We start from the raw sequence: 56,090 nt of genomic DNA on the forward strand, positions 1-56,090 counted from the left end.
CAGCACCCGACCGGCCCGCCGGTCCACAGAGTTATCCACAGCTTGGTCGGTATCCACAGCCGTTATCCACAGCACGAAAACGACTCTGAGTCTGATAAGGGTATACAGTGACCGATTCCCCCGAGTCCACACCGAACGAGCCCGAGGTTCCCGCCGAGGCACTCGCCGCCGTGGTCGCGCACGACCGGATCGAGCCGGTCGGGCTCGAGGTGGAGATGCAGCGCTCCTACCTCGACTACGCGATGAGCGTGATCGTCGGGCGCGCGCTGCCGGACGTCCGGGACGGGCTCAAGCCGGTCCACCGCAAGATCCTCTACGCCATGTTCGACTCCGGCTACCGGCCGGACCGCGGCTACGTGAAGTGCTCCCGGGTCGTCGGCGACGTGATGGGTCAGTTCCACCCGCACGGCGACTCGGCCATCTACGACGCGCTGGTCCGGATGGCGCAGCCCTGGTCGCTGCGCTACCCGCTCGTCGACGGCAACGGCAACTTCGGCTCGCCGGGTAACGATCCGGCCGCCGCGATGCGGTACACCGAGTGCAAGCTCGACCCGCTCGCCATGGAGATGCTGCGGGACATCGACGAGGACACCGTCGACCTGCAGGACAACTACGACGGCCGGGCCAAGGAGCCCACGATCCTGCCGTCGCGGATCCCCAACCTGCTGGTGAACGGCTCCGAGGGCATCGCGGTCGGCATGGCCACCAAGATCCCGCCGCACAACCTGCGGGAGATCGGCGCGGCGGTGCAGTGGTGCCTGGAGCACCCGGAGGAGGACGAGGAGACCACCCTCGAAGCCCTGCTCGGCATCGTCAAGGGTCCGGACTTCCCGACCCACGGCCTGATCGTTGGCACCACCGCCATCCAGGACGCGTACCGCACCGGCCGTGGCTCGATCCGGATGCGTGCCGTGGTGGAGGTCGAGGAGGACAAGCGGGGCCGCCCCTGCCTGGTCGTCAGCGAGCTGCCCTACCAGGTCAACCCGGACAACCTCGCCGAGCGGATCGCCGAGCTGATCAAGGAGGGCAAGCTCGCCGGGATCGCCGACATCCGCGACGAGTCCTCCGGCCGTACCGGCATGCGGATCGTGCTGGTGCTCAAGCGCGACGCGGTCGCCAAGGTCGTGCTGAACAACCTCTACAAGCACACCCAGCTCCAGGAGACGTTCGGCGCCAACATGCTGGCCCTGGTCGACGGGGTGCCGCGCACGCTCAACCTGGCCCAGTTCATCCGCTACTACGTCGAGCACCAGATCGACGTGATCCGCCGGCGGACCGCCTTCCGACTGCGCAAGGCCGAGGAGCGAGCGCACATCCTGCGCGGCCTGGGCAAGGCGCTGGACGCGCTGGACGAGGTGATCGCGCTGATCCGGCGGTCGCCGACCGTGGACGACGCCCGCCAGGGCCTGATCCGGCTGCTGGAGATCGACGAGATCCAGGCGACCGCGATCCTGGACATGCAGCTTCGCCGGCTCGCCGCGCTGGAGCGGCAGCGGATCGTGGACGACCTGGCCAAGCTCGAGATCGAGATCGCCGACCTCAAGGACATCCTCGCCAAGCCGGAGCGGCAGCGGAAGATCGTCTCGGACGAGCTGGGCGAGATCGTCGCCAAGTGGGGCGACGACCGCCGGACGCAGATCATCCCGTTCGACGGCGAGGTCTCCATGGAGGACCTCATCGCCCGCGAGGACGTGGTCGTCACGATCACCCGCACCGGGTACGCCAAGCGGACCAAGGTCGATCTGTACCGCTCGCAGCGGCGCGGCGGCAAGGGCGTCAGTGGCGCCACGCTGCGGCAGGACGACATCGTCAGCCACTTCTTCGTGTGCTCGACGCACGACTGGATCCTGTTCTTCACGAACAAGGGCCGGGTGTACCGGGCCAAGGCGTACGAGTTGCCGGAGGCCAGTAGGGTAGCCAAGGGCCAACACGTGGCCAATCTGCTCGCCTTCCTACCCGACGAGCAGATCGCGCAGATCATCGAAATCCCGAACTACCAGGTAGCCCCCTATCTGGTACTGGCCACGAAGAACGGCCTGGTGAAGAAGACGCGGCTCGAGGAGTTCGACTCCAACCGTTCCGGCGGAATCATCGCGATCAACCTGCGCGATGAGGACGAGCTGGTCGGTGCTGCGCTGGTGGCGCCGGAGAACGACCTGCTGCTGGTCTCCAAGAAGGCGCAGGCGATCCGGTTCAACGCCTCCGACGAGGCGCTGCGGCCGATGGGTCGTGCCACCTCGGGCGTGATCGGCATGCGCTTCACGGACGACGACGTCCTGCTCGCCATGGAGGTCGTTCGGGACGGTTTGGACGTCCTGGTGGCCACGAACGGGGGATACGCGAAACGTACCCCGATCGAGGAATACCCGGTGCAGGGCCGGGGAGGTAAGGGCGTGCTGACTGCGAAGATCACCGAACGGCGCGGTGGTCTGGTCGGTGCCGTGGTGATCGACCCAGACGACGAGTTGTTCGCGATCACCAGCAACGGTGGTGTCATCCGGACTCCGGTGAAGCCTGTACGCCGTACGCGTGACCGGAACACAATGGGGGTCAAGCTGATGGACCTCCCGGACGGCGTGACTATCGTGGCGATTGCTCGCAATGCCGACGAGCCTGACGAACAGGACTAGTTGAATGACGGAGACACAGGCGAAGTCGGGGAACACGGGGACCTCGGCCAACCCGGTCGACGAGGAGGCCGCCAAGGGCGGCACACCAGCGACCGGCCGCGCGGCCGTGGGCCGGGCCACGGTTCCCGCCGACGCGCCTGCCCCGAAATTCACCCGGGCTCCCGGCATGACACCTCCGCCGGAGCAGCCCGGCGAGGACGGGGGATCGGGCGACGCCAAGGCCGAGACGTCGGCTGTCGAGGCACCGACGTCCGCCGGGGTGGCCCCCACGGCGGCCGCCCCGACCCCGGCTCGACCGACGACCACCCAGCCGATCAACACCCGACCCGGTCAGGCGACATCGACCGGGTCCACCGGCACCCAACCCCGGATCATGCCGGGCATGTCCCAGCCGGACTCGGGGCGTACGGCCGGCGGTCGCCCCGCGAGCGGTGGTGGCCTGCCGCCGGGGATCGGCAACACGTCGGCCGTCGGGGCCGCCCGGGTCGGTGAGGCGGTGCGCGCCGCGCGGAGCTCGGTCAGCTCGGCGGCGTCCCGCGGACCGCGCCGGGCCCGGCTGAACCTCAAGCGGATCGACCCCTGGTCCGTGATGAAGTTCGCGTTCGCCGTCTCGGTGGTGCTGTTCATCGTCGTGGTGGTCGCCACGTCGGTGCTCTACCTGGCGCTGGACGCGATGGGTGTGTTCCAGAGCGTCAACGACAGCCTCAGCGACCTGGTCAACGCCGGCGGTGGGCAGAGCACCAACGGCTTCCAGATCACCGCCAAGGGCGTGATCCTCAGCTCGGCGCTGATCGGCCTGGTCAACGTGGTGCTGTTCACCGCGCTGGCCACGCTGGGAGCGTTCGTCTACAACGTCTGCGCCGACCTCGTCGGCGGGATCGAGCTGACGCTCGCCGAGCGGGACTGAGTGTGACCGGGGCGCCGGGGCACCGCGGAATGCGGTCGCTCCGGCGCCCCGTACTCGGGTAGGTTTTGCAGGCGGCGACGGCCCGGCCCGCAGGTTCGGACCCCGATTTGGGGCCGGCGGAGCGGATGGGTTAATCTTGCTCGTCGCAACGCGGGGCTATAGCTCAGTCGGTTAGAGCGCAGAGCTGATAACTCTGAGGTCGATGGTTCGATTCCATCTAGCCCCACCGCACATCGTCCGGCGCTAGTCGAGCACGAGGGGTCGCCCCATGTTCAAGAAGCTGCTGATCCTGGCCGGCGTCGTCGGCGTCGCTGCCGTCGTCTTCAACAAGGTCAAGGCCGCCAACGACGAGCGTGCCCTGTGGCACGAGGCGACCACCGCGCCCGACCTGCGCTGACGTCCGGCCGGCGGCGCGCGCGTCGCCGCCGCAGCCGCTCACGGGGCCCTAGCTCAACTGGCAGAGCACTGCCTTTGCAAGGCAGGGGTTAGGGGTTCGAGTCCCCTGGGCTCCACAAGCACTTTCCCCGGATGATCTCGGTCCGAGTGCAGCCATCCGTACAGCCAAGCCGGTCACGCCGTCCCCTCCTGGCCGAGAATCCGGTCAATGGCCGAGGCAGCCTGACGAGCCCGCGCCGGCAGAACGTGGCCGTAGGTGTCGGCCGTCATCCGGATCGTGGAGTGCCCGAGCAGCTCCATCACCGTCCGCAGCTCCTCGCCCTGGTCGAGCAGGAACGTGGCGAAGGCGTGCCGCAGGTCGTGCAGGTGCAGCCAGTCCAGCCCGGCCGCTACGCGGAGCTGCTCGAAGCGCCGCTTGACGTTCCGTGGCTCCATCGCAGTGCCGATCGTGCTGGCGAAGACCAGGCCCAGATCCGACCACACCTCACCGGCCGCGAGCCGTTCCTTGGCCTGACGCACCCGCTGTGCCTCCAACGCCCGAACGGCCAGAGCCGACAGCGGCAGCGGACGGGCCGATCGGTGCGTCTTCGGTGGCACGAACACCAACCCGTGATCCGTTCGCTGGAGCGTCTGCCGAACGAACAGCGCCTTCCCCGGCAGGTCGACATCCGACCACCGCAGGCCCAGCAGCTCAGCCCGCCGCAGTCCGGTCGCCAGCGCCAGGATGAACAGCGATTCCAGCCGGTCCCCGGTCAGCGCCGACAGCAGGGATTTGGCTTCCTCGGGGGTCAGAGCGCGCCGCTCGGTTCTGCCGAGGGCCGGAGGCTTGGCTGCCTTGGCGACGTTGCGGGGGACCAAGTCCATCCGCTCAGCGTCGGCCAGGGCGACGCGCAGCACCGCGTGCACCTTGATGATGCTGGCCGGTGAGAGCTTCGATCCAACCGAGGTCGACCACCGCAGCCCACACGCCCGGCCGCTGCTCGTACACCGAGCCCTCGCCATGAGAACGCCGACGCCGGCCCGTCATGCCGCGAACTCCTCATCAGCCGCCAGGAACTCATCCAGCGCAGACAGCGGAATCAGCCGAGCACGACCCGCCTTGATCGAACGCAGTCGACCCGATCGCATCAGGACGTACACGGTGTCCCGACAGACGCCGAGCAGGGCCGCAGCCTCAGCCGGGCGGACGCTCTTCTTCGGCAGTGCGGCGCAGGTCAACCACGGGTGCCGGCATCCGGGGTTGACTAGGTCGTGTACCTTCGCCGCAGTTATGACCAGCGACCGCGACGCAACGCCCAGCGAGGTGGCTACGTCGGCGTGGAAAGGCAACATCGGCTGTCTCGCGGCCGTCGTCATGCTGTGCGCCTTCTGCGCCGGAGCGACGTTTGTGCTCGGCTCGGCGATGGACGTCCGGCAACGCCTCGTTCCGTGGTTTGCCGAGCTAGCTTGCCAGACCTCCGGCTGCGGCCGGCTCTCTATGGCCACGATCGGCTGGAGTGTGCGGGCGACTTCTGTTGGTGTCGTGACCGTGCTCGCGCTCGTGTATCGGCGGCGTCGATGGCTCTTCTATGTTCTCCTGCTTCCAGCTGTTGGGCTGGTTGGTCCAAGCCTGTTGCTCTCGGACGTCACTTACAAGACTGGCCACGAGCCGTGGATTAGAGACCTTGTGGCCGAGGTTCCGAACGGAGACGCCCTAGTGGTCGGGATTCACTGCGGGACGTGGGCTGGATGGTTGGCGCTCTTGACTGTGTTGCTCGCGAGCGCCCGCGTGAAGCGTGGTTCGCCACGCAACGTTTGGGCGTGGCAGCTCGTCCGCCTTGCGGCGCCCCTCATGATGCTGCCTGCCCTGGTGATCGCGGTGGTCCTAGCGTAGTTCCGAGCCGAGAGCGCAGGGCGTTGGCGATGCAAGTTGTCAAGTGTCCGGCTATCTGACCGGACTGCCGAGGTTAGGCCGTCAAGCCCATGGCCTGTCGGAGATCGACAATTCCCAAGCTGACAGTCTGGGAGCCACGCGTGGGAGCCACTGGGGCGGACTGGACCGGACGGGACGGGACCGATCGAGTTGCCGAGCGCTTGAGGAGCAGGACCAGGCGGACGGCATCGGACGGCCTAGACGTGGTCTTGGGAATCTCCGGATCAGAGGGTGGCTGTACAGCCACCCGTACAGCCAAGCCCACTGACGGACACGGTCCGAAATCGACGGCGGGCGACACGGCGAGCAGTTCAGCGGCAGTAACCGACGCCGACCGACAGTGGTCTTGATCTTTGCAAGGCAGGGGTTAGGGGTTCGAGTCCCCTGGGCTCCACAAGCAATTTCCCCGGTTGCTCTCGGTCCGAGTACAGCCACGCCGGTCACGCCGTCCCCTTAGCTCCATCACCGTCCGCAGTTCCTCGCCCTGGTCGAGCATGAACGAGACGAAGGCGTGGCTCAACGCGTCGCGGGGCTGTCGTCGAGCGTGCCAACGCGCAGTTGTACCTGATCGTCCTGCCACTCCTGCCGAGACCCGGGCGGCGGCATCTCCACTCCGGCAGTGCCGGCGGGGGACGAGAACTCCCTGGGCAGCTGATCGATCAGTTGCTCGGCCTTCTGTCGCACCGACGGAGAGTTGTCAGGGTCGTCGAGGCTCAACCCCAGCACGGCTGCACCATCGTCGGTGATCGTGATCATTGCGCATGCGTATTCAGGGCTGCGCAGGTACAGCGTCAGCGCCTCGCGGCCGCTCCAGCGGAGGTCGGCCAAGGCTGAGGCGTCGGCGTCGGTCGGCGTGCCGAGTGATGGTAGGTGCGCGTGAAGGCGGACAGCCGTTCGTCACCGGGGTCGTCGGTGTTGACGTAGTGGTCGATGAACACCTGGAACACCTCGGGGAAGCGTTGCGGCATCCACACGTAGACGTCCCAGCAAAACGACATCTGCTCAGCGTAGGTGGGACCCATGGCGTTGTAGGAGTGTCCTGCGGGAGCCGGCGCTCAGCTGCCGCGGTGACGGCCCGTATGTAGTCCGCAAGAGGTCAGCGGACGGCGGTTGGCTCGGCGGCTCAGACCGGACGGTGCGTGACGGTGATTCTCCTCACGAGTGCGCCTTGTCCGCCCGAGGCGGCCCCGAGGTCGAAGCTTCTCAAACACGCGCGTCCGGCCCGACGAGGCGTCGAGCCGGACGCGTTGAGTGAGCTATGTCGCGAAGCGGGATCGGCGACGGCGTCCGATCAGGTAGCCCGCGCCGCCGAGGACCAGCAGCGCACCGCCGACGCGGTGGCGTGGCGCTCGGGGTTTACCTGGGCTGGGTCGCCGTGGGCTGGGACGCGCAGTCGAGCGCACGCGCCTCGTACAGGTCGTTGTTCAGGTAGGCCAGATAGGCGTCGACGGATGCCTGGTTGAGCGCCTTCTGCGCGGCTGCCCTCACGTTGACACCAGCGTTCGTCAACGTCCGGCCCACCGAGATCTGCAGAGCAATCGACCAGACTTCCTGCACGTCCGTCTTGAGGAATTCGCGGAGGTCAGCCGAGGGGTCGTTCAGCTGCCTCGTTATCTCGTCGGGCAGAACAGGCAGGGCGTCGGTCCTCGCGAAGTGCAGGATCTGGGCGGTCAACACCCGCACCTCCAGATCGGTGGCCGTGTCCAGGTCGATGGTGTAAAGCTCGCGGATGTCCTTGTAGACCTTGCGCTCGATCGTCTGGCAGGCCGCGTCCAGCCCGGGCGATTCGGCTTGCGCCGCCGCCGGTGCCGCCGGAACCAGCATGGCCAGCGCTATCAGAACGCCGGCCGGGATCTTACGTCGCATGTGAATGGTCCTCCCCGTTGCAGATCAGAACAGAGATAGTACTGGTGGTGGCGGTCCGGCGATGTCCCGTCCAATGTGGCCCTTCTGTTGAAGGCGGCCGATAAACCCCCTTTCGGGGTTCACGACGGAGGGACATGATCTTCAGAATGGAATAGGGTCCGACTCCGGTCCGCATGCAGATCTACTGCCGGGTGGAGGTGCTCGTCACCGATCCCGCCGCTGTCACCGCTCACGCGGTGGCCGACCTGCGGGCGGCCGACATCGACTGGTCCACCGAGGAGGACGACCTGGCCACGGCCGTCGAGGAGCTGCGGGCCGATCTCCCCACCTCGTTGGCGGGTGTGGTGGACCTCGGCCGGCTCGCCGACGGCATTCCGGGGGTGGAGTTTCGTGGCGGCCTCTGCTGGGCGGAATCGGAGCCGCCGCGGGATCCGTTCCGCGAGACGAGCCAGCCGCAGGACAGGCGGAATGGCGGGGACCTACCGGGGTAGGAGAAACGGCAACACTCCCCCGGAAGTGAGGTGTCATACCAATGCCTACCGCACGCGAGATCATGACGAACGACGTGACCTGTGTCCGCGAGCAGGACGACCTCAAGTCGGCCGCCAAGCGGATGGCCGAACTGGGGGTCGGGTCACTGCCGATCTGCGGCGACGACAACCGCCTCAAGGGCATGCTTACCGATCGCGACATCGTGGTGAAGGTGCTCGCCGAGGGTCGTGACCCGGCGAACGTCACCGCAGGCGAGCTGGCTCAGGGTGAGGCGGTGACAATCGGCGCGGACGACGACGCGGGCGAGATCCTGCGGACCATGGGCAAGCACAAGGTTCGCCGACTGCCGGTGATCGACGGTCACGAGCTGGTCGGCATCGTGGCCGTGGCCGACGTGGCACGGTCCCTGCCGGAGCGCCCGGTCGGTGACCTCATCGAGGCGATCTCCGAGCACAGCTGACCGTCGCGCCCTCTCGTCGATCGCCGCCCCCGGCTCTCCGGTGGGCGGCGATCACTGCGTCGCCCCGGCTTCGCTCGATCGACGAGATCTGCCGGCGGGTCGGCTGGCGGGTCGGCGACCTGCCCAGGGCGAGGTCGCTCATCGGCCCTATGACTCTCAGGTATGAATATGACTCTGAGGTATATGCGTCACCGCCCCAGCCCCTCGGCCGACCGTTCAGGCGGGCGGCGTGCGGGCGGGCGGCGTGAGGGGCGCGGTCTCGCCACGGGCGATGGTGCGTACCTGCCGGACCCAGCCGCGACGGCGAGCCTCGTCGACGAAGTGCGCCAGCGGGGAGCGGAAGACCGGGTAGTCGTCGTAGTGGATCGGCACCGTCAGCTTCGGGCGGATCAACTCCACCAGGTCGGCGCCCTGCCGGGCGTCCATCGTGAGCAGGATTCCAGCGATCTTCGTGCCGCCGAGGTGGATCAGCATCGCGTCGATGTCCGGGTAGCGCTCGGGGATGTCGGAGAGCAGCGGCCGGTTGAGGGTGTCGCCGGTGACGTACAGCCGGAACTCGCGCCGCCCGGCACGTTCCACGTCGATCATCGTGCCCATCACGTCGGGCAGCAGCCGGTCCAGGGCGCCCGGGCCGTGCTTGCCGGGCATCGAGGTCAGCCGCACGGTCGTACCGTCGCGGTGCAGCTCCCGTGACGACCAGGTCGGCAGGCCCTCGGCGGCGCGGAAGCCCCAGCGGCGCAGCTTGCGTTCGGCGGCGGGCGTGGTGACGATGGGCAGCTCCCGGTCCAGCTCCCGGCGAGCCACCCGGTCGAAGTGGTCGCCGTGCAGATGGGACAGGACCACGGCGTCCAGGTGGGGAAGCTGGGCGATCCCCAGCGCCGGGTCCGTGCGTCGGCGCGACCACAGACCCTTTCCGAGGTACGCCCGCTGACCGCGGTGCAGGAAGTTCGGATCGGTCAGCAGGGTGAACCCGCCGATCCGCAGCACCGTCGTCGCCGTGCCGATGAACGTCACCTGTGGATGCTCGACAGTCATGTGCACCTCCCCCCGGCTCCGGTACCCCGGCGGGCCCCGCTCAAGCGTCAGCCGTCCGTGGGGGTCTGCTCGGTCGCGGGATGGGGCGTCTCCTCCGTCTCGGAAGTGGGCTGTGCGAGGTCGGGGCGGGCCGACGGAAGGTGCTCCACAAGTCTGGTGAGCGCGCCGTTGGCGAAGGTGGCGCCGAGCGCCGATCCGGCGCCGATGGTCCAGCCCACGGGGCCGAGCGGCGTGCAGCCGAAGAACTGGCTCACCCCCGGCGTCTGCACCACCACGACCAGCACCCCGAGCGACGCCGCCGTGGACGCCAGCACGGCCGGGCTGGTGCCGCCGGCCAGGATGGTCTGGCCGAGCTGGGTGCCGACGAGCGAGACGAGGGCGACAGTTCCGGCCCGCCGCTGACGGCCGGTGTACCGGGCCAACGTCCAGCCGACTGTCGCGCCCAGCGTGGTGGACGCCGCGCGGAGCCCGATCTCCCTGGTGAGGGTCTCGCCGAGCGACTGGTCGGGGCCCTCCCGGAGCAGCCCGTCGGTGCGGTCCGAGGCGGGTGGGCGGACGGCGATCGCCAGCGCCGGCGCCAGGTCGGTGAGCAGGTTGACCAGCAGCAGTTGCCGGCCGGTGAGGGCGGAACGGCCGGTCACCGCGGCGGTGAGCACGCTGAACGCGATCTCACCGAGGTTGCCGCCGACGAGGATGCTCAGCGCGTGGCGGACCGACGACCACATCGCGCGACCCTCGACCAGTGTGGCGATGATGGTCTCCAACCTGTCGTCGGTGACCACCAGGTCGGCTGCGGCGCGGGCCGCCGGTGTGCCGCGTTGGCCGAGGGCGATGCCGACGTCTGCCAGCCGGATCGCCGGGGCGTCGTTGGCGCCGTCGCCGGTCATCGCCACGGTCCGCCCGCACTTCTGCAACGCCTGGATGATCCGCACCTTGTGCGCCGGGGTGCAGCGGGCCACCACGTCGGTGTGGGCCAGCCGCTCGGCGAGCGCGTCGTCGTCGAGTTGGTCGAGTTCGGTGGCGGTGACCACCCGCTGCTCGTCGTGCTCGCTGATGGTGGCGGCGATAGCTTCGGCGGTGGCCGGGTGGTCACCGGTGATCATGATGGTGTGGACGCCGGCCTGCCGGATCCGGCGTACCGCCGGGGCGGCGCTCTCCCGGACCCCGTCCGCGAGGGCCAGGAACCCCACGAAGGTCAACCCTCGGACGTCCGAGTCGGTGACCTGCGCGGCGTCCACCTGGCACTCCGCGACGGCCAGGATCCGGTGCCCCGCCCCGGCCCGGTCGGCCAGCAGGCGGTGCAGCTCGGCGCGGCCGGCGTCGTCCAGCGGTTCCTGCCGGCCGTCGGTACGCCGCGTCGCGCAGCGCGGCAACACCGTCTCCGGAGCGCCCTTGACGCTCAGCAGCAGGCGGCCCTCGGTCTCGCCGATGCTCGCGTGGTAGCCGCGGGACGGCTCGAACGGCAGCCCGCCGGCGGCACGCCAACCGGCGGCGCCGGTCTGCTCCACCACGCCGGCCGTGGCGGCGCCCCGCCGTACCGCCCGGTCGGTCTGCAACGCCAGATCCTCCGGCTTGGCCGCGGCGGGGGTGGCCCGCAGCGCCGTGGCGAGGGTCAACCGGAGCCGGTCGTCGAGCCGATCCACCGGGGCGTACCTGTCGCCCACGCCGTCGCCGACCCCGGCGAGCAGCAACTGACCCTCGGTGAGGGTGCCGGTCTTGTCGAAGCAGAGGACGTCCACCCGGCCCAACGCCTCGATCGTGCGCGGGTTGCGGACCAACGCGCCGTGCTCGGCCAGCCGCCGGGCGGCGGCCAGCTGCGCGGCGCTGACGAGGAACGGCAGCCCTTCGGGCACCGACGCCACGGCGAGGTTCGCGGCGGTCGCCGCCGTCTCGGCAAGCGGTACGCCCCGCAGCAGTCCCGCGCCGGCCACGGCTATCGCCGAACCCGCGGCCAACGGAATGGCGGTGCTCGTCAACGAGCCGAGCCGAGCCTCCACCCCGCTGGTCGGGGGTGCCTGCCTGACCAGTGCCAGGCTGCGCCCGGACTCGGTGTCGACGCCGATCGCCACCACCACTGCGGTTCCGTGGCCGGCGGCGACGGTGGTGCCCTCGTACAGCATGGAGTGGCGGTCGGCGATGGCCGCGGCGACGACCGCGCGGTTGCTCTTGGCGACCGGCAGCGACTCGCCGGTAAGCGACGACTCGTCCGCCTCCAGACCGACCGCTTCGAGCACCCGGCAGTCGGCCGGCACCGAGTCTCCCGGTTCGAGGCTGATGACGTCTCCGAGGACGAGGTCCTCGGCCGCGACGACCCGTTCGGCGCCGTCCCGGCGGACCCGCGCGGTCACCGCCGAACGGGACAGCAACTCCGCCAGCGACCGTTCGGTGTTGCGTTCGTGCACCGCCCCGATCAGGGCCGACCCGCCGACGACGCTGCCCACCAACGCGGCGTCGACAAGTGAGCCGAACGACGCGGAGAGCACCGCCCCGGCGGCCAGTACGGGAGTGAGCGGGTTGGACAGCTCGTCCAGGAACGCCCGCAGCAGGCCGCCGCCGGCGGGTGTGTCGCCGCCGCCCGGCCCTTGGCCGTCGTGTCGGCGGTGCGCCTCCGCGCTGGCCAGCCCGTCCGGCGTGGTGCCCAGGCGGTCGAGCACGGTCCGGACCGGCATCAGGTGCCAGGCGGTCGCCACCGGCGCCGGCGTGTCCGACTGGTCGGGCAACCTGCGGGCCTGCCAGACCCCGTTGGCGAAGGCCAGTCCGGCCGCGCCGTTGACCGCGACGAGCGACCGGTGTGGAAGCTGGGTCGGTGGGGCCGTGAACGCGCCGAGCGCCCCGAGCCCGGTGCCCGCCATGGCGAGCCGGATGTTCTGCTGCGTCATCCGCCGGGCCGCCCCGGTCGCCTCGATGACCAGGGACACCACCCGCAGGTCGGTGCCGACGAGCAGGTGCGCTCCCCACGGTGGCAGCTCGTCCGGAGCGGACATCCCCAGCCCGCAGTCGGACGCGCCGAGTGCCGCCCGGTCCCCGGAGACCAGCATCACCACCGCCCCGTCGCGCTGCAACGCGCGTACGGAGTCGGCCAGCTGGTCCCCGCCGGGCAGCATCGCGTCGGCGAAGCCGTACCGCTGCTCGTCGCCGCCGGCCACGATCAGCTTCAGGCCGGCGTGGCGGGCGGCGGCCGGCAGGCCGTCGACGCCCGGCGCAGGCTCGGGTTCGACCCGCAGCAGCGCCGCGAGCCGACCGGCGTGGGTGAGCCCGAGCAACTGGCCGCCGGCCGCGCGCAGCCGGTCGCCGTCCGGCACGTCGCCGGGACCGCCCGTCGGGAGTTGGTCCAGGGGTGCCAGCCGCCAGCCGTCCAGCTCCCGTGAACCGGTCGGGTCGTTCGGGTCGAACAGCGCGAACGCCCGCTCGGCCACCTCGTCGACGTCCGCCTCGGACGCCGGGGCCAGGTCGGCGAGGACGCCCCGCTCCGAGCCGAGCACCGCGGCGTCCAGCACCAGCGTGTCGATTCGGTCCAGCTCCCGCAGCACGCCACGGTCCATCGCGATCACCCCGCGCCGGGCGAGGACGCGGCCGAGCTGTGCCGCGTACCCCTCCCGCCCGCTGCCCGGGGCCTTGGGCAGCGCGGACAGGCCCAGCGCGGCGGCTCGCTTGCGTCCGGCGAACGGTGTCGCCGCCACCGCGGCCGCCGTGCCGGCGGTCAACATCCGGTTGATGTAGCGCTCGACCGGGCCGTCCGGCTTGGGGCGGGGACGCTCGACCGCCGGCCACCGTGCGGTGGCGCGCTCCGGGTCGCCGGTCAGCCGTGGTTCGGCCTTCTCCCACGCGGCCAGTTGGGCCCGTGCCTCGCTCCACTGCACCATGCGTTGGGCGCCGTCGAGGACGATCCCCGTCCAACGGCCGGTCAGACCCTGCACCACCGCCTCGGCAAGCGGAAAGATGACGTCGGCGCGGGGGTCGGAGCGCAGCCGCCGGCCCACGAACGCGTGCAGCTTCGGTTGCAGGTCCGCGGCGGCCAGCAGGCCGGCGACCTCGCCGGGCAGCGGTGCGAACGGCAGGAGCCGGGTGGCCGCCGAGATGGTCAGGCCCAGCGCGTCCGAGGCGAGCGCGCCCAGGGTGCGGGGAGTGCGCGGCCCCTCCTCCGGCGGGTGCGGTGGCGGGATCTCCGGGTCCGGCTCGTGGTCACAGGTCCGCTCGATCCGTTCGATCGCGGCGACGATGTCCCGCAGCCTCGGCTCGGGGGCCTGCACGGCCACGATCACCCGGCCGGACGGCGCGTTCACGCGGGCCCAGGCCACCCCGGGCAGCCGCTCCAGCGCGGCCTCCACCTGTCGGGCCAACCGGTCGCCACCGTCCTGGCAGACGCCGTGCACCTCGATGTGGTGCCGGCCGGGGCGCGACCAGACCCGACGCCGGGTCAGCCCCGCCGTCCGGGCCAGCCGGGTCGCCGCCGACCCGACGGTCCGGGATGCCTCCCCGACCAGGCGCGGCACGCCGATTGACGGCAGGAGGCGGCCGGCGGCGCGACCCGCCGCCGTCATCGAGGCGTACGGCCGGACGGACGCCGACCCGACTCTCCGTTGTCGCTGCTGGTGCCGTCGGTCATCTCGTCCTCCCACCGCCTCACGTCCGGCGGCATGGCTTCCCGACCTCGCGTCCGTTATGCCCCTTGGAGCACCGGAACTTTGCCGGGCCGGCGCGCATGGACGGGGTGGGCGGTGGAAACCGACGACCATCACCGGACACGGGGAGGCCGTAATTGAGCACCTTGACGCGACACCTCAACGGCGCACACGAGAACGTTCGGATGTATCGCCGGCGGTTCGAGCTGCCGATGCTGGGCGAGGTGGCGGTGCCACCACCGGACAAGATCGCCTACTACGCCGGGCTCGGCGTGCTGGCAGCGTTGCAGGTGATCGAATGGCCGCTCGCCCTGGTGATCACCGCCGGGCACGTCCTGGCGGACCAGCACCTGTCGGGACTGGTACGCGGCGTCGGGGAGGCGCTCCAGGAAGCCTGACGAGAGCCGGGTCACCACCTGTTGACATGAATGCGGGTTGAGGTCGCAGGCTCGGTGCATGTCGATCCGAACCGCCACCCCCGTTCCGGCTCCCGCGGGGCTGTTCGTACCCCGGCTGCGGGCGATGACTGTGGGCAGCGTCGCGCTTGTGTCACTGCTGGCGTTCGAGGCCTTGGCGGTCGGCACGGCCATGCCGACCGTCGCCCGCAGCCTGGACGGGTTGGCGCTGTACGGCATCGCGTTCGGTGGCCCGTTCGCCGCCGGTGTGCTGGCCATGGTCGTTTCCGGCATCTGGTGTGACGCACGGGGGCCCCGAGCACCGATGTGGCACGGCGTCGGCTGGTTCGTGGTCGGACTGCTGATCGCCGGGACCGCGCCGGTGATGACCGCGCTGGTGGTCGGACGCGTCGTGCAGGGGTTCGGCTCCGGGTTGCTCTCGGTGGCGCTCTACGTGATCGTCGGGCAGGCGTACCCCGAGGAGCTGCACCGGCGGATCTTCGCCGCGTTCGCGGCGGCGTGGGTCGTACCGTCGCTGGTCGGGCCGGCGCTGGCCGGCCTGGTCGTCGAGTACCTGGGCTGGCGGTGGGTCTTTCTCGTGGTGCCGGCGGTGGCCGTCCCGGCGGTGTTGCTGATCCATCCGGGCCTGCGGTCGCTGGACCGGACCGTGCCGACCCGACCACCGGCCGGCGCGCTGGCCCGCATCGGCTGGGCCTGTGGGGCGGGCGTGAGCGCCGCACTGCTGCACATCGGGGGACAGCAGCGCGGCGCGGCGGCCCCGGCGGTGATCGCGCTCGCCCTGGCCGGCCTGCTGGTCTGCGCGCCGCGACTGCTGCCGCCGGGGTTCCTGCGGGCGGCCCGCGGGCTGCCCACAGTCGTCGGTCTGCGCGGCCTGGCGTCGGCGGCGTTCGTCGGCGCGGAGGTGGTCATCCCGCTGATGCTCTCCCGGGAGCGGGGACTGTCGCCGACCGCCGCCGGCCTCGTTCTCACGGTGGGGGCGTTGGCCTGGTCGGTGGGCTCCTGGATACAGGGCCGTTTTCCGCAGCCCGCCTCCCGGGCCAGCCTGCCCCGCATCGGGCTGTGCTTGATCACGGCCGGCACCGCGACGGTGGCGCTTGCCGTCCGACCCGAGCTGCCGGTGGCCGTGGCCGTGCTGAGCTGGGCGGTGGCGGGGCTCGGCATGGGACTGCTGTACCCGTCGTTGTCGGTGCTCACCCTGGAGCTGTCCGCGCCCGGCGAGGAAGGGCGCAACAGCTCGTCGCTGCAACTGGGCGACTCGCTCTTCGCGGCGACCGTGCTGGCGCTCACCGGTGCCGTCCTGGCCGCCGGGAGCGCGCCCGGCCCCGCCAGTTACGTGGTGACCCTTGTGGTGGCGGCCGGTCTGGCACTTGTCGGCGCCCTGCTGGCCGGCCGGGTCGTGGTGGACGGGACCACACGGCCGGGCGGGTGATCCGAGAGGGATTCGACGTGCCCGTACGGGGCGGGCGCGAGGATGGCAGGCGATGAACTTCCTGACCGTCCTGCCGCTGGCCGTGGTGATGGTCGCCGGGACCCAACTGGTCGTGGCGGTCTTCCTCGCGTCGTCAGACCGGCCCCGGGCCGCGTCGCTGGGCTTCCTCGCCGGCGCCGGCCTGGTCGTCGCCGGCGGGGTGACCGTGAGCTGGTTGCTGACCCGGTTGCTGGGCGGGTTGGCGACCGACGCCAGCGCGGCCGCCAGCAGGATCGATCGCGGTCCGGCCATCGACCTGGTGGTGCTCGCGCTGCTGGTGAGCCTGGCCCTGGTGGTCTGGCTGCGCCGCAACCGGTCCGGGCCGCCACGCTGGCTGGGCAGCGTCGGCCACGCCGACCCGCGCTGGGCCGCGCGGACGGGCGCGCTGCTCTTCGTGGTGACGCCCACCGACCTCCTCACCATGGCGACGGTGGGCGCGTCAGTGGCCCGACACGATCTCCCCTGGTGGCACCTGGTGCCGTTCGTGCTGCTCACCGTGCTCCTGCTCGCGGTGCCGCTGCTGGCGTTGGTGCTGCTCGGGCAGAAGGCGGCGCGGGTGCTGGCCCGGATGCGGGAGTGGGCCGAGGGACACTCCTGGATCGTCAACGAGATCGTGATCGCGTTCTTCGCGCTGCTGACGGTGCTGGACCTGATCCGTTCGGGGTGAGCCGTCACGTGTGCCGTCGCGCGGCCGTCATCAGCACGACGGGTCCGCGGAGGAGGAGGGGACGATGAGGGTTCTGGTCACCGGGGCGGGTGGTCGCCTGGGGAGCGACGTGCTGGCGCGGCTGCGCGACGACGGGATGAGGGTGCGGGCCAGCAGCCGCCGGCCGCGCACCGGCCCGGACGTGGAGTGGGTCGTGGCCGACCTGGCCACCGGGGACGGGCTCGCCGAGGCGGTGACCGGGGTGGACGCGGTGCTGCACCTGGCGTCCTCGCCCCGGGGGCGTACCCACCAGGTGGACGTGCTGGGCACCCGTCGGCTGGTGGTGGCCGCCGCCGCGGCCGGCGTCTCGCACCTGGTCTACATCTCGATCGTCGGGGTGGACCGGGTGCCGATCCCGTACTACCGGCACAAGCTGGCGGCCGAGCAGGTGGTCGCGGCCGGTCCGGTGCCGTGGTCGGTGCTGCGCGCCACCCAGTTCCCCCAGTTCCTCGACGACCTGCTGGCGACCAGCGCGCGGCTGGGCCCGGTGCTCGGTGACCGGGCGGTGCTCGCCCAGCCGGTCGACCCCGCCGAGGTGGCCGCCCGGCTCGCGGCACGGCTGGCCGCCGGCCCGCTCGGGGGCATCGAGGAGTTCGGTGGGCCGCAGGTGCTCCGCTTCGACGAGGCGGTCCGCACCTGGCGGGAGGCGCGGGGGTCACGTCGACGGCTGCTGCCGGTACGGATTCCCGGCCGGCTCGGCCGCGAGCTGCGCGCCGGTGGGCTGGTCACCGAGGCGCTGCCGCGCGGTGTGCGTACCTGGGCCGACCACCTGTCGGACACGTACGGGGGAACCGCGCGGAGATGAGAGGGATGCCGGTTCACGTTCGTCTTACGGTGACGCCATGTTCGTTGTCGTCACCACGGTGATCCTCTACGTCTTCGGTTTCGTCTTCCTCTACGGCGTGATCCGGCTCGGTGTCCGGCACGCGCTGGAGGACCTGGAACTGCAACGGGCCCGAGCCCGACGCGAAGAGGAACTGGCGGCCGCCCGCGACCGTTCCTTCCTCTCCGACAACGCGTTCCTCGCCGGCAGTTGAGCCGCGACGCGGAGGTGGTGTCGCGCGACGGCTCGGGAGTCGGCGGGCGATCCGGCGGCACGGATGCGAGGATCGCACCCGTGATGGGAACGCTGAAGACCGAACCGGCCCGTGCCCGCCTCGATCTGCTCGCCGCCCCGGTGGCGGAGGCCGTCGCCCAGTGGCCGGCCGACGCGCCGGTGGACGTCGACGACGTGCTTGTCGCGCCGATCGACGCCGACCTCGCCGACACGGCGGCGTTCTGCGAGGCGTACGAGGTGGGGCTGGACGTGTCGGCCAACTGTGTCGTGGTGGCCGGGAAACGCGAGGGTGTGGTCCGCTACGCGGCCTGCATCGTGCTCGCCACCACCCGGGCCGACGTGAACGGCGTGGCCCGGCGGGCGCTGGACGTGCGCAAGGCGAGCTTCGCCCCGATGGCCGACGCGGTCGAGTTGACAGGCATGGAGTACGGCGGCATCACCCCGATCGGACTGCCGGCCCAGTGGCCGATCCTCGTCGACGCGCGGGTGATCGCCACCCCGCACGTGATCATCGGGTCCGGCGTACGGCACAGCAAGATCGCGCTGCCGGGGCCGGCGCTTGGCGCGCTGCCCGGCGCGCAGGTGGTGGAGGGCCTGGCCAGGCCGGCCTGACCAGATACCGACATCGATACCGTTGCACGTGAAACATCGCAGCGGTCGATGGTCAGGATGCCGCGGCCTCCCGCTGCTCGACCTCGGCCAGCGCGGCGAGGAGCGTCTCCGTCTCCTGGGCGCCGCTGACCGCGTACTTCCCCGCCAGCACGAACGTCGGGACGCTCGTGATGCCCAGGTCACGGGCGGCGGCCAGGTCGGCGGCGAGTTCGGCGGTCCGCTCGTCCGAGTCGAGGAACCGACGGGCGTCCGCGGCGTCCAGGCCGATCCCGCCGGCGACGGCGGCCAGCGCCTCCCGCGAACCGAGGTCGACGCCCTCGGTGAAGTGCGCCTGGTAGAGGGCCTCCACCATCTCGGCCGTCCGGCCGTGCTCCGTGGCGTAGGCGACCAGGCGGTGCGCGTCGAAGGTGTTCGCGGCCACCGCACGGTCGTACTCCAGCCGAAGCCCGTCACCCGCCGCCGCCTGGACCACCCGCGCGACCATCTGCCGGGCGCGCTCCGGGCCGCCGAACTTCTCGGCCAGCGCGTCGATGACCGGGCGGGGCTCGGACACCGGCGACGGGTCGAGCTGGAACGGCCGGTACCGGACGGTCACCTCGCCGTCGTAGCGGGCGATTGCCTCGTCCAGTCGGCGCTTGCCGAGGTAGCACCACGGGCAGACGACGTCGGCGTAGATCTCGATCTCCATGATCGGTGGCAACTGCCCGCTCAGTCGAGTTGTTCCCGGACCTGCCGCTTGAGCCGGCCCAGGATCGCGGTGCCGCCGCGCACCCGGAGCGGGCTGATCGCCTGGGCCAGGCCCATCCGCTGGTAGAGGTCGTCCGGCACGGCCAGCACCTCCTCGGCGCTCGCGCCGGCCAGACCTTCGGCGAGGATCCCGGCGAACGCCCGGGTGGTGGGCGCCTCCGGTGGGCAGTCGAACAGGGTCTCGACAGTCCCCTCCGGCGTCACCCGGGCGCGCAGGAAGAACGCGGTCTGGCACTCGGGCACCTGCTCCATACCCTCGTGCCCGGCGGCGTCGGCGGGCAGCGGCGGGATGACGTCGGCGTACTCCAGCAGCATCTCCAGCACCAGGTCGCGTGGCGCGGCGGCGAACTCGTCGACGATCTCGGCCAGTCGGGCCGGCATGTCAGCCATGTGTCGAGGCTACCGCCGGCCCATTCCTAGACCGTCGGCGACTGTTCGCTGATCTCGCTCAACGCGCTGGTCGGATCGAGCTGCATGGCCAGGTCACCGAGCGAGACGATCCCCACCAGCTTGCGGTCGCTGTCGCAGACCAGCACCCGGCGGATGCCCCGGTCGCGCATGAGAGCCGCAGCCTCACCCGCCGTGCAGTGCTGCTCGATCATGACCACCTCGCGGGTGACTATCGAACCGATGGTGGTGGCCGCCGGTGAGCTGTTCTCGGCCACCGCCCGCACCACGATGTCGCGGTCGGTGAGCATGCCGGCCAGGGTGGCGCCGTCGGTGACCACCACGTCGCCGATGTCCGCCTCCTTCATCACCCTGGCCGCCTCGTCCAGGGTGGTCTCCGCCGACAGGTACACGACCTGCTTGGTCATCACGTCGCTGACCCGGTAACCGGTCATGAGATCCTCCGAAGACGTAACACCCGATCCGACTGCACTACCCCGTGACACGGTGGCTACACCAGGTTCGCACGCTCCCGCCGGGCCTCGTCGACGATCCGCTCCACCACAGCGTCCACCGGCAGCTCCGCGCGCCCGTCGCCGGCCCGCTCGCGCAACTCCACGTACCCGTCGGCCAGTCGTCGGCCGACCACGACGGTGCGCGGGATGCCGATCAGCTCCGCGTCGGTGAACTTCACCCCGGCCGAGACGTGCGTCCGGTCGTCGACAAGCACCCGCAGGCCGGCGGCGGCCAGGCGCCCGCCGAGGTCCAGCGCCGCGTCGAGCTGCGGGCCCTTGCCGGCGACCACCAGGTGTACGTCACACGGCGCGACCGCCGCAGGCCAGCAGAGTCCCCGCTCGTCGTGGTGCTGCTCGGCGATGGCCGCGACCGCCCGGGAGATCCCGATGCCGTAGCAGCCCATGGTGGGCCGCACCGGCTTGCCGGCGGGCCCGAGCACGTCGACAGCGAACGCGTCGGTGTACCGGCGACCGAGCTGGAAGATGTGCCCGATCTCGATGCCCCGTCGGATGGTCAGCTCGCCGTCGCCGCAGTCGGGGCACCTGTCGCCGGCGCGCACCTCGGCCGCCTCCACCGTGCCGTCGGGCGTGAAGTCCCGCCCGCACACCACGCCCGTCGCATGTCGACCCGCCTCGTTCGCCCCGGTCAGCCACGCGGAGCCGGTCACCACGCGCGGATCGACCAGGTAGCGGATGCCCAGCTTGCCGAGCAGCTGCGGACCGATGTACCCGCGCACCAGCTCCGGATGCTCGGCCCACTCGTCGAAGACCGCCACCTGGGCCGGCTCCAGCGCGGCGGTGAGCCGCTTCAGGTCGACCTCCCGGTCACCGGGCAGCCCGACCACCAGGAGTTCGGCCCGCTCGGCACCCGGCCGACGAACGGTCAACACCACGTTCTTCAGGGTGTCGGCGGCGCTCCAGTCGTCCCGGTCACCGAGCCGGCGGGCGTTCGCCACCTCGACCAGGCTGGCGATCGTCGCGGTCTCGGGGGTGTCGTGCACCTCGGCCGGCGGCGCGGCGGTGGGGTCGCCGGCGGCGGGCGCCCGGGTGACGACGGCCTCGGTGTTGGCCGCGTAGTCGCAGGCGGTGCAGCCGACGAACGTGTCCTCACCGATCGGGGTCGCGGCCAGGAACTCCTCCGACGCCGAGCCGCCCATCGCGCCGGACATCGCGTGCACCACCGTGTGGTCCAGGCCCAGCCGGTCGAAGATCCGCTGGTACGCCGCCCGGTGCCGGGCGTACGCGTCCCGCAGCCCCGCCTCGTCCAGGTCGAACGAGTACGCGTCCTTCATCAGGAACTCCCGTCCGCGCAGCAGGCCGGCCCGGGGCCGCGCCTCGTCGCGGAACTTCGTCTGCACCTGGAACAACGTCACCGGAAAATCCCGGTACGAGGTGAACAGGTCCTTGACCAGCAGCGCGGCCATCTCCTCGTGGGTGGGCGCCAGCAGGTGTTCGGCGCCGCGCCGGTCGGCGAGGGTGAAGAGGAGATCGCCGTACTCCGTCCACCGGCCACTGGTCCGGTAGGGCTCGGCGGGCAGCAGTGCCGGGAAATGCACCTCCTGGTCGCCGATCGCGACCAGCTCGGCACGTACCACCTCGGTGATCCGGTCCAGCACCAGCTTGCCCAGCGGCAGCCACGTGTAGCCGCCCGGTGCGGCGCGACGGATGTAGCCGGCGCGCAGCAGCAGCCGATGGCTCGGCACCTCCGCGTCGGCCGGATCCTCGCGCAGGGTCCGCAGCAACAGGGTCGACATGCGTAGCAGCATTCGCGCAGATTAGTACCGCGAGTCCCGGTCCGACGATCCAATTCGGCCGCGCCTGCCCGACGGCAGGTTGCCGCTGGAGTCACCGGACGCCGGGGAGGCGGCCCTCGCAGCGGACGTCCGGGTCCGCCAGCGGGCGCCGGGGCATCATCCAGTTCAGCGCGGTCTCCTCCACCGGCCAGCCGCGCACCGACACCAGGCTGTACGGAACCGCCGCCGGTTGTGGGCAGAGGACCTGCGACTCGACCCACCCGTTGGGCAGGAACCGCACCGTGGCGGTCCGGTCCAGCACGATCGTCGACGTGTCGGTCACCGCGATGAGCGCGCCGAGCACCACCTCCCGGCCGCCGTCGGCGGACGGCGGGCCGTCCGGTGTCGGGGTCCCGCCGTTCCGCGGGACGTCCGGGATCGTGACGCCCGGGGCCGGGCCGCCCGGCGTTGTCGAGGCCGCGACTTCCGGGGTCGTCGCGGCCGACTCCTTCGGGACCACCTCCACCGCGGCGGTGGGCAGTAGCGGCACCCGGAGGAAGACCGCGCCCATCACCACCGGGAGCACTGCGGCAACCGTGAACGCCAGACCGTGGGTGAGCGTCGGGGCGATCCAGCCGGGAATCGGGCCGGTGAGCACCATGGTGGCGGCGGGCGGCACCGCCAGCAGCGCGGCGGTGGCCACCTCGCCATCCTGGAACGCCGCCCAGATCGCGGGGCCCAGCACGGTGTACGCCACGACCGCCGCCGCCAGCGGCAGGGCCACGCTGACCACCAGGATCCTGGTCGGCTGGTCAGGATGCAGGTAGCGGGTGCGCAGCGCGAGCAGCCAGAGGCCGAGCATCAACAGCGACGGCAGGAAGCGGAGCTGCCAGGTGAGCGCCCCCAGCGCGACCGCCGCGGTGATCACCCAACCGGGGGTACGAGCCGTCCCGGAGGCCAGGAGTGACCGTTCCGGGTCGAACCGGTCCGGAGCACTGAGCCGGAGCAGTCGACCGAGGACGCCAAAGGCGAGCACGACCACGGGAAACGCCCACACCAGGGCGATCAGCAGGGCGCTGAGCAGGCCGAGCGGGCTGACGTACTGGACCAGCAGCAGCATCGTGGACATGTCCTGCTGACTGAGCTGCCAGAGTCGCAGCACCAGGAGCAGGACGGGAAAGGTGGGAAGGAGGGTCAGCAGCCACTGCTGCGCCTGCCGCGCCCCCGCCATCCGACGCGGGCGGCCGGTCCTGTCGGAGGTGGTGGTGATCCGGGGTGCGCCGGGGGTGGTAGCGCGATCCTCTCCCACGGCCACTGTCGCACCTCCACCTTCCTCGGATCGGGTTGCTGCTGTTCCGCGACCGGCTGCGGGAGGTTGTATTCCTGCTGCCATCGGAGGTTGGCGTTGTACGCGTTCTCCCACGTCGAGTTGTTCTCGTCCATGGCCGACTCGTAGAGCGCGAGGTCGACCAGGTCGCGCAGCGCCTTGTTGGGGCCGGTGTTGACACCCCACCGCTCCCGCGGGGACGAGCCGATGTCCCAGTGCTTGAGTGGCTTCACGTTCTTCAGCAGGACCGGGAAGCGTTGGCCGTCGACACCCGCCCGGTCCCCGGTGACGAAGCCGGCGAGGATCGCCGCGTCGGTGGTGACCGCCTCCACCTTGCCGTCGTACATCTCCTGGAAGCACTCGCTGATCCGGTTGCGGCCCACCGGCTTCGCGCCGGCCTCAGCGAGCCGCTGGATCGACGTCGAGGTGGTGAGCGAGCAGACCGTCCGTCCGGCCAGATCCTCCAGGCTGCTCACCTGGTCCTTGAAGCTCTCCAAGGTCACCACCGACTGCTCCGTGTGCAGGTAGGACGCGGAGAAGACGGCACCTTCCTCCTCGCGCTTCGCGTTGATGCTGTACGAGGCGATGACCAGGTCGACGGTGACGAAGCCGTCATTGTCCCGGGCCTGCCGGCGGGCCCGGTCCTCGCTCTCGATCGGCAGGAACCGCACCTGGGAGTGGTCGAAGCCGAGATACCCCGCGATCATGTACGCGATGTCGACGTCGAAGCCCTTCCAGGTGTTGTTCGGCAGCTTCAGCGAGATGCCGGGCTGGTCGTCCTTCACGCCGATGACGAGCTGCTGCTTCCCCTTGAGATGGGCGTCCTCCAGCAACTGGTCCCGGGTCGGCGGGCCCATCGCGAGGACGATCGGGACCAGGGCTGCCGCCAGGACTGCCAGCGCGACGATGAGCCCCACGAGTCGGATCTGACGGGTCCGTGCGGTGCGCGGCGACGGGGGTGCCGCGGGGGCCGGCCCGGCGGGGCTCGGCTCGCTTGCCTGACTCAACTGGGCCCTCCCCACAGCGCGGTCCGGTGACCGGCCTCCCATTGTGGGGCCTGAATGCGAGCCACGACACTCCGCCACCAGCCGGATAGACGACTGCTCCACGTTCGCTCTCGATCACGGCACCTCCCGAGCTGGGCAGGTCCGACCACCGAGGCCCAACGTCGATCAAGTGCGATCCGCCACGTCGCCGGATCGGGGCGTCGTCGGCCGTGGCCGCGGTGGAAGACTGGTCGCCGCAGGCAACGGGTGAGGGAGGCGCGGTGCGCTGGCGCAGTTTTGTCGCGGTCGGGGACAGCTTCACCGAGGGTATGGACGACGCGTACCCGGACGGCACCTACCGGGGCTGGGCGGATCTGGTGGCGACCCGCCTCGCCGCCGATGCCGGCCCCGACTTCCGGTACGCGAACCTGGCCATCCGGGGACGGCTCTTCCCCAGCGTGGTGGCCGAGCAGGTGCCCTCCGCGGTGGCCATGAGGCCCGATCTGATCAGCTTCGCGGCCGGCGGCAACGACGTGCTGCGGCGCACCTTCGACCCGGCCACGTTGGTGTCCCGCTTCGACGAGGTCGTCCGGCAGCTGCGCTCGGGTGGCGCGGACGTGCTGCTGTTCCGATTCGCGGACGTCATGGCACGGCTGCCGGGCCAACGTCTCGTCGCGCCCCGGGTGGAGCTGCTCAACCAGGCGGTCGGTGAGACCGCCGAGCGGCACGGCGCCATCCTGGTCGACCTGTACGCCGACGACACCTTCCTCAACCCGATGCTCTGGAGCACCGACCGGCTGCACCTCTCCCCGGCCGGGCACCGCCGGGTCGCCGGGCAGGTGCTGAACGCGCTCGGTGTGGGCTGCGACGAGGAGTGGCTGATGGTTCCGCCGCACCCGGCGCCGTCGCCGTGGCTCGCCGCCCGCGCCGCCGACCTGCGGTGGGCCGGTCAGCACCTCGCTCCCTGGGTGAAGCGGCGGCTGACCGGTCGGTCGTCCGGCGACACGGTGACGGCGAAGCGTCCGCACCTCGGCCCGCTCGTCGACTGAGCGTGCTCACTCTGCACATCGCGCCGCTGCTCCGGCGCGCCCCGGGCGACGAGCCGGTACCGGGCCAGGCCGTGCTGGTCGGCGACGACCGGGTCGAGGCCGTGGGTCCGCTGACCGAGCTGACCGAGGCGTACGCGGCTGTGCGGGTACGCCGCTGGCCGGGCGTGCTGGGTCCGGGCCTGCTGCACGACGGCCCGCTGCCGACGGCGCCCACCCCGCGCGAGCGGGTGCACGCGCTGCTGCGGCAGGGGGTGACGGCGGTGCTGGCCGAGCACCTGGCCGACCCGTCGCTGCGGGCCGCCGTCGACCGGAGCGACCTGCTGGTGCTGCCCACCGCCGTGGCGCCGACGCTGCGTCCGGACGGGCGGGCCGACCTCGCGGTGCACGACGTCGACGGCGTCTGCCTGGTGACAGTGGTCGCCGGTCGGATCGTCCACCGTCGCGCCTGAGCGCGCCGCATCCGACTTCCGTGACGCGGGACGCGCGCCCGGCTGTCCCCACCAGGGCGTTCCCGACCGTGGCGCGGTAACGGGGTCGCCGAGTGTCCTTCCCGGTGGATAGCATCCGCTATCCCCGACGATCGAGCACGGGGACAATCGGGGAAAGGTGGATGAGGGATGACCCTCATACCTGGTACGACATCGTCCAGCACACCCGGGCGATCCATGTTGGCCGCCGCGCTGTCCACCGTGGTGGCAGCCGGACTGGTGGTCGTCTCGACGGCCACGCCGGCCGCCGCCTACGACGTGCGGTACGAGAAGAACACCTCCTGGGCCTGGACCGACTCCCAGCACCCGGCGAAGATCAACATTGATCAGACGGGCGATGTGCCGATCGGCACCTGGGTCGACAACAAGGGGCGTCCGCACACCTCACGGGCGTACTTCACCTTCGACATCACGCGCTATCAGGGCGCGGACATCCAGCTCGCCACGTTCGACGCCAAGGAGACCCGGGCCGGCGACTGCGCCAAGCGCCCCGAGGTGGAGTTGTGGCGCACCGGCTCGTACACCTCCGGGTCGAGCTGGGCGAAGCCGCCGGTCGACATCGCGCGGATCGACACCACCGCGATGCCCCCCGAGGCGGGCTGCCCGGCGCCCTACGTCGGTTTCGACGCCACCGAGGGGCTGCGGCAGGCTCTCGCGGAGGGCAAGTCGACGCTCACCCTCTCGCTGCGGCTGCCCGTGGCGGTCGAGAAGAATCCGAGGTTGGCCCGAAAGTACGCGAGCCAGGTCGGCCTCTCCGTCGACCACAACTTCCGGCCGGGAGTACCGACCGACCTGCAGACGCTGAGCGGCACGAGCTGCACGGTCACCGAGCCGTACCAGGTGGTGCCGTTCCGAACCCTGGACCTCTCGGCGGTCGTGCACGACAAGGACCTCACCGACACCGGCGGGACGGACGAGCTCACCGCGACGTTCGCGCTCTGGCCGGTCGACGAGCCGGACGCCCGGGTGGAACGCATCGATCTCACCCGCGACGGTCAGCGGGCGCTGGGCCGGTTCCGGGATATCCCCTCCCTGTTCGAGCACGACCGGGTCTACGCCTGGCAGGTGCGGGCGGCGGACAGCCGGGCCACCGGTGACTGGAGCCCGGTCTGCTACTTCCGTACCGACTTCGAGGGTCCGGCCACGGCACCGGCGGTCTCCTCGACCGACTTTCCGGTCGACGGGACGCCGGCGCCCGCCCTGTCGGGGACGTTCACCTTCGACGCCGAGGGCGTGGCGGACGTTGTCGGATTCACCTACCAGCTCAACTCCGGCGCCCCTGGCCGGGTGACCGCCAACCACCCTGGCGGCTCGGCCACGGTGACCCTCAAACCCCGCACCGGCCCGAACTCCCTCAACGTGTGGAGCGTGGATGCCGTCGGCAACCAGTCGCCGGTCGCCAACTACACCTTCTCGGCTGCCAGCACCGCGCCGCGCATCTCCGCGACCGTCTACGAGGAGTGGGGCGTCAGCGGTGGGCCGGGCGTGCCCGGGGTGTTCACCTTCACTCCGGCCGTGCCCGGCACGGTCAGCTACCGCTACTCGTTCTTCAACGAGGAGTCCCGCACGGTGCAGGCTGGCGCCGATGGAAGCGCGTCGGTGACCTGGACGCCGGCGGAGGCCGGCTTCTCGATGCTGGAGGTTGTCGGCATCACGGGGGACGGCACCGAGTTGGACCCGGCCACCTGGTACTTCACGGTGGCCGAGGGGCCCGCGAGAAGCTAGACCGACGTCTGCTGGCCCGTCATCCGTCCGCGGGTGACGGGCCGGTAGCGTCCCCCGCCACATCCGTGACCCCCCGATACCCGATGGCGGGCCGTCCGGCGGGGTGGCGGCGTACCTTGGGGATCATGTCTGTGCCGAACGATCCTGATCCCCGCCTCCAGTCGTACGCCGACCCGCAGCGGCTGGTCACCACCGAGTGGTTGGCCCAGCACCTGGGCGACGAGGGCCTCGTCGTGGTCGAGTCCGACGAGGACGTCCTGCTCTACGAATCCGGTCACATCCCCGGCGCTGTCAAGGTCGACTGGCACCTCGACCTGAACGACCAGGTCACCCGGGACTACCTCGACGCGACGAGCTTCGCCGAGATGTGCGCCGCGAAGGGCATCGGTCGGGGCGACACGGTGGTCTTCTACGGCGACAACTTCAACTGGTGGGCCGCGTACGCCCTCTGGGTGTTCTCGCTCTTCGGCCACGCCGATGTGCGGCTGCTCGACGGCGGCCGGCAGAAGTGGATCGCCGAGGGGCGCGAGGTGACCCGCGACAAGCCGGCCCGGCCCCGGGCCGACTACCCGGTGCCGCTGCGCGACGACGCGCCGCTGCGGGCGTTCCGCGAGCAGGTGATGGCGCACATCGCCGTGGGGCGGCCGCTTGTCGACGTCCGGTCCCCGGGCGAGTACACGGGCGAGATGCTGCACATGCCCGACTACCCGCAGGAGGGCGCGCTGCGCGGCGGGCACATCCCGGGCGCGGTCAGCAAGCCGTGGAAGTCCGCGGCGAACGAGGACGGCACGTTCAAGTCCGCCGACGAGCTGAAGGCGATCTACGCCGACCAGCTCGGGCTGAGCCCGGACGACGACGTGATCGCGTACTGCCGCATCGGTGAGCGGTCCAGCCACACCTGGTTCGTGCTGCGGCACCTGCTGGGCTACCCGCAGGTGCGCAACTACGACGGCTCGTGGACGGAGTGGGGCAACCTGGTCCGGGCACCCGTGGTGAAGGGTGACCAGCCCGGCGGCATCGCCGCCTGACCGGCCTCCGGCGTTGGCCGGCTGAGCGTCGTCGAGTGCTCAGCCGGCCAGCACCAGCACGCCCCGCAGGTCACTGATGACGCCGGTGATCTCGCCGGTCTCCGGGTCCCAGCGGGCCAGGGCTGCCGGTTCCAGGACGAGCAGCACGTTGCCCTTGTTGTCCCAGCCCAACACCGGGCAGCAGCCCTTGGCGCGGTCGCGACCCAGGTCGAGCAGGTGGGTCACCGCGCCGGTACGGGAGTCCAGCACGGCCGCCCCCTCGGCGCCGTCGATCTCCCTGTTGGTGATCATGGCGGCCGTTGCCAGTCGACCGCCGTGCAGCCAGGCCCGGCCGTAGAACTCGTTGACCGCGTACGGCGAGGGCAGCGAGTCGTCGGTGATCCGCTGCTCGGAGCGGATCGTGGCCTCGCGGGCGGACCGGCTGCGCAGCGTCAGGCCGCCCCGCTCGCCGACCAGCTCGATAAGCGCCGCCTCGCTGCCGGCCTCCGGGTCGGGTGCGACCACGTTCCAGGCCGACACGTCGATGGTGCCCGCCGCCTCGGTGTCGCGCTCCACCGCGTACGTCCGGTTGTCGCCGCCGACCAGCACCCGGTCGTGCGCCCACACCACCAGCTCCAGGTAGCCGTCGAGCGGGACCCGGCGTACGGCCGCCGTGGTGAGATCGATCATGATCAGCTCGTTTGTCTGCGCGAAGGCCGCCCAGCGACCGTCCGGCGACAGCACTCCCGGCTGCACGGCTGTCGCCTCGTTGCCGTCGGCGTCCCGGGTGGGCGCCAGCGTCACCACGTCGAGACTGCGGACGACGCCGTCGTCGCCGAGGATGCGGACCGGCCCGTCCGCGCGGTTCTCCTCGTCCACCGGCTGGAACAGCGCCAGCGCCCGCTGGACCGGTCGCTTGGACAGCCGCACGGTCGCCGGGCCGGTCAGCCGGTTCAGCGGGTCGGGAGGAAAGGTCAGCTCGGCGGGCGGGCGCTGCACCGGACCGGCGTGGGTGGGCACGACGGTCGGCGCCACCGTGTGGTTCAGGGGCGGACTGGGCGAAGGCCGGCGGACGGCCACCGTCGCGCCGCCGACCAGCGCCACGGCCAGGACGGCCGCGCCTACCGCCCGCCGGGTACGACGGATGCGCCGCGCCCGGTCCCAGCCGGCCGTCGCGGGCCGGCTGGGCAGCACGTCCTCCACGCTGACGGCGAAGAGGTGGCGTAGGTCCTGCTCGTTCACCGGTTCACCTCCAGGCCGGTGGTCGGGTCGCCGGAGCGGGTCGACGGGCCGTTGCCGGTGAGATCGGGGGCCACTTCGCGGAGCCGGCGCAGCGCCATGTGGCACTGACTTTTCACGGTGCCGACGGTCACCCCGAGCGCCTCCGCCGTGGCGACCTCGGTCAGGTCCTCGTAGTAGCGCAGCACCAGCACGGCCCGCTGCCGGGGCGGCAGCAGCCCCAAGGCGTCGTGCAGGGTCAGCCGCAGCGCGCCGTCACGGTCGGGGGCCACCTGCTCCGGCGGCGCGGGGCTGAGCCACTCCCGTCGTCGTCGCCGCCACCACGACACCGCGTCCCGGTAGAGGATGGTGCGCACGTAGGCGGCGGGATCGCCGTCGCGGACGGAGGTCCAGCGCAGCGCCAGCTTCAGCAGGGCGTCCTGGAGGAGGTCCTCGGCCTGGTGCCGGTTGCCGCAGATCAGGTAGGCCGAGCGCAGGAGCCGGTGCTGGTTGCTCTCCACGAAGGCGAGGTAGCCGTCGCGGCCTTCGTTCGCCGTCGATCCCATTCGCACCCCTTCCGGCCGCCGCGGTGCGCGTCACCCGACAGACGCACGGGGAGGGGTAAAAGGTTGGGTCAGGTCGGTGACAGCCCGGTCAGGTAGCGCTGGAGGGTCGGTGCGATCCAGGAGACCAGCTCCTCCGGGTCCATGTCCACCATTGGCGGGAGCCGGACGATGTAGCGGGTGAGGGCGAGGCCCAGGACCTGGCTGGCGACCAGACCGGCACGTCGGGCGGTAAGCGCCGGGTCGGTGCCGAACGCGGCCACGGCAGCGGTGAGCTGGTCGGCGAAGATGCTTCGCATGCGCTCGGTGGCGCCCGGGTTGGTGCTGGCGGCCCGCAGCAGCGCCACGAGCGTCTCGTCGCCCTCCCACCGGGCGAGGAAGTGCCGGACCAGCACCTCGCCGAGTTGCTCGGGCGACACGGCGGCCAGGTCGGGCAGGCGGAGGTCGAACTCGGCGGCCGCCGCGAACAGGCCCTCCTTGCTGCCGTAGTACCGCATGACCATCGACGGGTCGATCCGGGCGTCGGCGGCGATGGCCCGGATCGTGGCGCGCTCGTACCCGTCGGCGGCGAACCGCTCGCGGGCGGCTCGCAGGATCGCCGCACGGGTGGCGTCCGAGCGACGAGGGTGGGTCGGATGGGTGGGCGCGGTCATGTCAACGACTGTATGCCAACGGCTGTTGACACACAACGACAGCGGTCCTAGCGTTGCCAACGAGCGTTTGCCAACACTTGTTGGCAACAGTCGTTCCGGAGGTGGCAGTGCTGCCCACGAGTACCGACGTCCTGGTGGTGGGTGCCGGCCCGACCGGCCTCGCCACCGCACTGACGCTGGCCCGTCGCGGGGTCGACGTGACTCTGCTGGACCAGCAGGCCGAACCGCCGCAGACGTCCCGCGCGGCAGTCGTGCACGCGTACACCCTGGAGGTGCTGGACCGGATCGGCGTCGCGGCGCCGCTGGTGGCCCAGGGGGTGCGGGCGCCGCGTTTCACGGTCCGCGACCGGGACCGGACGCTGCTGTCGGTCCCGTTCCACAGGCTGCCGTCCCGCTTTCCGTACGCCCTGCTGGTGTCCCAGGCGGTCACCGAGACCGTGCTCGCCGAGCAGTTGGCCGACCTCGGGGTCCGGGTGCGGCGGCCGTGCCGGCTGACCGACCTGAGCCCGACCGCCGACGGTGTGCTCGCCCGGGTCGACGGCGCGGACCTGCGCGCCCGGTACGTGGTCGGCGCGGACGGCCTGCACAGCACGGTCCGGCGGGCGGCAGGCATCGGCTTCACCGGTCCCGGCGACGAGGAGTCCTTCGTGCTGGCCGACGTGCGAGTGGACAGCGTGCTGCCCCGCGACGAGGCGGCGCTGTTCCTGGCCCGCCCCGGGCCGCTGATCTGGGCCCCGCTGCCGGGCGGGGTGGTCCGGCTGGTCGCCGCCGTGTCGGCGGCGCCACCCGAGCCGGACGCGGCGTACCTCCAGGCGCTGCTGGACGAGCGCGGCCCGGCGCGGCGACCCGACCGGGTGACCGAGGTGCTCTGGGGTTCTCGGTTCCTGGTGCGGCACCGGATCGCCGACACCTTCCGCTCCGGGCCGGTGCTGCTGGCCGGCGACGCCGGGCACGTGCACAGTCCCGCCGGTGGGCAGGGCATGAACCTCGGCATCTGCGACGCCGTGGCCCTCGGCACCGCCCTGGCCGACGTGCTCGCCGGTGGCCCGGAGGCGCTGCTTGACGACTACACCGCCCGGCAGCGCCCGATGGCCGAGGACGTGCTGAGCTTCGCCGCCGGGCTGACCCGGATGGCCACCGCCTCCCCGGCCCGCCGACCGGTCCGCGACGGGCTGCTGCGGCTGGTCGGAGCCGTCCCGCCGGCTCGTCGGCGGGTCGCGCTGCGCCTGTCCGGGTTGTCGCACCGGGAGCGGGGCTGAGTCGTTCACCGCGACGGGTGCCGCGCCACCGTCCTGTCGCTTGTGGGCGCTGCGGCCGTCGGCACCGGCGAGACCGGCCGAAGCGTCCGCCACGCCGCCAGTGTGACAAGCGCGAACGTACCGGCCGCCGCGCCCGCCACCGGCACCGTCCCGTACGCGGCGGCGGCCAGCCCGGCGAGCGCCGCGCCGACGGGGGCGGTGAGCACCGCGACCATCCGCTGCGCGGCACCCACCCGGCCGAGCAGTCCGCCCGGCACGTGCCGTTGCCCGTACGACGCGGACAGGCTGTTCCACACGACACTGCCGGCGGCGAAGACGGCCAGCGCGATCCCGCCCGGCACCGGTTGCCGGGCCAGTGCGAACCCGACAAGCGCTACGGTCTGTGCGGCGAGCACCGCCCGCAGCGCGGGAACCGTGCCGAGCCGGGCGGCGAGCCGGCCCGCCCCGAGCGCCCCGACCACGCCGCCGAGAATGGCGCCCGCCGCGAACAGCCCGTATCCGGCCGGCGGCACCCGCAGCACGTCCAGCGCGTAGAGCACGAGCACCGCCATGAGACCGCTGATCGCCAGGTTGCACGCGGCGGCCAGCAGGGTGACCCGCCACAGTGTCCGGTGCCCGCGCAGCCAGCGCATCCCCTCGACGATCTCGCTCCACACCGACCCGCGGCGGATCGCCGGCGCCGCGCCCACGGGAGGCGGAGTGAGGGCCAGCACGAGCAGGGCCGCCACCGCGAAGGTGACGGCATCCAGGGCGAACGGCAGGGCGGGGGCGGTGGCGAAGAGGACACCGGCGGCCGGCGCGCCGAGGAAACCGCCGGCCACCGCGCTCCCCGCCTGGAGCCGCCCGTTCGCCCGGGGCAGCGTGGCCGGCGGCACGACAGTGGGCAGCAGCGCGAACGAGGCCGAGTCGAAGAGGGTGCCCAACGCGGCGAGGAGGAACGCGGCCACCAGGAGCGTCACGACGGCGGCCCGATCGAGGACGACAGCCACCGCCAGTGCGGCCACCACCGCCGCGCGTACCCCGTCGACCACTGCCATCGTCCGCCGCCGGTCCCAGCGGTCCGCGTACACGCCGCCCAGCAGGCCGAAGAGCAGCGGCGGTAGCTGCCCGGCCACGGTGACCGCCGCGATGATCCGAGGATCACGGGTCAGGGTCACCGCCAGCAGGGCCAGAGCCGGCGTACGCAGCGAATCCCCGAACCGGGACGAGACGGAGGCGGACCAGAGCAGCCGGAAGTCCCGGCCCAGAGCGGAGGAGGTCATGGCGCCGACCGTGCCGGTTCGACCGGGTCGAGGGTCAAGCCGCCGGGCGAAAGGGGGACGCGGGCAGTCGGTGATCATCGGTACGGTGGGCGCCGGCATCGGGACCGGGGAGAACTCAAGCGTGGACCACACCTTCCAGGTCGACCTGCGTGGCGTGGTCGACCTGCTCAGTCATCACCTCTACGGCAGCCCACGGGTCTACGTCCGTGAGCTGCTCCAGAACGCCGTGGACGCGATCACCGCCCGGCGTACGACCGAGCCGGACGCGCCGGCGCTGGTCCGCATCGAGCCGCCGGAGTTCACCGGCGACGGCACCCTGCGGGTGCACGACACCGGCGTCGGCCTGACCGAGGCGCAGGTGCACGAGCTGTTGGCCACCATCGGCCGCAGCTCCAAGCGCGACGAGCTGGGCTTCTCCCGGCACGAGTTCCTCGGCCAGTTCGGCATCGGCCTGCTCTCCTGCTTCCTGGTGGCCGACGAGATCCAGGTGCTCACCCGCCACGGTGACAACCCCACCGTCCGGTGGACCGGGTACGCCGACGGCCGCTACGCCGTGACGGTGGCGCCGCCGGAGGCTGCCCGCGCCGAGCCGGGCACCACTGTCACGCTGGTGCCCCGCCGCGACGCCGACCAGTGGTTCGCCACCCCGACCGTCACCGACCTGGCGCGGCTCTTCGGCTCGCTGCTGCCGGTCACCGTCCGGGTCGGCGACACGGTCACCACCACCGGCGAACCGCCGTGGTCGACCGTGCCGGGGGCGCCGCTCGACCGCGCGGCGCTGATCCGGTACGCCCGGGAGACGCTGGGCGTGGAACCGTTCGACGTGCTGCCACTGGCCGTGCCGGAGGCCGGGCTGACCGGCGTCGCCGTCATCCTGCCCACCCCGGTGAACCCGGCGGCCCGGGCCGGGCACCGCGTCTACCTCAAGCGGATGCTGCTCACCGAGAACGCCGACGGCCTGCTCCCGGACTGGGCGTTCTTCGCACACTGCGTGGTCGACGCGACCGAGCTGCGCCCGACGGCCAGCCGCGAGGCCCTCTACGAGGACACCCTGCTGACCGCGACCCGGGAGGCGCTCGGCGACCAGGTACGCGGCTGGCTGGTCCGGCTGGCGCGGCACGACCCGCACCGGCTGGCCGAGTTCCTCCAGGTGCACCACCTCGGCGTGAAGGCGCTGGCACTGCACGACGACGAGATGCTCCGGCTGGTCGACAGGTGGTGGCCGATGGACACCAACGTCGGCACGCTGACGCTCGCCGAGTTCCGGGAACGCCACGGGGTGCTCCGCTACGCGGCAAGCCTCGACGAGTTCCGCCAACTCGCCGCGGTGGCCGCCGCCCAGGACCTGGCAGTGGTGAACGCCGGCTACACGTACGACACCGAGCTGATCGAGCGGCTGCCGGCGGTGGACCGGTCGGTGCTCATCGAACGGCTGGAGCCGAGCGACCTCACCACCCGGTTCGAGGCCCTCGACCCGCAGGTGGAGCTGGCGCTGCGGCCGTTCCTCACCGCCGCGCAGCGGGCCGTCGAACGGTCCGGCTGCGAGGTGGTCATCCGGGCGTACGACCCGGTCTCGCTGCCCGCCCTCTATCTGGTCAGCCGGTCGGCGGCGTTCAACGACCAGCTCGCCGCCAGCCGCGACCGGGCCGACGAGCTGTGGGGCGGGGTGCTCGACGCGCTCGCCGCCACCGCCCCACCGGACCGCCCGCAACTGGTGCTCAACCATCGCAACCCGCTGGTCCGGCGGGTCACGATGCTGGGCGACGCGGAGCTGGTCGGGCTCGCCATCGAGGCGCTGTACGGGCAGGCGCTGCTGCTCGGCCACCATCCGATCCGCGCGGCCGACGCCGCGCTGCTGAACGATTCTTTCCTCGGCCTGCTCGGCCGGGCCGTGCCGGGACGGGAGTGACAATGAGCGACGAGGACCTGTGGCGGGTGCTGCGTGGCATCGCCGACATGCCGTACGGCGCGGGGCAGATCGCCGCGCTGGAGCAGCTGCTGCGCCGGGTGGACGCCGCCGACGACAGGCACCTCGCCTTCGTCACCCGGATGCAGGCCACCACCGGGTACGTCTACGGCGGTGAGCCGGCGAAGTCGTTCGTGACCTTCTCCTGGTGCCTGTCCGAGTTCGACCGCGACCCGCAGCCCTACCACCAGCGCCACCTGCACCAGTTGCTGTGGCACTTCAAGTACATGGTGTCGGGCCTGCTGAAGTTCCCCGAGGTGCCACTGGACCGCACGTACGCGGTGCTCGACGACATGGAACGGCGTTACCGGGCCGGCGGACACAGCCTGCAGACCGTCCACAAGCACCGGTTCCGGGTCGCCGACCACGTGGGCGACGCCGATGCCGCCGCGCACTGGTACCGGCTGTGGCAGACCACGCCTCGCGACGAGTTGTCCGACTGCGCCGGCTGTGACCCGACGAGCCAGGTGGGCTACCTCGCCGGCACCGGGCGGGACGCCGAGGCGGTGGCGCTTGCCGAGCCGGTGCTCGCGGGCAGGTTGACCTGCACCGAGCAGCCGCAGGCGATCCTCACGGCGCTCCTGCTGCCCTATCTGCGTACCGGCCGGGGTGAATCGGCGCGCGACGCGCACCGCGAGGCGTACCGCAAGCTGCGCGGCAACCTCGCCGACCTGTGGGACATCGGCGACCACATCGAGTTCTGCACGCTCACCGGCAACGAGGCGCGGGCGGTCGAGCTGGTCGAGCGGCACCTGGACTGGCTGGACCGCTCGCCGTCGCCGGCCGCCGCCATGCACTTCGCGGCGACCGCCGCCGCCGCGCTGCGTCACTCGGGTGCGGCGACCGTGTACCGCCGGGCCGCCGAGGGTCGACCGGCCGCCGAGGTGCCCGCGCCGACGCTCGCCGACGAGTTGGCCGCCACCGCCACCGGGTTGGCCGCCCGCTTCGACGCCCGCAACGGCACCGCCCACCAGTCCGAGTGGATCGCCCGGCGGCTCGCCGTACGGCCCAGCGGCGAGCACCTGCCGCTCTCCGCGAGCGTCCGCCGCCGTGCGGCCCGGCCGACCGGTGACGAGCCGACACTTCCGCTCCCCGCGGGCACTCCGGTGTCCGCCGAACGGCGAGGCCGGGAGCGGGCCGAGGTGCCCACCGTGACCGTGCCCGCCGACGCGGACGCGGACGAGTTGCTGACCCTCGCCGAGGAGAGCTGGGGCCGACACGACCGGGCCACGTTCCAGGCGGCGCTTGCCGCGTGCGACGACCGGTTCGGCGCCGCCGACCTGCCGACGCGTACGGTCGCGCACCGGCTGGCGCTGCGGGCCGCCGAGCGCGGCGACGAGGACGACATCGAGGGCGCGGTCGAGCTGAACCGGGCTGCGCTGGACCTGTACCGCTCGGCGGGCGAGGAGGTGCCCGCCCAGGTGGTCGCCGGGCGACTCGGCGTGCTGCTGACCCGGGCCGACGAGCACGCCGAGGAGGGGCTCACCCTGGTCCGGGAGGCCGCCGAGGTGCTGGAGCGGCTCGGGGACGCCCGCCAGCGGGCCGCCGCGCACGACCGGCTGGCGTTGGCGCTGCTGCACCGGCAACAGTGGGCGGAGGCCCTCGCGGCGCTGGACCGGGCATCGGCCGACGCGGGTGGCGACAGGCACCTGGCGGCTCGGATCGCCCTGCACCGGGCACACCTCCTGGAGCAGTCCGACCGCGTCGACGAGGCCCGCGCCGCCGCCGAGGAGGCTCGCCGGATCGGCCGCGAGCTGGGCATCGACGAGTTGGTCACCGCAGCCTGCCTGGCCTGCGCGCGGACCGTCGACGACCCGGCGGAGGCGGTGGCCGCCTGTGACGAGGCGCTGCGGGTGGCACCGGCGGACGCGGAGCTGCCGGTCCGGGTCGCGCGCGCCCGTGCGTTGCTCGCCGCCGGCCGGGCCGCCGACGCGGTCGACGACTTCGTCGAGGCGGTGACGCTCTGCGTGGAGCGCGGCGCCGAGGGGGACGCGTTCCTGCGCTGGGAGCTGGCGAACGCGTACCGGGTGGTGGGCCGGCTCGCCGAGGCGGCCGAGGTCGCCGAGGAGGCAGTGCTCGGCCTGGACCGGCTGGGCGCCCAGGCGGAGGCCGACCGCTGCCGGCACCTGCTCGCCGGCGTGTACGCCGGACTCGGTGAGATCGATCCGGCGCTGGCCCTGCTGGAGCAGTTGTCCACCAACCTGGACGGCCCGGACAACCTCCCGCACCGGGCGCAGGTGCTGGAGGAGGCCGGCGGGATCCTCTACGACGCCGACCGGGACGCGAAGGCGGCCGAGCGGTTCGCCGCCGCCGCCACGGCGTACCGGCTCGCCAACCTGCCGTTGGACGAGCTCCGTGCCCGTCGGCGGGAGGCGTACGCCTGGTTCTGGGCCGACGACCGGCCGGCGGCGGTACGTGCCGTCGAGCTGCTGGACGGGCTGACGGCCGCGTTCGCCGGGCAGCCGGAGCCGGAGCCGCCCGTGACGTACGAGCTGGCGATGGCGGCCGAGGCCGCTGCGCGGGTGTTGGTCGGGGAGGAGCGGCCGGACGAGGCGCTGGCCCGGCTCGCCGGGGTGCCGGACCGGCTGCGGTCGATCGAGGCGTTCGGCGAGGCGGCCCAGGTCGAGGTCCTCGTCGGTGAGCTGCTGCTGCGCCTGGATCGGCCGGCCGAGGCGGAGCCGTTGCTGCGCCGCGTACTCGGCGGGCTCCCGGCGGGTTCGCGGCCGGTCCGTCAGACGGCCTGGCTGCTGGCCCGCGCCCTGGACCTGCTGGATCGCCAGACGGAGGCCGCCGCGCTGCGCGCGGAGCACGACCTCGACCCGGACGAGTGACCGCTGCGCCGGCCGGTCGGGCCCGCCCGAGCGGGTGCCGTCCGGCGGCGTGGCGTGCGCAACCGAGCGCCAACCGCCGCCCCACCGCGGTCTGCTCGCGGTCTACGCTTGCCCGGTGACGGTGGAGCAGCAGGCACGGGGTGCGGCGGGTGCGGGCCGACGCCGGTCCCGCAAGGACGAGATCCTGGAGATCGCGGTCGGTCTGTTCGCCGCCCGCGGCTACCACGGCGTGTCGATGGACGACATCGGTGCGGCGGCCGGGGTGACCGGCCCGGCGCTCTACCACCACTTCGCCGGCAAGGAGGCGATGCTGGCCGCCGCGCTGATCCCGGTCAGCGAGGGGCTGTTGGCCGGCGGTCGGGAACGCGCCGCCGGGCATCCGGACGACCCGCGCGGCGTGCTGGAGTCGCTCATCGACTTCCACGTCGAGTTCGCGCTGGCCAACCCGGCGGTGATCGCCCTGCACCTGCACGAGCTGGACCGCCTGCCGGAGGAGCCGCGACGACGGATCCGCCGCCTGCAGCGGATGTACGTCGAGGAGTGGGTGACGGTGCTGACCGCGCTGCACCCGGGCATGCCCGACGGTGAGGCGCGGGTGTTGGCGCACGCCGCGTTCGGCCTGATGAACTCGACCCCGTTCCTCGGCGGCGAGGTGGACCGTCGGCGTCGCGCCGAGCTGCTGCGCGGCGCGACCCTGGCCGCGCTCCTCGCCTGAGCCCTGCCGCGCCGCGCGGCCCTGGCCGCGCTGCTCGCCGGAACCCCGGCTCGTCAGGGGTGGGCCGGTCGTGGTTCCCTGGCATCGTCCCAACATCCGGACGCCGGGAGGAAACATGATCGAGTCACTGCTGGTCGCCAATCGCGGCGAGATCGCCCGCCGGGTCATCCGGACCGCCAGGCGGCTCGGCATCCGCGCGATCGCTGTGTACTCGGAGGCCGACGCCGACCTGCCCTTCGTCGCCGAGGCGGACGAGGCGGTCCTCATCGGCCCGCCCAACCCGGCGCAGAGCTACCGCAACGTCGAGGCGATCCTCGCCGCCGCGAAGTCGACGGGCGCGCAGGCCATCCACCCCGGCTACGGCTTCCTGTCGGAGAACGCCGAGTTCGCCCGTACCGTCGAGGCGAGCGGCCTGATCTGGGTCGGGCCCGGCGCGGACGCGATCACCGCGATGGGCGACAAGATCAACGCCCGGAACCTGATGGCCGCGGCCGGCGTCCCGGTCGCGCCCGGCACGACCGACCCGGCCGCCGACCTGGACGCGGCGGTCGCCGCCGCCGCGGCGATCGGCTACCCGGTGATGGTGAAGGCCGCCGCCGGTGGCGGGGGCATGGGCATGGGCGTGGCCGTCGACGAGGCCGCGCTGCGCAGCGAGTACGACAAGGTGCGCGCGTTCGCCGAGCGGATGTTCGGCGACGGTTCGGTGTTGATCGAGCGGTACTTCCCCCGGGTACGCCACGTCGAGGTGCAGATCCTCGGCCTGGCCGACGGCCGGGTGGTGGCGCTCGGCGAGCGGGAGTGCTCGGTGCAGCGGCGCAACCAGAAGCTGGTCGAGGAGTCCCCGTCCCCGGCGGTCTCGCCGGAGCTGCGCGCACGCCTCCTGGCGGCGGCGGTACGGGCCGGCGAGGCGGTCGGCTATCGCAACGCGGGGACTGTGGAGTGCCTGTTGGTCCCGCGTCAGCGGGACTCCGAGGGCGACGGCCCCGCCACCGAGGAATTCTTCTTCCTGGAGATGAACACGCGGTTGCAGGTGGAGCACCCGGTGACCGAGTACGTCTACGGCGTCGACCTGGTGGAGGAGCAGTTGCGGGTGGCCGCCGGCCTCGCCCCGACATTCGACCCGGACGCGCTCGCGCCGAGCGGGCACGCCATCGAGCTGCGGATCAACGCCGAGGACCCGAAGCGCTTCCTGCCCGGCCCCGGCGTGGTCAAGACCTGGATTGAGCCCACGGGTGTGGGCGTCCGGGTGGACTCCGGCTACACCGGCGGCAACACGGTCACCCCGTTCTACGACAGCCTGATGGCCAAGCTGATCCTCAGCGGCGACACCCGTGAGCAGGCGATCGAGCGGGCGAGGACGGCGGTCGCCGAGTTCCAGATCGAGGGCCCGAAGAACAACCTCCCCTTCTTCGCGGAGCTGCTGGAGAACGACGAGTTCCTCGACGGCACCTACGACACCGGCATCGTCTCCCGCATGCGCTGACCCGCCCGCTCACTGCCCCGCGCCCCCTGCCCTCGGTGATCAAGACATTTGCGTCTCTCGATCGCCGAGGGCAAGCCCGGCGGTTACGGCTGTTGGCGCAGATTGTGGGGAGTGCCGAGGTGTGGTTGTCGGGCGTGCCAGGGCTGGTCGGCCAGGCGGGGCAGCTCTCCCCTGTTCTGCCCGGGTAGGCCGGGGGAACCCGTGTCCAGCCGGGGTGCCCGGTAGAGGCTCTGGCCAGGGCCACCGGCCCTGGCCTGGCTGGGTGGGAAGTGCCTGGTGTTGGGCGTCGGGGTCGACGAGCCGCTGACCGGCTCGCGCTGTCGAGGCAGATCGTCCGACGTGGGGCCGAGGGGCCGGGCCGCCTGGGCGGCCCGCAACTCGCTTACCTCCACCCGGAGGTCGAGACACTCTCGTTCCAGGTCGGTGATCCTCTGGCGCAGGCACCGTTCGAGATCGCGGCCGTCCCGCACCTCGGTCCTGTCCTCGGCGCGTTCGTCGCGAACGCCATTCGGTGGCCTCTCGCCGCGGGCCAGCTCGTACAACTCGGCAAGGTCGGCCAGCCACTGCCGTCGGAGCTCCGGCGGCAGCGCGTGCTTCACCACAAGCATCACCGTCTGCCAGGGCGGCCCCTTGCTCTCGGCGGTGAAGTGCCGCGACAGCTTCTTGCGCAGAAGGGACTGTTTCCTGCTCCGACCGGCGAGGTCGGGATCGGACCGGGGCGTGTAGATCCGGTCCGCCAGCCTCTGCCAGGTGTCGATCGGCCCGATTTCGGGGCAGGTCTCCACGATGTCGCGGACCGCCAGCGCGTACGCCGCCACGGCGGGGTTGTGATAGCGCTGGCGGTATTGCGCTTCGAGCGTCGATCGCGGGACCAGTCGGTGTCTTCGGGTGCGTTCTGCTGAGAGTGGCACGGAAGCCTCGGCGTTCACATCGTTCCTTTCAATCCAGTGGTCATGTCGTCCCCGCAAACCGCGCCATGCGGGTCCTTCCAAGAGCTCACATGACGTCGGATCAACATTTGTACCGCCTTCGATCAAGTAATCGTGTGTCCGAGGCTGTGTCGCCAGTCAGATTCTGGCCGGGTGGCTGGCCGGGTTGGCACGTTGAGCCTGCGTTCAGCCCTTACGCCAGACCAATGTGGCCGGGTCGTGGTCGCCGCGCCGCCGTCTCTCGTGTTGGCCGGGTGGTCCTGCGGCAACCCGGTCACAAGATCGTCATGTTCGTCGGGTCGGGTCGTTGCCAGGGAGATGGAAACGTCCGACGCCCGATCCGGATTGGTTCTCGATCGTGGCGGCAGTCGTGGAACTTCCATCGACGTTAACCGCGCCGCAATTGCGGACCGATTGCCGGAGGAAGAGGGATGAACGGTAATGGTGTGTGGCCGCCGAACGCAGGACGACGTGGGGTCCGCATTCTGCGGAAAGCATCGCTCGGCACCGATGGCGCCGTGGTGATGGCCCTGCTCGTGGGTCGAGAGGGCGCCGCCGCGTGCGCCGGCGCCCTCTCGACCGCACTCCGATGCGCTGCGGAGCTCTTGGAAGGACCGTCGCAGCGCTGACCACCGGAGGCGTCCTGACGGCGGGGTCGAGCCGTTGGCCGGCCCCGCCCGTCACGCCGGCACCAACGTAGCCACCCCGCCGCCCGCAGTTCCACGGCGCTGCCGGTGATGGCATCCTTCTGGCCTGATTCATCCCCCGAAGGGTGGTCAGGTGCTGGCCGGAAGGGCCACCTGAACGGGTGGCCGTCGCACAGCCTGTCCGTGCCGACGGTGGTGCGGGCGGTTACGCGAGCCGGTGTCGCTACCGTTGCCCCCAGCAGAGCAGACAGTGAGGTGACCCCATGACGGACCTGCCGAACTCCGTGTCGATTCGTGAGGTTGGGCCGCGGGACGGGCTGCAGAACGAGGAGCCGATTCCCGTCGACGCCAAGGTGCGGCTGCTCGACGCGCTCTCCGGCACCGGCGTACGCCGGATCGAGGCGGTGTCGTTCGTGCACCCGAAGGCGATCCCGCAGATGGCCGACGCCGACGAGGTGTGGCAGCGGGCCAGGAAGGCCGAGGGGGTGCGCTACTCGGCGCTGGTGCCGAACACCCGGGGCGCGCAGCGGGCCCTGGCCGCCGAGTTCACCGAGATCGAGGTGGTGGTGTCGGCCAGCGACACGCACAACCGACGCAACGTCAACCGGTCCACCGACGAGTCGCTTGACGACATCGCCGAGCTGATCGACCTCCTGCACGGCGCCTCGGCGCGGGTCGAGGTGATCGTGGCAACCAGCTTCGGCTGCCCGTACGAGGGGGACATCGACCCGCGGCGGGTCGCCGGCATCGTCGACCGTGTGGTCCGCGACGGCGCGGACCGGGTGGCGTTCGGCGACACGACAGGCATGGCCACCCCGCGGCGGGTCCGTGAGCTGCTGACCGCGGTACGCGACAGCAACGCGCACGTGCCGGTGCTGCTGCACTTCCACAACACCCGGGGCACCGCGCTGGCAAACCTGCTGACCGCGCTGGAGTTGGGGGTGACCGAGTTCGACGCCAGTGTCGGCGGCCTCGGTGGCTGCCCGTACGCCCCGGGGGCCAGCGGCAACCTCGCCACCGAGGAGGCCGTGCACATGCTTCACGACATGGGCATCGACACCGGCATCGACCTGGATGCCCTGATCGAGGTGGCCGAGCTGGCCGAGGAGCTGCTCGGCAAGAAGCTGCCGTCCGGCGTGCTGCGGGCGGGTCCGCGTACCCGCCTGACGCCGCTGCCGGGCTGAGGACGCGACGAGGGGGCCGGCGCGTGCGCCGGCCCCCTCGCTGTGTCAGGTTGGTCAGCTCACGGAGGTGAGCATGCTCGGCCAGCTGTCGCGGAAGATGTCCGCGCTGCGGGCGGAGCTGCGCTCGTTGGCGCTGAGCGTGCCGGCGAAGAGGCTGCTCACCCGGTTCGCCTCGGCGCTGCTCGGGTACGGGTTGGTGCAGCTGGTGCCGGCGCTGCCGCCGGACATGAGCAGCGAGCAGTTCCCGTTGTAGTTGTCCGGCAGGCCGAGGATGTGCCCGATCTCGTGGGTCACGATCCGCAGCGGGCTGTACTGCGCGGCCTGCTGGGTGTCGATGTAGACCCGGCCGTTGCCGAGGCTGGTCCGCACGGCGTAGGAGCCGCCGCCGGTGATCTGGTAGATCCGCAGGTTGGAGCCGCAGTTCGCGGAGAGCGTCAGGTTGACTGTGGCGTTGTTCCAGATCGAGGCGGCCTGGTTGGCGGTGCCGGCGTAGGCGCCTGCCTGGCTGGTGTTGTAGCAGATGGTCATCGCGGCGGACGCGGGCGCGGGGTTGGCGACCGTGACGCCGAGTGTGGCACCTGCCGTCGCGACAAACGCGACGGCGAGCCGACCGAGTCGTGAGGTCATCGCTGACTCCTATCCGGGAGGGGGTGCCAGGAGCCTATCCACAGAGATTAATAGATTTCAATGTTTGGTTCGAAGAAGCGTCGTTCGGTCGCGGGTCGCCGGGAGGTGCGCGAGTGCGATAGCCTAACGATCGTTCAGGTCAGTACGGGCGAGGGAGTCGGCGTGACGCTCGACGGTGAGGCGCTGGAGCAACTGCGCAAGCGGGCCCGGTCCGGCGGCGCGGACAAGTACCACGCGGCCAACGAGGCCAAGGGCAAGCTCTTCGCCCGCGAACGCGTCGCGCTGCTTGTCGACGAGGGCTCGTTCGTCGAGGACGGCCTCTACGCCAACGCGCTCGCTGAGGGGCTGCCCGCCGACGGCGTGGTCACCGGCACCGCCACGATCGACGGCCGGCAGGTCTGCCTGATGGCCAACGACTCCACCGTCAAGGCCGGCAGTTGGGGCGCTCGGACCGTCGAGAAGATCATCCGGATCATCGAGCGGGCGTACGGCGCCGGCGTGCCGATGGTCTACCTGGTCGACTCCGCCGGCGCCCGGATCACCGACCAGGTCGACCTCTTCCCCGGCCGGCGTGGTGCCGGCAAGATCTTCTGGAACCAGGTCCGCGCCTCGGGCTCGATCCCGCAGGTCTGCGCGCTGTTCGGCCCGAGCGCCGCCGGTGGGGCGTACATTCCGGCGTTCTGCGACGTGGTGGCCATGGTCGACGGCAACGCCAGCATGTACCTCGGCTCCGACCGCATGGTCGAGATGGTCACCGGGGAGAAGACCACCCTGGAGGCGATGGGCGGGGCCAAGGTGCACACCGCCGAGTCCGGCGTGGGGCACTTCCTCTGCAAGACCGAGGCCGACGCGCTCGACGTGGTGAAGACCTACCTGTCGTACCTGCCGGCGAACTGGACCCAGGCGCCGCCGGCCGCGCCGGCGGTCGCCGCGCCCGCGAAGGTCGACCTGGCCGCGCTCGTGCCGGCCAGCGAGCGGCAGGCGTTCGACATGCGGCGGTACGTCAAGGGACTGCTCGACGAGGGTTCCTTCTTCGAGATCCAGGCACTGTGGGCCAAGGAGCTGACCATCGGGTTCGGCCGCCTCGACGGCCAGGTCGTCGGCGTGCTCGGCAACAACTCGATGTTCAAGGGCGGCGTGCTCTTCGTCGACTCGGCCGACAAGGCCACCCGCTTCGTGCAGCTCTGCGACGCGTTCAACGTGCCGCTGCTCTTCCTCAGCGACGTGCCCGGCTTCATGGTGGGCAGCGCGGTGGAGAAGCAGGGCATCATCCGGCACGGCGCCAAGATGATCACCGCGATCTCCGAGGCGACCGTCCCCAAGATCTGCGTGGTGGTCCGCAAGGCGTACGGCGCCGGCCTCTACGCGATGGCCGGCCCCGGCTTCGAGCCGGACGCGACAATCGCGCTGCCCACCGCGAAGATCGCCGTGATGGGCGCCGAGGCCGCCGTGAACGCCGTCTACGCCAACAAGATCGCCGCCATCGCCGACGCGGACGAGCGGGCCGCGTTCGTCGCCGCCAGGCGCGCCGAGTACGAGCAGGACATCGACGTCGTCCGGCTGGCCAGCGAGCTGGTGGTGGACGCCATCGTCGAGCCGCACGACCTGCGCACCGAGCTGGTCCGTCGCTTCGCGGCGGCGCGTACCAAGGATCGGCACTTCTCCCGGCGTCGGCACGGCGTCACCCCGGTCTGACCCTCGCCCCACCCCACAGCGATCCGCCCGCGGCGTCACGAGCACCGCGGCGGCCGTCCACCCAGGAGGATGAGATGGACTTCCGGCTCACCGACGAACAAACGGCGCTGCGGGAGAGCGTGCGGGACTTCGCGCGCGAGGTGGTCGCGCCGGTCATCGCCGAGCACTACGAGCAGCACACCTTCCCGTACGAGGTGATCCGGCAGATGGGCAAGATGGGCCTGTTCGGCCTGCCCTTCGGCGAGGAGCACGGCGGGATGGGCGGCGACTACTTCGCGCTGTGCCTGGCCCTGGAGGAGATCGCCCGGGTCGACTCCAGCGTCGCGATCACGCTGGAGGCGGCGGTCTCGCTCGGCGCGATGCCGATCTACCGCTTCGGCACCGAGGAGCAGAAGGCCACCTGGCTGCCGAAACTGCTCAGCGGCGAGGCCCTGGCCGGCTTCGGGCTCACCGAGCCGGGCACCGGCTCCGACGCCGCCGGCACCCAGACGCGCGCCGTGCTGGACGGCGACGAGTGGGTGATCAACGGGTCGAAGGCGTTCATCACCAACTCGGGGACCGACATCACGGCCCTGGTCACCGTCACCGCCGTGACCGGCACGAACGCGGACGGCTCCAAGGAGCTGTCGACGATCATCGTGCCCACCGGTACGCCCGGATTCACTGTTGCCCCCGGTTACTCCAAGGTCGGGTGGACCGCCTCGGACACCCACGAGTTGACCTTCGACGACTGTCGGGTGCCCGCGGCCAACCTGCTCGGTGCGCGTGGCCGGGGGTTCGCCCAGTTCCTGCGGATCCTCGACGAGGGCCGGATCGCGATCGCCGCACTGGCCGTCGGCCTCGCCCAGGGCTGCGTCGACGAGTCGATCAAATACGCGCGGGAGCGGCAGGCGTTCGGCCGCCCGATCGGCGCCAACCAGGCGATCCAGTTCAAGATCGCCGACATGGAGCTGAAGGCGCACACCGCCCGCCTGGCCTACTACGACGCCGCCGCCCGGATGCTGGCCGGTGAGCCGTTCAAGCGGCAGGCCGCCATCGCCAAGCTGCACGCAAGCACGATCGCGGTGGACAACGCCCGGGAGGCGACCCAGATCCACGGCGGCTACGGCTTCATGAACGAGTACCCCGTCGCCCGCTTCTGGCGCGACTCCAAGATCCTGGAGATCGGCGAGGGCACCAGCGAGGTGCAGCGCATGATCATCGCGCGCGACCTGGGCCTCTAACCCGGCGAAGCCCCGGCAATCCTGGACAGTTTCCGTCAGCGGTTGACGGAAACTGTCCAGGATTCTCTTCGGGCACCGGTCGTGAACGGGCGCGGCGTGGGTCGCCGACCTCTGGCGTCGGCCTGTCGTGGTGGGAGGGCCAGCCGTTCGGCTGTCGGATATCGGCGAGCGGGCGTCGGCAGACCGACGTTCGACTGCCGATGGTCGGAGTCGATCCGTACTCTTCGTGCCCATGACTCCGGATCATGATCGGTCGCGGAGCCCGGCCGGTCGTACCGGGCTGCCGGAGCTGCTCCGTGCCCACCGGCGCGCGGCCGGCCTGACCCAGGCGGAGCTGGCGTCCCGTGCCGGGGTCGGCGTGCGGACGGTACGGGACCTGGAGCGCGGCCGGTCGGTCCGGCCCCAGCGCACCACGGTCGAGTTGCTGGCCACGGCGTTGGAGTTGGCCGGCGCCACCCGGGCGGCGTTCCTGGCCACGGCCCGCGGCGCCACCGGCGGTGAGCGGCCCCGGACCGACGTCATCTCGGGCACGCTCGGGGTCGGCGCCGGCGTCACATCGACTGCCGAAGCTGCCCGGGCCGCCGCTCCGGTCGCCCTTCCACCACCTGTCGCCCTGATCGGCCGCGACCGCGACGTCAGCGAGCTGGCCGGAATGCTGACCGCGGAGCGTGGCCCCCGACTGGTGAGCCTGGTCGGGCTGGCGGGTGTCGGCAAGACCGCGCTCGCGCTCGCCGTCGCCCACGCGGTGGCCCGCGCACATCCGGGCGGTGTGGCCGGCGTGCTGGTGGGCGAGGGCTCGGACGGTCCGGACGTCCTCGCCGCCACGATGACCGTCCTCGGCGCGGCCCGGCTGCCGGAACTCGTCGCCCGGCTCGCCGGCCGGCCGGCACTGCTGGTGATGGACGCGGTCGAGCGGGCCCCCGGTCCGGTGGCCGAGACGCTGCACCGGCTGAGCACGGTGTTGCCGTCGTTGCGGGTGCTGGTCACCGGACGGCACCCGGTCGGGCTGCCCGGCGAACGGGTCTGGCCGGTCGCCCCGCTCGAGGTGCCACCGCCGGACGCCGAGCACTCCGGGCCGGCCACGCTCGGTTCGTGGCCGGCGGTCGCGCTGTTCACCGCACGGCTCGCCCAGGTCCGTCGGGAGCCGCCGACTCCCGACGAACTGCCGGCGTTGGCCGCCCTGGTCCGTCGGCTGGGTGGCCTGCCGCTGGCCATCGAGCTGATGGCCGCCCGGGGCCGGCTGCTCGACCTCACCGAACTGCTCGATCGGTACGGCGACCGTGTGCTCGACCTGACCACCTCGGCCGACCCGGCGGCCCGTACCCGCTGGGACGCCCCGGAGGCGGCCACCCGCCGCCCGCCTGCCACCGATGCCACCCGGGCGGCGGTGGCGGTGACGCTGCGGGACGCGGTGGCGACCAGCTACCGCCTGCTCGCGCCGGCCGAGCGCGACGCGCTGCGGCGGCTCGCCGTGTTCGGCAACCGGTGGTCGGTGGAGCTGGCCGAGGAGATGCTCGCCGACGAGGCCGACCGGGACGGCACGGTCGCCATCGATCCGGTCCCGCTGCTGGACCGCCTCGTCGAGCTCGGCCTGTTGAGCGTTCGCGGCACCGGGCCGTTCCGGTTTCGTCTGCTCGACGCGGTCCGTGACTTCGCCATCGAGCAGGCCGTGGGTGGTGGCGAGCTGACCTGCGTACGGCGCCGGCATGCGGAGGTGGTCGCCCGCCTCGTGGCGCGGACCGCCTCGGACCTGGCCGGCCCCCGGATGCTCGACGCGGTGCACCGGCTCGACGAGGTGAGCAGCGACATCAGTACGGCGCTGGCCCACGCGGCGACCGACGACCCGCTGACCGCGCTCCGTCTGGCGGCCTGCCTGCCCCGCTGGTGGCGCTTCCGGGGGCGCGATGTCGCCGGGCGGCAGTGGTTGCGGCGGTTGCTTGCCGACCCGCGAACCGCCGACGCGGACCCGATCCTGCGCGGCTGGGCCAGCCTCGGGGTGGCCCGGCTCGCCGCCGAGCACAGCGCAGAGGCCGACGAGTTGCCGACGGCGCGGGCCGCGTTGGAGACGTTCCGGCAGGCCGGCGACGTGACCGGCGAGCTGGAGGCGCGAAGTGTGCTCGGTGCGCTGTTGACCACCGTCGGTGGGCACGACGAGGCCCGGGAGCAGGCCGAGGCGGTGCTCCGACTCGCGGCCCGCAATGGGCGGACCAGGGATCTGGCGGTGGCGCAGAACAGCCTCGCCTGGCACGAGATCCGGGTCGGTGACCTGGGCGCGGCACGCCGTCGGCTGGCCGCCGTGGACCGGCTCGCCGCCGAGGGCGGTGAGCAGCGGTTGCGGGTACTGGCCTGGGCCAACCGGGCCGAGGTGTCCCGCCTGGAGGGCCGGTACGCCGACGCCGTCGACCAGGGCCGGCGCGCTGCGGCGGCACTGTTCGAGTTGGGTGACCCGGGGCATCGACGGCGGGTGCTCGGGACGGTCGGGCTGGCGCTCGCGCAGGACGGGCGTGTCGCGGAGGCGACCGAGGTGCTCACCGAGCTGCGTGCGGGGGCCGCCGAGGCCACAGTTGTCGTGCCGGGGCAGCAGTGGGTGGAGCGGGTCGGGCTCCCGCGACCGCGCTCGGACGAGACGGTGTTGTCCTGGGGCGGGCCGGAGGCGGGAATCTGCGCGCTGATCGAGGGGAACCTGGCGCTGCACCGGGGTGACCGGGAACTGGCGGCGGAGTGGTTCGCCGCCGCCGCCGAGGCCGGTCACGATCGGCGGGACGTGGTGGAGGCGCTCGTGGGCCTCGCCGCGAGCACGTCGGACCCGACGGTCCTCGATCGTCTCGACCGGGCTTGCGAGGAGAGTGGCATCCGGTTGCTGCCGCAGGAGTCCGGACTGCTCTATGCGCTGATGGCCGCGCGGGGCGGGCCCGCCGAGCGTTAGTCGGACGCCCGTGGGTGGCCGGTCGGACGGGGAGTGGCGCGAGCGAAGAGCCCCCTTGGTGCTACCCCTCGCTGTTCGCCCGCGCCGTCACCCCCCGGTGATTCCCCGGTGGACGAAAGCCTGCCACCGCGGACGTGGTAGAAGGTGCTCTTCAGGAGGTTTGTCCGGTCTGCAACGCCACTTCTGCCGGTCTTTCTGCCGGTGCTTCGACACCTGCCGTCAGGCCGGGTCGCAGTCGTCGGCGTCGGCCGCCTCCTGATCGGTGCTGCCGGCGGTGGCACCGGGGTGGACGGCGTCCCGCACTCGACGCAGGCCGTCGAGGAGTGCCGTCAGCGCCTCGGGATCGAGCTGGCCGGTGAACCACTGCTCGATGATCCGCAGATGGCCCGGCAGCGTCTCGTCGAGCCGCTGCATACCGGCGGTGGTGACCACCGCGTACGAACTGCGGCGATCGTTCGGACAGGCTCGGCGGGTGAGCAGTCCGTCGCGTTCCATCCGGTCCACCACTCGGGTCACCCCGCTGGTGGACAGTGACGTCTGCGCGGCGAGGTCGGTCATCCGCAGCTGGTTGCCCGGCGAGCGGGCCAGTCGGGTGATCACCTCGAACTCGACCGAGGAGAGGTCGTGCTCCTCGAGTTGGGCGGCGAACCGGGCCGAGAGCCCGGCGTGGACCTCGTAGAGGAGGCCAACCGCGGTGATCCGGGGGTCGTCGAACACGTTGGTCACTCGTTAACCCTACCAGTCCTTGACAGAGGGAATGTTGTTGCGGTTATATTTGCTCAAGCAGTCGTTGGGCTACTAAACAATCTTCTGGAGGACACCAGCATGACCAGCAGCATCGATGCGGTTACCCGCGACTGGGACGGTCTCACCATCCCGGCGGCCGGCACCTATGTGCTGGACGCGGCGCACAAGCGGGTCGGCTTCGTCGCCCGGCACATGATGGTGAGCAAGGTCCGCGGTGAGTTCAAGGAGGCGACCGCCACCATCACCGTCGCCGAGGACCCGCTGCAGTCCTCGGTCGTCGCGACCATCCAGGGTGCCAGCATCGACACCACCCAGGGCGACCGGGACGCGCACCTGCGCAGCCCCGAGTTCCTGGACGCCGAGAAGTACCCGACCCTGGAGTTCCGCAGCACCGGCGTCAAGTCCCGCCGCGGCAACGAGTTCGTGCTCACCGGTGAGCTGACCATCAAGGACGTCACCCGTCCGGTGGAGCTGGAGGTCGAGTTCGAGGGCGTGGGTCGCAGCCCGTTCGGCCAGGACATCTTCGGCTTCTCCGCGAGCACCGAGATCGACCGCGAGGAGTTCGGCCTGACCTGGAACGTCACCCTGGAGACCGGTGGCGTGCTGGTCGGCAAGAAGATCAAGATCGAGATCGAGGGCGAGGCCGTCCGCCAGGCCTGATCCCCACGGATCACCGGTACGCCGGGCCCGCGCCGCACGTCGGCGCGGGCCCGGCGTCGTCTGTGCCGCACGCGTGTGAATTGTCACGACTTGTTCGCACCCCGACGAGGTCCGACGCCGCGGGTACGGGGTAGAGATGCGGCCACGAGCGCATCCGCTCCGCCGGCGTCGGATCACCGTCGTCGGCCTCTGGCCCTGTCCAGGCGAGCGCTCTTACCGTTGATGGTTCACAATGCGCTTTCCGGGACGGCAGGATCCCGACCGCGCCGGCTGTCGGGAGGACACATGGGCAGGGACGTCTCACAGGGCGCCTTCACCCGGGAGGACCGCGTCCGCTACCGGCAGAAGGTTCGGCGGTGCCTGGACGTCTTCGCGCTGATGCTCGACGACTTCGGATTCGACGCCGACCGGCCGATGACCGGCCTGGAGATCGAGCTGAACCTGGTCGACTCGGAGGCCGAGCCGGCGATGCGCAACGAGGAGATCCTCGCCGACATCGCCGATCCGCTCTTCCAGACCGAGCTGGGGCAGTTCAACCTGGAGTTGAACGCCGAGCCCCGGCTGATCGAGGGCGCCGGTTTCGCCGACTACGAACACGACCTGCGCAGCAGCCTCAACCGGGCCGACGAGCGCGCGGCCAAGTCCGACGCGAAGATCGTCCTGGTCGGCATCCTGCCCACCCTCACCGAGGGCCACCTGGTCGAGGACAATCTCTCCACCAACGAGCGCTACCGGGTGCTCAACGACCAGATCGTCGGCGCCCGGGGCGAGGCCATCGAACTCGACATCCGTGGCGTCGAGCAGTTGCGGACGCACACCGACTCGATCGCCCCCGAGGCCGCCTGCACCAGTCTCCAGTTCCACCTCCAGGTCGCGCCGGACAGCTTCGCCGACTACTGGAACGCGTCCCAGGCCATCGCCGGGGTGCAGGTGGCGGTCGGGGCGAACTCGCCCTTCCTGTACGGCCGCCAACTCTGGGCCGAGACCCGGATCGCCCTGTTCAAGCAGGCCACCGACACCCGCCCGGAAGAGCTCAAGGCTCAGGGCGTACGCCCCCGGGTCTGGTTCGGTGAGCGGTGGATCACCTCGATCTTCGACCTGTTCGAGGAGAACGTCCGGTACTTCCCGCCGCTGCTGCCGATCTGCGAGGACGAGGACCCGGTGGAGGTGCTGCACGCCGGCGGAGTGCCCCAACTGGGCGAGCTGCGACTGCACAACGGCACCGTCTACCGCTGGAACCGCCCGGTCTACGACATCATGAACGACCGCCCGCACCTGCGGGTGGAGAATCGCGTGCTGCCCGCCGGCCCGACGGTGGTGGACATGCTGGCCAACGCGGCCCTCTACTTCGGGCTGGTCCGTGGTCTGGCCGAGGCGGACCGGCCGATCTGGAGTCAGCTCACGTTCAGCTCGGCCGAGGAGAACTTCCACGCCGCGGCCCGACGTGGTCTGGACGCCGTGCTGCACTGGCCCCGCTTCGGTGACGTGCCGGTCACCAAGCTGGTGTTGGACCATCTGCTGCCCGTCGCCGCGACCGGCCTGGACGGGTTCGGCGTCGACCCGGCGCAGCGGGACCGGCTGCTCGGCATCATCGAGCAGCGCTGTCGTACCGGCCGCAACGGCGCAGTCTGGCAGACCGAGGCGGTCTGGGCGGCGGAGCGCCACCGGGGCATGGACCGCAGCGCCGCGCTGCACCACATGGTGCAGCGCTACGCGGAACTCCAGCGCGGCAACGAACCGGTCCACACCTGGCCCGTCGACTGATCCCACCGGCCCTGGGTCCGACCGGCTGTCAGTCGGTGGGGCGGGTGCTCCTGCGGGGTGGGCGGGCACGGCGGGGTGCCGGGTCCTCGGTCGCCCCGGTGGTGGCGGGTTCGGCCGGAGCCGCGTCGTCCGGGGCCGGCCGAGGCGCCGGCACCCGAGGTGCGGCGGTCGCGTCGCCCGATCGGGACGCCGTCCTGGTCGCCGCCGACGCGGTAGCGGTCCTGCCGCGCCGAGGCGTCGTACCGGTCGAGGTGTCCGTCGTCGTCCCAGCGCCGTCCGTCCCAGCGCTGTCCGCCCTGGCGTCCGTATTGGCGCCGTCCGCCCGGTCGGCCGACGTCGGTACGGTCGCGTCGGTCGACGCGGGGTCGATCCGAGCGCTCGGCCGGGTGGTCGGATCGGGCTCGATCGGGGCGGTCGGGACGGGCTGCGTGCCTGCGGCGGCTGACCGTCGGTGGGCGGCACGCCTGCGGCCGGCCCGCTCGGCGAGGACGGCGGCCAGTATCGAGCCGCCGACACCGGCGATCACCGCGTACGGGGCGATGATCTGGGTGGAGAACTGCGCGGGCCCCAGCGTGGCCCAGCGCGGCACGGTGGTCAGGTAGGCGAGCGCGACGAGCAGCGGGCCGGCCGCGCCGGAGGCCGCCGCGCCGATCCGGTGCCCGCCCGACCGCGCGGCGCCCCGAGCGACGAGCGCACCGATCAGGAGTGCGGGTACGAGTGCCAGCAGCGCGCCGGGCCAGTAGAGCTGACCCCCGATCCAGTACCGCGCGTGGTCCGGGTCGAGCTGCCACGCGCCGAGCTGAGCGCCGGTGAGTCCGCGCCCGACGCGTACCCCGTCGATGACCGAGACCACCGCGAGCAGCCAGAGCCAGGCGGCAGTCGCGGTGACGTTCAGCGCGGCGGTGCGGGAACGCAGCGCCCAGAGCGCGACGAACACGCCGATCAGGATGCCCAGCGCCGCGTGCAGGGCGGCGACGCGTTGCGGCGTGCCGGTGTCGGCGCCCGCGGCGACCCGTGCCGGTACGGCGACCAGCAGCACGGTGACCAGCCCACCGAGCCCGGCGCCGAGCGCCAGTGACAGCCTGTGGAACAGGCCGCCGCGCTCGTCGGGAAGCGTGTCGGCCACCGGTGCCGGCCGGTCGGTCGCCGCGTCGGTGCCCTCGGCCCGGGCCGGCCGTCCATCGTCGAGCGCCGCCGCCGGCTGCGGCAGCGCGGCCCCGGGTGCCGGGGCGGGCGACGTCGGCTCGGCGTCGACGGCCGGCCGGTCAACCGCCGGGGGTACGGAACGCTTGTGCAGTCGCTGCGCACAGACCGCGCCGAGCACGGTCGAGCTGGCGGCGAGCCAGGTGGCCCAGGCGAGGCCGTCCGCCCAGGCCGTGTCGTTGGCTCCGGCCTCGGTGGGCGTCCAGGTGATGACGCCGAGCCCGTAGCCGAAGCCGAGCTGTGCGGCGCCCGCGCCGGCAGCGACCCCGATCGCCGTCACGATCGATACTCCCCAGCCCCGTCTGGCCATGCCGGGCAGCGTAACGTCCCGTCGTCGGTGCGGCGAGTCGCAGTGACCCGCCGGTATGGACCGTCGGCACAACGTGATGGGCGGCGAACGGTACGGTCGCCGGTGATGAGGCGGTGGGCGGTATGACGGACGCGAACACGGGTCGGCAGGAATCCGCCGGCGGCCAGGCCGGCGGCGGTGGGAGCCGGGCCAGCGTGGTGCTCGGTGGTGGGCTGGTCGCGGTGCTGTTGGCCGTGGTCGGTGCGACAGGTGGCTGGCTGCTGGCCGGCGACGGCGACGAATCCCCGGGGAACCCGCAGGCGGTGGCCACCACGGCCGGTACGCCGACCGGCCGGGCCACCTCGTCCCGCCCGGCCCCGGGCCGGACCACGCCCTCCGCCCCACGGACGACGGCCTCCACGACGAAGGGGACCGGGCTGACCGTGCCACCGGTGGTCGGCGTCGATTTCGAGCAGGCACGCGAGATGCTGCGTCGACAGCGTCTGGGCTGGCGTCTGGTCTTCGGCGGCGGCAGCGGCCCGATGGTGGAGAGCGCTTCTCCGCCGGTGGGCACCGAGGTGGCCCGGGGCACCACGGTCCAGCTCCAGGTGGCCGGGCCGGCCCCCGCCGCCGAGGTGCCGGACGTGGTCGGCGACAACTGCGCCAAGGCGGCCGACGAACTGGTCGAGGAGGGGCTCTACCCGCGTTACCGCAGTGGGCGCAGCGGAAAGGTCAGCCGGCAGGAACCGGCCGAGGACGGCCCGGCCCGCTGGAACGACGAGGTGAGCATCTGGTGCGGCGCGGCCCCGCCGAACCTGCCGACCACGAAGCCCACCCTCTGACCTGCTCCGTCGTCCCGTCGGCGCGTCGGGGTGATCCACTCGGTTTCCTGGAAATCGGGCTGTCCGGAGTGCCGGGACACCACAGATTCCCCGAAACCGAGTCGATCAGCGCGGTTCGCGCCACCGATACCGGCCGATGTCGACGTGGGCGGTTAGGTTGACGGTCGAGGGCCATGGCGCCTGCCCGGTTCGGGAAAGGACGTGCGATGAGCGACGACCGCCAGGAGCCGCCGGCCGGGGAGCCCGAGGACGACCGGACGCGCCCCCTACCGCCCCCCGGCGGCAACCGGCCGCAGTCGCCGGAACCCACCGGGTCGCCGGACGAGACGATGCCGATCGACCGGGCGGCGTCGGGTGGTCGTGGGGGGTCGCCGGACGAGACGATGCCGATCGACCGGGCCGCGTCGGGTGGTCGTGGGGGGTCGCCGGACGAGACGATGCCGATCGACCGGACCGCCTCGGGGCAGCCGGGTGACCGGACGGCGCGGATGCCTGTGGAGCGGTCGACGACGCCACCGTGGTCCGGGCGGGCCGAGGTGCGGGCGCCCCGACCGGCCGAACCGGCCCCGGACTGGTACGTCGAGGAGCAGGGTGGCCGGCGCTGGTGGATGCCGATCCTCTGGGGCGTACTCGCGCTGCTGCTCGCCGGGCTGCTCGGCGCGGCTCTGTGGGTGGTGCTCACCGCGCGGGACGACGACTCCGACGACCCGGCGACGCCGTCTGCCCCGCCGCCCAGTGCCACCGCCGCGCCCAGCAGCAGCGCCCCGACCTCGGCTGCCCCCAGCAGCGCGACGCCGAGCAGTCCGGCGGCGACCACCGAGGAGGTGCAGATACCGGTGCCCCCGCTGACCGGCCTGACGC

At 72.0% G+C, this 56,090-nt stretch carries 50 protein-coding genes and 2 tRNA genes (1 of these 52 running past the window's edge); 31 read left to right on the forward strand and 21 right to left on the reverse strand.

Going from position 1 to position 56,090, the window contains the following annotated elements:
• Positions 1-107: 107 nt before the first annotated feature.
• The 5 genes from gyrA to MILUP08_RS01200 all read left to right on the forward strand — a co-directional run bounded on the left by gyrA (position 108) and on the right by MILUP08_RS01200 (position 4,049).
• Entirely contained in the window at positions 108-2,630 is a 2,523-nt protein-coding gene (gene gyrA / locus MILUP08_RS01185; protein WP_007454019.1) for a DNA gyrase subunit A, read from the forward strand.
• A 4-nt stretch (positions 2,631-2,634) separates the two neighbouring features.
• Complete coding sequence (locus tag MILUP08_RS01190; RefSeq protein ID WP_007454022.1) at positions 2,635-3,537, forward strand: DUF3566 domain-containing protein; 903 nt, start codon at positions 2,635-2,637, stop codon at positions 3,535-3,537.
• 152 nt (positions 3,538-3,689) lie between these two features.
• Positions 3,690-3,763, forward strand: a tRNA-Ile gene (locus MILUP08_RS01195).
• Positions 3,764-3,805: 42 nt separating this feature from the next.
• Positions 3,806-3,934 (forward strand): DLW-39 family protein, encoded by a 129-nt coding sequence (locus MILUP08_RS36470; protein WP_007453934.1) that lies wholly within the window; start codon positions 3,806-3,808, stop codon positions 3,932-3,934.
• A gap of 42 nt (positions 3,935-3,976) precedes the next feature.
• A tRNA-Ala gene (locus tag MILUP08_RS01200) sits at positions 3,977-4,049 on the forward strand.
• Positions 4,050-4,107: 58 nt separating this feature from the next.
• Here the strand turns inward: MILUP08_RS01200 and MILUP08_RS01205 are convergent.
• The gene (locus MILUP08_RS01205) at positions 4,108-4,830 is read right to left on the reverse strand and encodes a tyrosine-type recombinase/integrase (protein ID WP_007453935.1); all 723 of its coding nucleotides are present in this window, start codon (positions 4,828-4,830) and stop codon (positions 4,108-4,110) included.
• Positions 4,831-4,956: 126 nt separating this feature from the next.
• A complete protein-coding gene (locus tag MILUP08_RS37050; protein ID WP_007453937.1) occupies positions 4,957-5,289 on the reverse strand; it encodes a helix-turn-helix domain-containing protein in 333 nt (110 codons plus the stop codon).
• Between MILUP08_RS37050 and MILUP08_RS01210 the strand changes: the two genes are divergently transcribed.
• Complete coding sequence (locus MILUP08_RS01210) at positions 5,204-5,806, forward strand: hypothetical protein (protein WP_039905043.1); 603 nt, start codon at positions 5,204-5,206, stop codon at positions 5,804-5,806. The two genes, MILUP08_RS37050 and MILUP08_RS01210, sit on opposite strands and share 86 nt — an antisense overlap.
• A 555-nt stretch (positions 5,807-6,361) precedes the next feature.
• Here MILUP08_RS01210 and MILUP08_RS01215 read toward each other — a convergent pair.
• The 3 genes from MILUP08_RS01215 to MILUP08_RS01225 form a co-directional block, all read right to left on the reverse strand.
• Entirely contained in the window at positions 6,362-6,601 is a 240-nt protein-coding gene (locus MILUP08_RS01215; protein ID WP_007454024.1) for a hypothetical protein, read from the reverse strand.
• A 35-nt stretch (positions 6,602-6,636) separates the two neighbouring features.
• A complete protein-coding gene (locus tag MILUP08_RS01220) occupies positions 6,637-6,843 on the reverse strand; it encodes a hypothetical protein (RefSeq protein ID WP_144056850.1) in 207 nt (68 codons plus the stop codon).
• A gap of 358 nt (positions 6,844-7,201) precedes the next feature.
• Positions 7,202-7,711, reverse strand: coding sequence for a hypothetical protein (locus tag MILUP08_RS01225; protein WP_007453942.1), 510 nt, complete (start codon positions 7,709-7,711; stop codon positions 7,202-7,204).
• 173 nt (positions 7,712-7,884) lie between these two features.
• Between MILUP08_RS01225 and MILUP08_RS01230 the strand changes: the two genes are divergently transcribed.
• Entirely contained in the window at positions 7,885-8,202 is a 318-nt protein-coding gene (locus MILUP08_RS01230; protein WP_007454028.1) for a hypothetical protein, read from the forward strand.
• 41 nt (positions 8,203-8,243) lie between these two features.
• Positions 8,244-8,663: a CBS domain-containing protein gene (locus MILUP08_RS01235; protein WP_007453944.1), complete on the forward strand. Its 420-nt coding sequence runs from the start codon at positions 8,244-8,246 to the stop codon at positions 8,661-8,663.
• Between the two features lie 216 nt (positions 8,664-8,879).
• Here MILUP08_RS01235 and MILUP08_RS01240 read toward each other — a convergent pair whose 3' ends face one another.
• Both MILUP08_RS01240 and MILUP08_RS01245 read right to left on the reverse strand, forming a co-directional pair.
• A complete protein-coding gene (locus MILUP08_RS01240) occupies positions 8,880-9,698 on the reverse strand; it encodes an MBL fold metallo-hydrolase (RefSeq protein WP_007454030.1) in 819 nt (272 codons plus the stop codon).
• Positions 9,699-9,745: 47 nt separating this feature from the next.
• Complete coding sequence (locus MILUP08_RS01245; protein ID WP_007454032.1) at positions 9,746-14,239, reverse strand: cation-translocating P-type ATPase; 4,494 nt, start codon at positions 14,237-14,239, stop codon at positions 9,746-9,748.
• Between the two features lie 266 nt (positions 14,240-14,505).
• Between MILUP08_RS01245 and MILUP08_RS01250 the strand changes: the two genes are divergently transcribed.
• From MILUP08_RS01250 to MILUP08_RS01275, 6 genes are all read left to right on the forward strand, one after another.
• The gene (locus MILUP08_RS01250) at positions 14,506-14,718 is read left to right on the forward strand and encodes a hypothetical protein (RefSeq protein WP_337588137.1); all 213 of its coding nucleotides are present in this window, start codon (positions 14,506-14,508) and stop codon (positions 14,716-14,718) included.
• A gap of 58 nt (positions 14,719-14,776) precedes the next feature.
• Entirely contained in the window at positions 14,777-16,165 is a 1,389-nt protein-coding gene (locus tag MILUP08_RS01255; protein ID WP_007454038.1) for an MFS transporter, read from the forward strand.
• Between the two features lie 52 nt (positions 16,166-16,217).
• Positions 16,218-16,871: a GAP family protein gene (locus MILUP08_RS01260; RefSeq protein ID WP_007454040.1), complete on the forward strand. Its 654-nt coding sequence runs from the start codon at positions 16,218-16,220 to the stop codon at positions 16,869-16,871.
• A gap of 64 nt (positions 16,872-16,935) precedes the next feature.
• Positions 16,936-17,715, forward strand: coding sequence for an SDR family oxidoreductase (locus MILUP08_RS01265; RefSeq protein ID WP_007454042.1), 780 nt, complete (start codon positions 16,936-16,938; stop codon positions 17,713-17,715).
• 37 nt (positions 17,716-17,752) lie between these two features.
• Positions 17,753-17,947, forward strand: a complete 195-nt coding sequence (locus tag MILUP08_RS01270; protein WP_007454044.1) for a hypothetical protein — start codon at positions 17,753-17,755, stop codon at positions 17,945-17,947.
• Between the two features lie 83 nt (positions 17,948-18,030).
• Positions 18,031-18,579, forward strand: a complete 549-nt coding sequence (locus MILUP08_RS01275) for a YbaK/EbsC family protein (RefSeq protein ID WP_039905153.1) — start codon at positions 18,031-18,033, stop codon at positions 18,577-18,579.
• A gap of 52 nt (positions 18,580-18,631) precedes the next feature.
• On the opposite strand, the gene MILUP08_RS01280 is transcribed toward MILUP08_RS01275, so the two are convergent.
• The 6 genes from MILUP08_RS01280 to MILUP08_RS01305 all read right to left on the reverse strand — a co-directional run bounded on the left by MILUP08_RS01280 (position 18,632) and on the right by MILUP08_RS01305 (position 24,205).
• Positions 18,632-19,267 (reverse strand): DsbA family oxidoreductase, encoded by a 636-nt coding sequence (locus MILUP08_RS01280; RefSeq protein ID WP_007454047.1) that lies wholly within the window; start codon positions 19,265-19,267, stop codon positions 18,632-18,634.
• A gap of 20 nt (positions 19,268-19,287) precedes the next feature.
• A complete protein-coding gene (locus MILUP08_RS01285; RefSeq protein WP_007454049.1) occupies positions 19,288-19,716 on the reverse strand; it encodes a SufE family protein in 429 nt (142 codons plus the stop codon).
• 26 nt (positions 19,717-19,742) lie between these two features.
• Positions 19,743-20,168 (reverse strand): CBS domain-containing protein, encoded by a 426-nt coding sequence (locus tag MILUP08_RS01290; protein WP_007454051.1) that lies wholly within the window; start codon positions 20,166-20,168, stop codon positions 19,743-19,745.
• 56 nt (positions 20,169-20,224) lie between these two features.
• Positions 20,225-21,994: a proline--tRNA ligase gene (locus MILUP08_RS01295; RefSeq protein ID WP_007454052.1), complete on the reverse strand. Its 1,770-nt coding sequence runs from the start codon at positions 21,992-21,994 to the stop codon at positions 20,225-20,227.
• Between the two features lie 79 nt (positions 21,995-22,073).
• Complete coding sequence (locus tag MILUP08_RS01300) at positions 22,074-23,192, reverse strand: hypothetical protein (RefSeq protein WP_039905154.1); 1,119 nt, start codon at positions 23,190-23,192, stop codon at positions 22,074-22,076.
• The gene (locus MILUP08_RS01305; protein WP_237747016.1) at positions 23,156-24,205 is read right to left on the reverse strand and encodes a transporter substrate-binding domain-containing protein; all 1,050 of its coding nucleotides are present in this window, start codon (positions 24,203-24,205) and stop codon (positions 23,156-23,158) included. The genes MILUP08_RS01300 and MILUP08_RS01305 overlap by 37 nt, the downstream gene beginning before the upstream one ends.
• A gap of 350 nt (positions 24,206-24,555) precedes the next feature.
• Here MILUP08_RS01305 and MILUP08_RS01310 point away from each other — a divergent pair, with 350 nt between their 5' ends.
• The 4 genes from MILUP08_RS01310 to MILUP08_RS01325 all read left to right on the forward strand — a co-directional run bounded on the left by MILUP08_RS01310 (position 24,556) and on the right by MILUP08_RS01325 (position 28,564).
• The gene (locus MILUP08_RS01310) at positions 24,556-25,323 is read left to right on the forward strand and encodes an SGNH/GDSL hydrolase family protein (protein WP_007454059.1); all 768 of its coding nucleotides are present in this window, start codon (positions 24,556-24,558) and stop codon (positions 25,321-25,323) included.
• Between the two features lie 2 nt (positions 25,324-25,325).
• Positions 25,326-25,772 carry a hypothetical protein gene (locus MILUP08_RS01315; RefSeq protein WP_007454061.1) on the forward strand — a complete coding sequence of 149 codons (447 nt, stop codon included), beginning with the start codon at positions 25,326-25,328 and terminating at the stop codon, positions 25,770-25,772.
• Positions 25,773-25,940: 168 nt separating this feature from the next.
• Positions 25,941-27,536, forward strand: coding sequence for a hypothetical protein (locus tag MILUP08_RS35090; protein WP_007454063.1), 1,596 nt, complete (start codon positions 25,941-25,943; stop codon positions 27,534-27,536).
• A gap of 125 nt (positions 27,537-27,661) precedes the next feature.
• Positions 27,662-28,564, forward strand: a complete 903-nt coding sequence (locus MILUP08_RS01325) for a sulfurtransferase (protein ID WP_007454065.1) — start codon at positions 27,662-27,664, stop codon at positions 28,562-28,564.
• 39 nt (positions 28,565-28,603) lie between these two features.
• Here the strand turns inward: MILUP08_RS01325 and MILUP08_RS01330 are convergent, their stop codons facing one another.
• The 3 genes from MILUP08_RS01330 to MILUP08_RS01340 all read right to left on the reverse strand — a co-directional run bounded on the left by MILUP08_RS01330 (position 28,604) and on the right by MILUP08_RS01340 (position 30,977).
• Complete coding sequence (locus tag MILUP08_RS01330) at positions 28,604-29,785, reverse strand: hypothetical protein (RefSeq protein WP_007454067.1); 1,182 nt, start codon at positions 29,783-29,785, stop codon at positions 28,604-28,606.
• The gene (locus MILUP08_RS01335) at positions 29,782-30,327 is read right to left on the reverse strand and encodes a SigE family RNA polymerase sigma factor (protein WP_007454069.1); all 546 of its coding nucleotides are present in this window, start codon (positions 30,325-30,327) and stop codon (positions 29,782-29,784) included. The genes MILUP08_RS01330 and MILUP08_RS01335 overlap by 4 nt, the downstream gene beginning before the upstream one ends.
• Before the next feature lie 68 nt (positions 30,328-30,395).
• On the reverse strand, positions 30,396-30,977 hold the full coding sequence (locus tag MILUP08_RS01340; protein ID WP_007454071.1) for a TetR/AcrR family transcriptional regulator: 582 nt from the start codon (positions 30,975-30,977) through the stop codon (positions 30,396-30,398).
• Positions 30,978-31,084: 107 nt separating this feature from the next.
• Here MILUP08_RS01340 and MILUP08_RS01345 point away from each other — a divergent pair, with 107 nt between their 5' ends.
• The gene (locus MILUP08_RS01345) at positions 31,085-32,236 is read left to right on the forward strand and encodes an FAD-dependent oxidoreductase (protein ID WP_007454072.1); all 1,152 of its coding nucleotides are present in this window, start codon (positions 31,085-31,087) and stop codon (positions 32,234-32,236) included.
• A gap of 5 nt (positions 32,237-32,241) precedes the next feature.
• On the opposite strand, the gene MILUP08_RS01350 is transcribed toward MILUP08_RS01345, so the two are convergent.
• Positions 32,242-33,498 (reverse strand): MFS transporter, encoded by a 1,257-nt coding sequence (locus tag MILUP08_RS01350; RefSeq protein WP_007454074.1) that lies wholly within the window; start codon positions 33,496-33,498, stop codon positions 32,242-32,244.
• A gap of 121 nt (positions 33,499-33,619) precedes the next feature.
• On the opposite strand from MILUP08_RS01350, the gene MILUP08_RS01355 reads away from it, so the two are divergent.
• From MILUP08_RS01355 to MILUP08_RS01370, 4 genes are all read left to right on the forward strand, one after another.
• Complete coding sequence (locus tag MILUP08_RS01355; protein WP_039907115.1) at positions 33,620-35,407, forward strand: HSP90 family protein; 1,788 nt, start codon at positions 33,620-33,622, stop codon at positions 35,405-35,407.
• Positions 35,408-35,409: 2 nt separating this feature from the next.
• Complete coding sequence (locus MILUP08_RS01360; RefSeq protein ID WP_007454078.1) at positions 35,410-38,295, forward strand: hypothetical protein; 2,886 nt, start codon at positions 35,410-35,412, stop codon at positions 38,293-38,295.
• Between the two features lie 115 nt (positions 38,296-38,410).
• Positions 38,411-39,010: a TetR/AcrR family transcriptional regulator gene (locus MILUP08_RS01365; RefSeq protein ID WP_007454080.1), complete on the forward strand. Its 600-nt coding sequence runs from the start codon at positions 38,411-38,413 to the stop codon at positions 39,008-39,010.
• 115 nt (positions 39,011-39,125) lie between these two features.
• Entirely contained in the window at positions 39,126-40,493 is a 1,368-nt protein-coding gene (locus tag MILUP08_RS01370) for an acetyl-CoA carboxylase biotin carboxylase subunit (protein ID WP_007454082.1), read from the forward strand.
• Positions 40,494-40,576: 83 nt separating this feature from the next.
• Here the strand turns inward: MILUP08_RS01370 and MILUP08_RS33565 are convergent, their stop codons facing one another.
• Entirely contained in the window at positions 40,577-41,311 is a 735-nt protein-coding gene (locus tag MILUP08_RS33565) for a hypothetical protein (RefSeq protein WP_051065640.1), read from the reverse strand.
• Between the two features lie 1,021 nt (positions 41,312-42,332).
• On the opposite strand from MILUP08_RS33565, the gene MILUP08_RS01380 reads away from it, so the two are divergent.
• Entirely contained in the window at positions 42,333-43,253 is a 921-nt protein-coding gene (locus tag MILUP08_RS01380) for a hydroxymethylglutaryl-CoA lyase (protein ID WP_007454087.1), read from the forward strand.
• Between the two features lie 54 nt (positions 43,254-43,307).
• On the opposite strand, the gene MILUP08_RS01385 is transcribed toward MILUP08_RS01380, so the two are convergent.
• The gene (locus MILUP08_RS01385; RefSeq protein WP_007454089.1) at positions 43,308-43,880 is read right to left on the reverse strand and encodes a snapalysin family zinc-dependent metalloprotease; all 573 of its coding nucleotides are present in this window, start codon (positions 43,878-43,880) and stop codon (positions 43,308-43,310) included.
• A gap of 162 nt (positions 43,881-44,042) precedes the next feature.
• On the opposite strand from MILUP08_RS01385, the gene MILUP08_RS01390 reads away from it, so the two are divergent.
• The 3 genes from MILUP08_RS01390 (at position 44,043) to MILUP08_RS01400 (ending at position 49,724) form a co-directional block, all read left to right on the forward strand.
• The gene (locus MILUP08_RS01390) at positions 44,043-45,575 is read left to right on the forward strand and encodes an acyl-CoA carboxylase subunit beta (RefSeq protein ID WP_007454091.1); all 1,533 of its coding nucleotides are present in this window, start codon (positions 44,043-44,045) and stop codon (positions 45,573-45,575) included.
• Between the two features lie 74 nt (positions 45,576-45,649).
• Entirely contained in the window at positions 45,650-46,798 is a 1,149-nt protein-coding gene (locus MILUP08_RS01395; protein WP_007454092.1) for an acyl-CoA dehydrogenase family protein, read from the forward strand.
• 232 nt (positions 46,799-47,030) lie between these two features.
• Entirely contained in the window at positions 47,031-49,724 is a 2,694-nt protein-coding gene (locus MILUP08_RS01400) for an ATP-binding protein (protein WP_007454094.1), read from the forward strand.
• 219 nt (positions 49,725-49,943) lie between these two features.
• Here MILUP08_RS01400 and MILUP08_RS01405 read toward each other — a convergent pair whose 3' ends face one another.
• On the reverse strand, positions 49,944-50,450 hold the full coding sequence (locus MILUP08_RS01405) for a MarR family winged helix-turn-helix transcriptional regulator (RefSeq protein ID WP_007454096.1): 507 nt from the start codon (positions 50,448-50,450) through the stop codon (positions 49,944-49,946).
• Between the two features lie 99 nt (positions 50,451-50,549).
• On the opposite strand from MILUP08_RS01405, the gene MILUP08_RS01410 reads away from it, so the two are divergent.
• Positions 50,550-51,131 carry a YceI family protein gene (locus MILUP08_RS01410; protein WP_007454098.1) on the forward strand — a complete coding sequence of 194 codons (582 nt, stop codon included), beginning with the start codon at positions 50,550-50,552 and terminating at the stop codon, positions 51,129-51,131.
• A 285-nt stretch (positions 51,132-51,416) separates the two neighbouring features.
• Positions 51,417-52,895, forward strand: coding sequence for a glutamate-cysteine ligase family protein (locus MILUP08_RS01415; protein ID WP_007454100.1), 1,479 nt, complete (start codon positions 51,417-51,419; stop codon positions 52,893-52,895).
• Positions 52,896-52,923: 28 nt separating this feature from the next.
• On the opposite strand, the gene MILUP08_RS01420 is transcribed toward MILUP08_RS01415, so the two are convergent.
• Entirely contained in the window at positions 52,924-54,408 is a 1,485-nt protein-coding gene (locus MILUP08_RS01420; RefSeq protein WP_039905170.1) for a hypothetical protein, read from the reverse strand.
• Between the two features lie 122 nt (positions 54,409-54,530).
• Here MILUP08_RS01420 and MILUP08_RS01425 point away from each other — a divergent pair, with 122 nt between their 5' ends.
• Together MILUP08_RS01425 and MILUP08_RS01430 are read left to right on the forward strand one after the other, a co-directional pair.
• Positions 54,531-55,229: a PASTA domain-containing protein gene (locus tag MILUP08_RS01425; protein WP_007454104.1), complete on the forward strand. Its 699-nt coding sequence runs from the start codon at positions 54,531-54,533 to the stop codon at positions 55,227-55,229.
• A gap of 206 nt (positions 55,230-55,435) precedes the next feature.
• Positions 55,436-56,090, forward strand: partial view of a PASTA domain-containing protein gene (locus MILUP08_RS01430; RefSeq protein ID WP_007454105.1) — the 5' portion only. 218 nt of this gene lie beyond the right edge of the window; the window shows 655 of its 873 coding nt (coding positions 1-655); the start codon lies at positions 55,436-55,438; its stop codon lies beyond the right edge, outside the window.

It is taken from the genome of Micromonospora lupini str. Lupac 08 (genome assembly GCF_000297395.2).
Taxonomy (GTDB): Bacteria; Actinomycetota; Actinomycetes; order Mycobacteriales; family Micromonosporaceae; genus Micromonospora; species Micromonospora lupini.

What these genes read in the sequence shown, in the direction of transcription:
- MILUP08_RS01280 (WP_007454047.1), bottom strand. Translation starts at nt 19,267, where the DNA reads ATGGAGATCGAGATCTACGCCGACGTCGTCTGCCCGTGGTGCTACCTC.
- MILUP08_RS01370 (WP_007454082.1), top strand. Translation starts at nt 39,126, where the DNA reads ATGATCGAGTCACTGCTGGTCGCCAATCGCGGCGAGATCGCCCGCCGG.
- MILUP08_RS01400 (WP_007454094.1), top strand. Translation starts at nt 47,031, where the DNA reads ATGACTCCGGATCATGATCGGTCGCGGAGCCCGGCCGGTCGTACCGGG.
- MILUP08_RS01235 (WP_007453944.1), top strand. Translation starts at nt 8,244, where the DNA reads ATGCCTACCGCACGCGAGATCATGACGAACGACGTGACCTGTGTCCGC.
- MILUP08_RS01395 (WP_007454092.1), top strand. Translation starts at nt 45,650, where the DNA reads ATGGACTTCCGGCTCACCGACGAACAAACGGCGCTGCGGGAGAGCGTG.
- MILUP08_RS01415 (WP_007454100.1), top strand. Translation starts at nt 51,417, where the DNA reads ATGGGCAGGGACGTCTCACAGGGCGCCTTCACCCGGGAGGACCGCGTC.
- MILUP08_RS01270 (WP_007454044.1), top strand. Translation starts at nt 17,753, where the DNA reads ATGTTCGTTGTCGTCACCACGGTGATCCTCTACGTCTTCGGTTTCGTC.
- MILUP08_RS36470 (WP_007453934.1), top strand. Translation starts at nt 3,806, where the DNA reads ATGTTCAAGAAGCTGCTGATCCTGGCCGGCGTCGTCGGCGTCGCTGCC.
- MILUP08_RS01210 (WP_039905043.1), top strand. Translation starts at nt 5,204, where the DNA reads ATGACCAGCGACCGCGACGCAACGCCCAGCGAGGTGGCTACGTCGGCG.
- MILUP08_RS01220 (WP_144056850.1), bottom strand. Translation starts at nt 6,843, where the DNA reads ATGTCGTTTTGCTGGGACGTCTACGTGTGGATGCCGCAACGCTTCCCC.
- MILUP08_RS01325 (WP_007454065.1), top strand. Translation starts at nt 27,662, where the DNA reads ATGTCTGTGCCGAACGATCCTGATCCCCGCCTCCAGTCGTACGCCGAC.
- MILUP08_RS01255 (WP_007454038.1), top strand. Translation starts at nt 14,777, where the DNA reads ATGTCGATCCGAACCGCCACCCCCGTTCCGGCTCCCGCGGGGCTGTTC.
- MILUP08_RS35090 (WP_007454063.1), top strand. Translation starts at nt 25,941, where the DNA reads ATGACCCTCATACCTGGTACGACATCGTCCAGCACACCCGGGCGATCC.
- MILUP08_RS01290 (WP_007454051.1), bottom strand. Translation starts at nt 20,168, where the DNA reads ATGACCGGTTACCGGGTCAGCGACGTGATGACCAAGCAGGTCGTGTAC.
- MILUP08_RS37050 (WP_007453937.1), bottom strand. Translation starts at nt 5,289, where the DNA reads ATGACGACGGCCGCGAGACAGCCGATGTTGCCTTTCCACGCCGACGTA.
- MILUP08_RS01410 (WP_007454098.1), top strand. Translation starts at nt 50,550, where the DNA reads ATGACCAGCAGCATCGATGCGGTTACCCGCGACTGGGACGGTCTCACC.
- MILUP08_RS01250 (WP_337588137.1), top strand. Translation starts at nt 14,506, where the DNA reads ATGTATCGCCGGCGGTTCGAGCTGCCGATGCTGGGCGAGGTGGCGGTG.
- MILUP08_RS01340 (WP_007454071.1), bottom strand. Translation starts at nt 30,977, where the DNA reads ATGACCGCGCCCACCCATCCGACCCACCCTCGTCGCTCGGACGCCACC.
- MILUP08_RS01275 (WP_039905153.1), top strand. Translation starts at nt 18,031, where the DNA reads ATGGGAACGCTGAAGACCGAACCGGCCCGTGCCCGCCTCGATCTGCTC.
- MILUP08_RS01230 (WP_007454028.1), top strand. Translation starts at nt 7,885, where the DNA reads ATGCAGATCTACTGCCGGGTGGAGGTGCTCGTCACCGATCCCGCCGCT.
- MILUP08_RS01350 (WP_007454074.1), bottom strand. Translation starts at nt 33,498, where the DNA reads ATGACCTCCTCCGCTCTGGGCCGGGACTTCCGGCTGCTCTGGTCCGCC.
- MILUP08_RS01295 (WP_007454052.1), bottom strand. Translation starts at nt 21,994, where the DNA reads ATGCTGCTACGCATGTCGACCCTGTTGCTGCGGACCCTGCGCGAGGAT.
- MILUP08_RS01425 (WP_007454104.1), top strand. Translation starts at nt 54,531, where the DNA reads ATGACGGACGCGAACACGGGTCGGCAGGAATCCGCCGGCGGCCAGGCC.
- MILUP08_RS01300 (WP_039905154.1), bottom strand. Translation starts at nt 23,192, where the DNA reads ATGGCGGGGGCGCGGCAGGCGCAGCAGTGGCTGCTGACCCTCCTTCCC.
- MILUP08_RS01335 (WP_007454069.1), bottom strand. Translation starts at nt 30,327, where the DNA reads ATGGGATCGACGGCGAACGAAGGCCGCGACGGCTACCTCGCCTTCGTG.
- MILUP08_RS01240 (WP_007454030.1), bottom strand. Translation starts at nt 9,698, where the DNA reads ATGACTGTCGAGCATCCACAGGTGACGTTCATCGGCACGGCGACGACG.
- MILUP08_RS01380 (WP_007454087.1), top strand. Translation starts at nt 42,333, where the DNA reads ATGACGGACCTGCCGAACTCCGTGTCGATTCGTGAGGTTGGGCCGCGG.
- MILUP08_RS01245 (WP_007454032.1), bottom strand. Translation starts at nt 14,239, where the DNA reads ATGACGGCGGCGGGTCGCGCCGCCGGCCGCCTCCTGCCGTCAATCGGC.
- MILUP08_RS01190 (WP_007454022.1), top strand. Translation starts at nt 2,635, where the DNA reads ATGACGGAGACACAGGCGAAGTCGGGGAACACGGGGACCTCGGCCAAC.
- MILUP08_RS01265 (WP_007454042.1), top strand. Translation starts at nt 16,936, where the DNA reads ATGAGGGTTCTGGTCACCGGGGCGGGTGGTCGCCTGGGGAGCGACGTG.
- MILUP08_RS01285 (WP_007454049.1), bottom strand. Translation starts at nt 19,716, where the DNA reads ATGGCTGACATGCCGGCCCGACTGGCCGAGATCGTCGACGAGTTCGCC.
- MILUP08_RS01420 (WP_039905170.1), bottom strand. Translation starts at nt 54,408, where the DNA reads ATGGCCAGACGGGGCTGGGGAGTATCGATCGTGACGGCGATCGGGGTC.
- MILUP08_RS01225 (WP_007453942.1), bottom strand. Translation starts at nt 7,711, where the DNA reads ATGCGACGTAAGATCCCGGCCGGCGTTCTGATAGCGCTGGCCATGCTG.
- MILUP08_RS01360 (WP_007454078.1), top strand. Translation starts at nt 35,410, where the DNA reads ATGAGCGACGAGGACCTGTGGCGGGTGCTGCGTGGCATCGCCGACATG.
- MILUP08_RS01215 (WP_007454024.1), bottom strand. Translation starts at nt 6,601, where the DNA reads ATGATCACGATCACCGACGATGGTGCAGCCGTGCTGGGGTTGAGCCTC.
- MILUP08_RS01260 (WP_007454040.1), top strand. Translation starts at nt 16,218, where the DNA reads ATGAACTTCCTGACCGTCCTGCCGCTGGCCGTGGTGATGGTCGCCGGG.
- MILUP08_RS01385 (WP_007454089.1), bottom strand. Translation starts at nt 43,880, where the DNA reads ATGACCTCACGACTCGGTCGGCTCGCCGTCGCGTTTGTCGCGACGGCA.